Annotated in this window: 36 protein-coding genes (1 of these 36 cut by a window edge); 17 read left to right on the plus strand and 19 right to left on the minus strand. The window is 56.3% G+C overall.

The window, feature by feature from the left end; all coding sequences use genetic code 11:
* Both der and OZ410_RS06500 read left to right on the plus strand, forming a co-directional pair.
* On the plus strand, window positions 1-450 hold the 3' end of the coding sequence (gene der / locus OZ410_RS06495) for a ribosome biogenesis GTPase Der (protein ID WP_277707113.1). 852 nt of this gene lie to the left of the window's left edge; 450 of the gene's 1,302 nt are visible here — the last part of the coding sequence; its start codon lies off the left edge, out of view; the stop codon is at window positions 448-450.
* A 125-nt stretch (window positions 451-575) separates the two neighbouring features.
* Window positions 576-3,362 (plus strand): outer membrane beta-barrel protein, encoded by a 2,787-nt coding sequence (locus OZ410_RS06500; RefSeq protein ID WP_277707114.1) that lies wholly within the window; start codon window positions 576-578, stop codon window positions 3,360-3,362.
* Here the strand turns inward: OZ410_RS06500 and OZ410_RS06505 are convergent, their stop codons facing one another.
* Genes OZ410_RS06505 through OZ410_RS06525 form a run of 5 tightly spaced genes read right to left on the minus strand, consistent with a single transcriptional unit; the run spans window position 3,363 to window position 6,540 of the window.
* The gene (locus OZ410_RS06505; protein WP_277707115.1) at window positions 3,363-4,154 is read right to left on the minus strand and encodes a TPM domain-containing protein; all 792 of its coding nucleotides are present in this window, start codon (window positions 4,152-4,154) and stop codon (window positions 3,363-3,365) included.
* Window positions 4,135-4,572 (minus strand): TPM domain-containing protein, encoded by a 438-nt coding sequence (locus OZ410_RS06510; protein WP_277707116.1) that lies wholly within the window; start codon window positions 4,570-4,572, stop codon window positions 4,135-4,137. Before OZ410_RS06510 ends, OZ410_RS06505 begins: the two co-directional genes overlap by 20 nt.
* Window positions 4,573-4,576: 4 nt before the next feature.
* Window positions 4,577-5,176 carry a LemA family protein gene (locus tag OZ410_RS06515; RefSeq protein ID WP_277707117.1) on the minus strand — a complete coding sequence of 200 codons (600 nt, stop codon included), beginning with the start codon at window positions 5,174-5,176 and terminating at the stop codon, window positions 4,577-4,579.
* A 57-nt stretch (window positions 5,177-5,233) separates the two neighbouring features.
* Window positions 5,234-5,563: a MerR family transcriptional regulator gene (locus tag OZ410_RS06520; RefSeq protein WP_277707118.1), complete on the minus strand. Its 330-nt coding sequence runs from the start codon at window positions 5,561-5,563 to the stop codon at window positions 5,234-5,236.
* Window positions 5,563-6,540 carry a M23 family metallopeptidase gene (locus OZ410_RS06525; RefSeq protein WP_277707119.1) on the minus strand — a complete coding sequence of 326 codons (978 nt, stop codon included), beginning with the start codon at window positions 6,538-6,540 and terminating at the stop codon, window positions 5,563-5,565. Before OZ410_RS06525 ends, OZ410_RS06520 begins: the two co-directional genes overlap by 1 nt.
* Window positions 6,541-6,640: 100 nt before the next feature.
* Here OZ410_RS06525 and alaS point away from each other — a divergent pair, with 100 nt between their 5' ends.
* Genes alaS through OZ410_RS06540 form a run of 3 tightly spaced genes read left to right on the plus strand, consistent with a single transcriptional unit; the run spans window position 6,641 to window position 11,989 of the window.
* Entirely contained in the window at window positions 6,641-9,262 is a 2,622-nt protein-coding gene (alaS, locus tag OZ410_RS06530; protein WP_277707120.1) for an alanine--tRNA ligase, read from the plus strand.
* Window positions 9,263-9,274: 12 nt separating this feature from the next.
* A complete protein-coding gene (locus OZ410_RS06535) occupies window positions 9,275-10,234 on the plus strand; it encodes a GSCFA domain-containing protein (protein ID WP_277707121.1) in 960 nt (319 codons plus the stop codon).
* 48 nt (window positions 10,235-10,282) lie between these two features.
* On the plus strand, window positions 10,283-11,989 hold the full coding sequence (locus OZ410_RS06540) for a M61 metallopeptidase family protein (protein ID WP_277707122.1): 1,707 nt from the start codon (window positions 10,283-10,285) through the stop codon (window positions 11,987-11,989).
* Here OZ410_RS06540 and OZ410_RS06545 read toward each other — a convergent pair.
* The 3 genes from OZ410_RS06545 to OZ410_RS06555 all read right to left on the minus strand — a co-directional run bounded on the left by OZ410_RS06545 (window position 11,979) and on the right by OZ410_RS06555 (window position 14,603).
* On the minus strand, window positions 11,979-13,733 hold the full coding sequence (locus tag OZ410_RS06545; protein WP_277707123.1) for an aromatic amino acid hydroxylase: 1,755 nt from the start codon (window positions 13,731-13,733) through the stop codon (window positions 11,979-11,981). The two genes, OZ410_RS06540 and OZ410_RS06545, sit on opposite strands and share 11 nt — an antisense overlap.
* 84 nt (window positions 13,734-13,817) lie before the next feature.
* Complete coding sequence (locus OZ410_RS06550) at window positions 13,818-14,384, minus strand: DUF4136 domain-containing protein (RefSeq protein ID WP_277707124.1); 567 nt, start codon at window positions 14,382-14,384, stop codon at window positions 13,818-13,820.
* A gap of 57 nt (window positions 14,385-14,441) precedes the next feature.
* A complete protein-coding gene (locus tag OZ410_RS06555; RefSeq protein ID WP_277707125.1) occupies window positions 14,442-14,603 on the minus strand; it encodes a C1orf53 family protein in 162 nt (53 codons plus the stop codon).
* Between the two features lie 154 nt (window positions 14,604-14,757).
* Here OZ410_RS06555 and OZ410_RS06560 point away from each other — a divergent pair, with 154 nt between their 5' ends.
* The 4 genes from OZ410_RS06560 to hemL are packed head-to-tail and all read left to right on the plus strand — an operon-like array spanning window position 14,758 to window position 18,104.
* A complete protein-coding gene (locus OZ410_RS06560) occupies window positions 14,758-15,102 on the plus strand; it encodes a hypothetical protein (RefSeq protein ID WP_277707126.1) in 345 nt (114 codons plus the stop codon).
* Window positions 15,099-16,001, plus strand: coding sequence for a 1-aminocyclopropane-1-carboxylate deaminase/D-cysteine desulfhydrase (locus OZ410_RS06565; RefSeq protein WP_277707127.1), 903 nt, complete (start codon window positions 15,099-15,101; stop codon window positions 15,999-16,001). Before OZ410_RS06560 ends, OZ410_RS06565 begins: the two co-directional genes overlap by 4 nt.
* On the plus strand, window positions 15,998-16,813 hold the full coding sequence (locus OZ410_RS06570; RefSeq protein ID WP_277707128.1) for a glucosaminidase domain-containing protein: 816 nt from the start codon (window positions 15,998-16,000) through the stop codon (window positions 16,811-16,813). Before OZ410_RS06565 ends, OZ410_RS06570 begins: the two co-directional genes overlap by 4 nt.
* Before the next feature lies 1 nt (window position 16,814).
* Complete coding sequence (hemL, locus tag OZ410_RS06575; protein ID WP_277707129.1) at window positions 16,815-18,104, plus strand: glutamate-1-semialdehyde 2,1-aminomutase; 1,290 nt, start codon at window positions 16,815-16,817, stop codon at window positions 18,102-18,104.
* 4 nt (window positions 18,105-18,108) lie between these two features.
* Here hemL and OZ410_RS06580 read toward each other — a convergent pair whose 3' ends face one another.
* From OZ410_RS06580 to OZ410_RS06595, 4 genes are all read right to left on the minus strand, one after another.
* Window positions 18,109-18,549: a hypothetical protein gene (locus OZ410_RS06580; protein ID WP_277707130.1), complete on the minus strand. Its 441-nt coding sequence runs from the start codon at window positions 18,547-18,549 to the stop codon at window positions 18,109-18,111.
* A gap of 70 nt (window positions 18,550-18,619) precedes the next feature.
* A complete protein-coding gene (locus OZ410_RS06585) occupies window positions 18,620-19,045 on the minus strand; it encodes a hypothetical protein (protein ID WP_277707131.1) in 426 nt (141 codons plus the stop codon).
* Between the two features lie 99 nt (window positions 19,046-19,144).
* Window positions 19,145-19,306: a hypothetical protein gene (locus tag OZ410_RS06590; RefSeq protein WP_277707132.1), complete on the minus strand. Its 162-nt coding sequence runs from the start codon at window positions 19,304-19,306 to the stop codon at window positions 19,145-19,147.
* A gap of 384 nt (window positions 19,307-19,690) precedes the next feature.
* A complete protein-coding gene (locus OZ410_RS06595; protein ID WP_277707133.1) occupies window positions 19,691-21,121 on the minus strand; it encodes an SLC13 family permease in 1,431 nt (476 codons plus the stop codon).
* 173 nt (window positions 21,122-21,294) lie between these two features.
* Here OZ410_RS06595 and OZ410_RS06600 point away from each other — a divergent pair, with 173 nt between their 5' ends.
* Window positions 21,295-22,146, plus strand: coding sequence for a tetratricopeptide repeat protein (locus OZ410_RS06600; protein ID WP_277707134.1), 852 nt, complete (start codon window positions 21,295-21,297; stop codon window positions 22,144-22,146).
* On the opposite strand, the gene lysS is transcribed toward OZ410_RS06600, so the two are convergent.
* Window positions 22,136-23,827: a lysine--tRNA ligase gene (gene lysS, locus OZ410_RS06605; protein ID WP_277707135.1), complete on the minus strand. Its 1,692-nt coding sequence runs from the start codon at window positions 23,825-23,827 to the stop codon at window positions 22,136-22,138. The genes OZ410_RS06600 and lysS overlap by 11 nt on opposite strands.
* A 130-nt stretch (window positions 23,828-23,957) precedes the next feature.
* On the opposite strand from lysS, the gene OZ410_RS06610 reads away from it, so the two are divergent.
* From OZ410_RS06610 to lipB, 3 genes are read left to right on the plus strand one after another with little or no spacing between them, the layout of a single operon-like run.
* Window positions 23,958-24,113, plus strand: a complete 156-nt coding sequence (locus OZ410_RS06610) for a YqaE/Pmp3 family membrane protein (RefSeq protein ID WP_277707136.1) — start codon at window positions 23,958-23,960, stop codon at window positions 24,111-24,113.
* A gap of 7 nt (window positions 24,114-24,120) precedes the next feature.
* Window positions 24,121-24,855, plus strand: coding sequence for a hypothetical protein (locus OZ410_RS06615; protein WP_277707137.1), 735 nt, complete (start codon window positions 24,121-24,123; stop codon window positions 24,853-24,855).
* Window positions 24,856-24,881: 26 nt separating this feature from the next.
* The gene (lipB, locus tag OZ410_RS06620) at window positions 24,882-25,586 is read left to right on the plus strand and encodes a lipoyl(octanoyl) transferase LipB (protein ID WP_277707138.1); all 705 of its coding nucleotides are present in this window, start codon (window positions 24,882-24,884) and stop codon (window positions 25,584-25,586) included.
* Here the strand turns inward: lipB and OZ410_RS06625 are convergent.
* Both OZ410_RS06625 and OZ410_RS06630 read right to left on the minus strand, forming a co-directional pair.
* The gene (locus tag OZ410_RS06625) at window positions 25,583-28,033 is read right to left on the minus strand and encodes a hypothetical protein (protein ID WP_277707139.1); all 2,451 of its coding nucleotides are present in this window, start codon (window positions 28,031-28,033) and stop codon (window positions 25,583-25,585) included. The genes lipB and OZ410_RS06625 overlap by 4 nt on opposite strands.
* Window positions 28,034-28,065: 32 nt before the next feature.
* Complete coding sequence (locus OZ410_RS06630) at window positions 28,066-28,662, minus strand: ribonuclease HII (RefSeq protein WP_277707140.1); 597 nt, start codon at window positions 28,660-28,662, stop codon at window positions 28,066-28,068.
* A gap of 246 nt (window positions 28,663-28,908) precedes the next feature.
* On the opposite strand from OZ410_RS06630, the gene OZ410_RS06635 reads away from it, so the two are divergent.
* Genes OZ410_RS06635 through OZ410_RS06645 form a run of 3 tightly spaced genes read left to right on the plus strand, consistent with a single transcriptional unit; the run spans window position 28,909 to window position 34,268 of the window.
* Complete coding sequence (locus OZ410_RS06635) at window positions 28,909-31,905, plus strand: SusC/RagA family TonB-linked outer membrane protein (RefSeq protein WP_277707141.1); 2,997 nt, start codon at window positions 28,909-28,911, stop codon at window positions 31,903-31,905.
* A 38-nt stretch (window positions 31,906-31,943) separates the two neighbouring features.
* The gene (locus OZ410_RS06640; protein ID WP_277707142.1) at window positions 31,944-33,410 is read left to right on the plus strand and encodes a RagB/SusD family nutrient uptake outer membrane protein; all 1,467 of its coding nucleotides are present in this window, start codon (window positions 31,944-31,946) and stop codon (window positions 33,408-33,410) included.
* Window positions 33,411-33,431: 21 nt separating this feature from the next.
* Window positions 33,432-34,268: a hypothetical protein gene (locus OZ410_RS06645; protein WP_277707143.1), complete on the plus strand. Its 837-nt coding sequence runs from the start codon at window positions 33,432-33,434 to the stop codon at window positions 34,266-34,268.
* A gap of 375 nt (window positions 34,269-34,643) precedes the next feature.
* Here OZ410_RS06645 and OZ410_RS06650 read toward each other — a convergent pair whose 3' ends face one another.
* From OZ410_RS06650 to OZ410_RS06660, 3 genes are all read right to left on the minus strand, one after another.
* Entirely contained in the window at window positions 34,644-35,195 is a 552-nt protein-coding gene (locus OZ410_RS06650) for a hypothetical protein (protein WP_277707144.1), read from the minus strand.
* Between the two features lie 173 nt (window positions 35,196-35,368).
* On the minus strand, window positions 35,369-36,088 hold the full coding sequence (locus OZ410_RS06655; RefSeq protein ID WP_277707145.1) for a fibronectin type III domain-containing protein: 720 nt from the start codon (window positions 36,086-36,088) through the stop codon (window positions 35,369-35,371).
* Complete coding sequence (locus tag OZ410_RS06660; protein ID WP_277707146.1) at window positions 36,085-40,416, minus strand: thrombospondin type 3 repeat-containing protein; 4,332 nt, start codon at window positions 40,414-40,416, stop codon at window positions 36,085-36,087. The genes OZ410_RS06655 and OZ410_RS06660 overlap by 4 nt, the downstream gene beginning before the upstream one ends.
* A 139-nt stretch (window positions 40,417-40,555) precedes the next feature.
* Between OZ410_RS06660 and OZ410_RS06665 the strand changes: the two genes are divergently transcribed.
* Complete coding sequence (locus OZ410_RS06665) at window positions 40,556-42,541, plus strand: putative porin (protein WP_277707147.1); 1,986 nt, start codon at window positions 40,556-40,558, stop codon at window positions 42,539-42,541.
* A 66-nt stretch (window positions 42,542-42,607) separates the two neighbouring features.
* On the opposite strand, the gene OZ410_RS06670 is transcribed toward OZ410_RS06665, so the two are convergent.
* A partial coding sequence (locus tag OZ410_RS06670; protein ID WP_277707148.1) for a hypothetical protein occupies window positions 42,608-42,848 on the minus strand: 241 nt, incomplete at its 5' end.

Raw genomic sequence — 42,848 nt, forward strand, 5'->3', positions numbered from 1 at the left:
AAGGGGATTGTGATCCTGGTCAACAAATGGGACCTGGTGGAAAAGGACACGGCTTCGGTCAAGGCCTTTACGCGCAAGATCCACGAGGCCATCGCCCCCTTTACGGACGTGCCCATTGTCTTTATATCCGTGCTGAACAAGCAACGCATTTTTAAGGCCATAGAAACGGCGGTGGACGTTTATGAAAACCGCAAGCGGCGCATCCCTACCCGCAAGCTCAACGATGTAATGCTGCCCATTATTGAAAAGAACCCGCCGCCCGCGCTTAAGGGCAAATACGTCAAGATTAAATTCATTACCCAGCTGCCTACCCCCTTCCCGCAGTTTGCCTTTTTCTGCAACCTGCCGCAGTATGTACGGGACCCCTATAAGCGGTTTCTGGAAAACCAACTGCGCAAGCATTTCAATTTCAGCGGGGTACCCATGGATATCTTTATGCGGAAGAAATAACCGCCGGAAATTCCCACGTACTAAGCTGCTAAAATACTGTTAAGGCCTTCCGCCTTTTCGGCCGGTTTTGCCGATCTTCCCGGCAAAACGTACCCCCGCCATCGTTTTCAACCTAAATCGAACAGATGCCAAAACACTACATTGCGGGCCTATTCTTTTTTTTGTTTACCACCCTGGCCTACAGCCAGGAATTCACCATCCGGGGCAGGGTAACCGACAGCCTAACCGGGGAACCCCTGGAGGCAGCCACGGTTTTTCTGGAGCGCGCCGCGGACAGCAGCCTGATGACCTATACCATTACCGACCGGCAGGGGAGTTTTGCTTTGGAGGGCCGTCTGGCCCAGCCCCGCGCCTGGCTCAATATTTCCTTTAACGGCTATACGCGCTACCGCAAGGCGGTGCGCCTGCAACCCCAACTGGATGTGGGTGCGGTGGCCCTGGCGCCGGCCGTACAGACCCTGGACCAGGTGGAACTGGTCGGGGAGCGGGTACCCGTGGAAATCCGTAAGGACACCGTGGAGTTTAACGCCAACTCCTTCCGCACCCGGGCCGATGCCACGGTGGAGGAATTGCTGCGGAAACTCCCCGGGGTGGAAATTGCCAACGATGGCACGGTTACCGTTAATGGGAAGGAGGTAAACCAGATCCTGGTAAACGGACAGGTCTTTTTCAGTAAGGATGCCCAGGTGGTTACCAAGAGCCTGCCCAAGGCCATTATCGACAAGATCCAGGTGACCAATACCAAGACTAAGGTGGAGGAATTTACCGGGCAGGAAGGACAGGGCGATACCAAGACCATTAACCTGACCCTGAAAAAGGATAAAAACAAGGGGGTGATCGGGCGCCTGTCTGCCGGGTATGGCACAGACAGCCGGTACCAGGCCAACGGGCTGTTGAACTATTTCAAGGACCAGATGCGCACCAGTGTGATCGCTTCGGCCAACAACATCAACAACACCGGGTTTTCCTTTGACGAAATCTACGGCATGCTGGGCCGCATTCGGGGCGGGGTCTCCTTCAACTCCGGAGGCGCCTTCCGCATTGGCAACGCCTCCTTCGGCTTCGGGCAGGGGATCATTACCTCCTCCAACCTGGGCGCCAGCTATGCGGATGCCCGCAAAGGGGCCTATGAGACCAATGCCAATTACTTCTTTGCCTACAGCGATTCCTATAACGACGAGACCATCCGTCGCGAAAACTTTTTGCCGGACGGCCGCTTTATTACGGACACCGAAACGTCCTTCGACGGTACCACCCGCTCCCACCGGGGGAGCGCCAACCTGGAATTCGACTTTGGCAAGAACCTGCGCATTACCTCCGAACCTTCCATCAGCATTTCAGATACGGAGTCGCTCCAATCCCAGGGGGTGGTCTCTGCAGACGAGGCCGGCAACCGGGTAAACGCCCTGCAGAACCGCACCACGGCCAACGGGGCGTCCCAGGATTTTACCCATCGCCTGGAGGCCATCCAAAAAATCGATACCGCCGGGCGCCTGTTCCGCATTGCGGTGGAAAACCGCATTGGCCGGAACCAGGATTTGCGCCTGCTGGAATCCGAACAAACCCTTTATCCCGGGGGGGTGGCCCAAACCGAACGTTTCGACCAGCGCACCGACATATCGGCCCTGCAGGAAACCCACGAGGTACTGGGGAATTACCGGGAAACCCTGGGGCGGCAATGGTTCCTGGACCTCACCTACACCTATCGCAACGACCGCCAGGCCAATGCCCGCCTGGTCGACCTTCGGGATTCAGGCAGCGGGCAGTTTGGTCCGCCTTCGGATTCCCTGAGCACAGATCTGGATTACCGGGTGGCCCAGCAGATCCCCCGGGTGGGGATAAGCCGGAGGGCCGAAAAGTATTTCCTGGACCTGGGGGTGCAGGGGATCTTTTCGGACCTCTCCAACCAGGACCTGCTGCGCAGCACGGGTTTTTCCAAGGCCTACAGCAACCTGCAGGTCTCCTTCCGGGGCAGCTACAACTTTACGCGTACCCGCCGCCTCTGGTTGCGATTGTCTTCCGGAGATGTAAACCTGCCGGGGGTGACCCAGCTGCAGGAGGCCCCGGATTACAGCAACCCCCTGAATGTGCGCATCGGGAACCGGGAACTGGCCCCGGAAACCCGTACCCAGGCCAACTTCAGCTACAACGATTTTGACTGGAAAGAGCGCACCGGCTTTAACATCTTTATGGGGATGGACGCCATCCGCGACCGCATTGTGCCGGTTACCACCACGGACGCCAACTTAAGGCGGGTTACCACCTACACCAACGTAGACGGTTACCTGACCTTTTACGGGGGGCTGAACTGGTCCAAACCCGTGGCCCAGGACAGCCTGAATAAACTGGTAGTGCGCCTCAACCCCTTTGTTACCTATAACAAGGAACTGGGCTTCACCAATGGTACCCTGCTGGAATCCCGCCGCTGGAGCGTGGCCCCCCGGGTGGAATTAACCTATACCCGTGGGGAGTGGCTGGATGTACAGCCGGAATACCGCCTGAACCTGAACCGCACCCGCTACAATCTGGACAACATCCCCGAAGTGGACTTTCTGACGCATTTTGCCCAGCTGAAGACCACGGTGCGGTGGCCGGAGCACGTAACCTGGGGGAATGATATCGGCTACACCTTCAATGGGAATATTGACCCGGGGTTTGACCGGGATTTCCTGTTGTGGAACATCAGCCTGGGGGTGGATGTGTTCAGGGAGAAATTCAACATGAAGGTACTGGCCTATGATCTGCTGAACCAGAACAACAACGTACGCCGGACGGTGGGTGCGGATTTTGTGCAGGATTTCCGTGGGACGGTGTTACAACGCTACTTCCTGCTGAGCCTCACCTGGAAGGTAGATCAGTTTGGGGGCAAACCCCCGGGCAGGCGCTCGGGCGGGTTCCGCATGATACGCTGATTACCAGCCGCCGGAGGCGCCGCCCCCGCCGAAGCCGCCCCCGCCAAAGCCGCCTCCGAAACCGCCACTGCCAAAGCCACCCCCGCTGCCGAAACCGCCGGAGGAGCCGGAGCGCCCCATGTTGCTCAGGATGATCACATCCCAGAGGTCCAGGCCGCGCTTGCGCCCGCCTTTGCCGCCCCCCCTTTTGCTGCCGGAGGTCATCACAATGACGAGGATTACGAATATCAACAGGATAAGAAGGCCTTCGTAGGGAAAGCGGACCGGGCCGCTGCTGCCCCCGCCCTGGAACTGGCCGGTAAGGACCTGGAAAATAGCGTCTGTGCCTTGATCCAACCCGGCGTAGTAATCCCCTTCTTTGAATTCGGGGATGATCACACGTTCAATAATGCGTTTGGAAAGGGCATCCGTCAGGGTTTCCTCGATCCCATATCCGGTGTTGATGGCAATGCGCCGGTCTTCGCTGGCCAGCAGGATGAGGATGCCATTGTCTTCCCTGGCCTGCCCTATGCCCCAGGCATGCCCCCACTGGGCACCCAGGAACTGGATATTTTCCCCTTCGGTAGAGGCGATTATGGCGATTACGATTTGGGTGGAGGTGCTGTCCGAATACCGGATCAGTTTTTGTTCCAGCTGTTGCTGCTGGCCGGGGTTGAGCAGGCCTACATAGTCGTACAGGGAGGTCTGCTCTGCCCTGACGGGTTTGTCCGGGATCTGGAACTGGCCCCACAGCCCGGCCCCCCAAAGGAGGGCGGGCAGCAGGAGCAGGGTTTTAATTCTTGGAAATGGCATTGTCCAGTTCGTTTTGGTCATCCGGCGTCCAGGGGAAATGGGCCTGGAGTTCTTCCCCGGCGGAGCGGATCCCAGCCAGGATTCCTTGGCGGAAATCCCCATTTTTAAAGTGTTCCTGGATCAGGTCCCGGGTGCTGTCCCAAAAGCCTTTTGGTACGGCGCGGTCAATGCCGCGGTCGCCCAAAATCACAAAGCGGTGGTCGTGCACGGCAATGTACAGCAGCACCCCGTTGCGCTCCCGGGTATTGTCCATCTTTAACAGGCGGAACACTTCTTTGGCCCGGGCTAGGGGGTCGCCCCGATGGGTGTGCTCCAGGTGGACGCGAATCTCCCCGGAGGTCAGGCGTTCGGCCTCCTGGATGGCAGCCACCACCTCGGCTTCGGCTTCAGCGGTCAGGAAGGCTTCTACCTCGGACATGGGGCTACTGGAATTCGAAGTTTACCTCTGGGGCGTTTTCGGAGCCCGGAGCGGCTTCGTACCGCGGCATTTCCTCAAAGCCGAACCACCCGGCCAGGATGGAATTCGGGAACTTGCTAATGTGGATGTCGTAGGTATTTACTGCCTCATTGTACCGGTCACGGGCCACATTGATGCGGTTTTCGGTGCCTTCCAGCTGGCTTTGGAACTCCTGGAAATTCTGGGTGGCCTTCAGTTCCGGATAGCGTTCAATGGTAACCAGTAAGCGTGACAGGGCAGAGGTTAATCCGGTCTGGGCTTCCTGGAATTGCTGCAGGTTCTCGGCCGTCAGGTTATTGGCGTCGATGGTGGTGGAGGTAGCCTTGGAACGGGCTTCGATAACCTCCCTCAAGGTGTTGCGTTCAAAATCTGCGGCCCCCTGCACAATGCGCTGCAGGTTGGGGATCAGGTCGCTTCGGCGCTGGTAGGCGCTTTCTACGTTAGACCAGGCCGTTTTGGCGTTGGCCTCCAGTTCCACAGCAGTGTTGTTGATGCCCACAGCCCAGCGGTATACGCCAAACAGGACCACCACAATGATAATCACGGGGATAAGCCATTTTTTCATATCAGCATGTATTAACGGTTAGCACGAATAGGTCGCCCCAAAGAGGCTTCTGTTACACTAGAGCTGGTCTTTGATCTTGATCAGCTCTGCCCTGACCCGCTCCAGTTTGCGGATCAGCTCAAAATTATCCAGCGTTTTCTGCCGGTTTTCCTTCAGGTGGAGTTTGGCCCCGTCCAGGGTAAAGCCGCGTTCCTTGACCAGGTGGTAGATCAGCTCCAGGTTTTTGATGTCTGCAGGGGTAAACTTGCGGTTGCCCTTGGCATTTTTCTTGGGTTGCAGCACATCGAACTCCTTTTCCCAGAATCGGATCAGGGAGGTGTTCACATTAAACGCCCGGGCTACTTCGCCTATGCCGTAATACCGTTTTTCGGGCAGGTCTGCGATCATCAGTCAAGGGATTGGTTCTCCTGGGAGGCGATCTTCAGCATGTTGTCGAATTCCTCTGCCGTAAGGCTTCCGTAGTAGAAGTTGATGGGGTTGATCTTGTTGCCTTCTTTCCATACCTCGTAGTGGAGGTGGGGGGCTTCGGACCGCCCGGTGCTGCCCACAAACCCGATCAGGTCGCCTCGTTTTACGGTCTGTCCCCGCTTTACGTTGTACTTGCTCAGGTGGGCATAAATGGTCATATAGCCGTACCCGTGGTCAATGCGGATATGTTTCCCAAAGCCGGAGGCGTTGTTATCCGCCCGGGTAACCTTGCCGTCTCCCGAGGCGTAAATGGGGGTGCCCCTGGGCGCGGTAAAGTCCATGCCCCAGTGCATTTTCCGGGCTTTGGTAAAGGGGTCGGACCGCCACCCGTAGCCGGAGGCCATACGGGTAAGATCCTCATTGTTTATGGGCTGTATGGCCGGGATGGCTGCCAGCAGTTTCTCTTTTTCCGCAGCCAGTTTGGTGATTTCATCCAGGGATTTGGACTGGATCACCATTTCCTTCTGAATGATCTCCATGCGGCGGGTGGTGGCGATAATCATTTCGGAATTGTCGAATCCTTCCAGGTCCCGGTAGCGGTTAACTCCGCCAAAACCGGCGCGCCGCTGTTCCTCCGGGATGGGGTTGGCTTCAAAATACAGGCGGTAGATATTGTTGTCCCGTTCCTCGATATTGGCCAGCACCTGCTCCATCTGCTCCATTTTCTTGTTGAGCAGCTCGAACCGAAGCTCGTAATTGTTCACCTCCCGCTGCAGGGAAAGTTCCTTGGGGGTGTTAACCAGGCGGGTGTTCAGCAGTACCAAAAGCCCCAATAGCCCAAAAAGGGCCGAGCCTACCAGGAAGAGGAAGATATTGCGGTACTTCCGGGACTTCTTGGGTTCGATCCTCCGGTAGGAAAGCGTATCCGGGTCGTAATAGTACTTAACCTTAGTCATGACGGGATTTTGTCCTATTTTTGTGCCGTTTCGGCACAGGTTCCAACAAAGATAAAAATTGTTTGGATAATCAATCAGTAAAGTAAGCGAAGCTTTTGGTATGACTTCCAGGGAGATAAGAAATACGTTTTTGGAATTTTTCAGGGAGCGGGGGCACCGGATCGTCCCATCCGCCCCGTTGGTGATGAAGGACGACCCCACCCTGCTGTTTACCAACGCCGGGATGAACCAGTTCAAGGAGTATTTCCTGGGGGTTTCCGCCCCCAAGGACCCCCGGGTGGCGGATACCCAGAAATGCCTCCGGGTAAGCGGGAAACACAACGATCTGGAGGAGGTGGGCCGCGATACCTATCACCACACCTTCTTCGAAATGCTTGGCAACTGGAGTTTCGGGGATTATTTCAAGAAAGAGACCATTGCCTGGTCCTGGGAATTCCTGACTGGGGTATGCGGCATTGATCCGGACCGGCTTTACGTGACCATTTTTGAAGGCAGCAAGGATGCCGATGCCCTGGACCGGGACGAGGAGGCTTACCGGATGTGGAAGGAAATCCTGCCCGAGAGCCGTATCCTGCCCGGTTCCAAAAAAGACAACTTCTGGGAGATGGGAGACCAGGGTCCCTGCGGCCCCTGCTCCGAAATCCATGTAGATATCCGCTCGGATGAGGCCCGGGCGAAAACCCCCGGGGCCACCCTGGTGAATCAGGACCACCCCCAGGTAGTGGAGATCTGGAACCTGGTGTTTATACAATACAATCGCAAGGCCGACGGCCACCTGGAGCCCCTGCCGGAAAAGCATATCGACACCGGAATGGGCTTTGAGCGTCTCTGCATGGTATTGCAGGGGGTTCAATCCAACTACGACACCGACCTGTTTACCCCCCTGATCCGCAAGATTGGCGCCATTACCGGTAAGGCCTACGGGCAGTCCGAGGATACCGATATTGCCCTGCGGGTTATTGCGGACCACGTCCGGGCTGTGGCTTTTGCCATTGCGGACGGGCAACTGCCTTCCAATACGGGGGCGGGATATGTAATCCGGCGCATTCTGCGCCGGGCCATCCGGTACGGCTTTACTTTCCTGGGGGCCAGCGAGCCCTTTATGCACCAGCTGGTGGAGACGCTTTGCCAGGTGATGGGGGAGGCGTTCCCGGAACTGGAAAAGCAGCGTACCCTGATCGAAAACGTGGTGCGGGAAGAAGAGGTTTCCTTCCTGAAGACACTGGAACAGGGGCTGGTGCGCCTGGACCACATCCTGGGGGAAACCACCGGAAAAGAAGTGGACGGGGAGCGCGCTTTTGAACTTTACGACACCTTTGGTTTCCCGATTGACCTCACTTCCCTGATCCTGCGGGAGCGGGGGTATACCCTGGATGAAGCCGGCTTCGACAAGGCCATGCAGGCACAAAAAACCAGGTCCAAGGCGGCTTCCGAAGTATCTAAGGAAGACTGGGTGGAAATCCATCCGGGCGAGGCAACCACCTTTCTGGGATATGACCAACTGGAAGCCCCGGCACGTATCCTGAAATACCGGAGGGTGGAAAGCAAAAAACAGGGGGCTCGGTACCAGCTGGTGCTGGACCAGACCCCGTTCTACCCCGAAGGCGGGGGGCAGGTTGGCGACCAGGGTTTCCTGGCCATTGCCGGCGGCCCGCGCCTGGAAGTACTGGACACCCGGAAGGAAAACAATGAGATCCTGCACATCTGCAAGACCCTGCCGGAAGACCCTTCGGCTACCTTCGAGGCTGTGGTGGATGGAAGCAAACGCCGGCTGACGGCCCGAAACCACTCCGCTACCCACCTGTTGCACCAGGCGCTGCGGGAAGTGCTGGGCACCCATGTGGAGCAAAAAGGTTCTGCGGTACACCCCCGGGGGCTGCGCTTTGACTTTTCCCATTTCGCCAAAATGACCCCGGAGGAACTGCAGGAGGTGGAGACGCGGGTCAATACCCGCATTGCCGAAGACCTGCCCTTAATGGAGCAGCGCGCCATCCCCATGGCCGAGGCCAAAGCCCAGGGTGCCATGGCCCTGTTTGGCGAAAAATACGGGGACCAGGTACGCACCATCCGCTTCGGGGATTCCATAGAACTTTGCGGGGGCACCCATGTGGCCCATACGGGTGCTATCTGGCATTTCAAGATTGTTTCCGAAAGCGCCATTGCCGCCGGGATTCGCCGGGTAGAAGCCATTACCTCAGATGCGGTAAGGGACTATTATGCCGCCCAGGAACAGACCCTGGAAGCGGTTCGGGAGCTGCTGAAGCACCCTGCAGACCCCATAGAAGCCGTAGGCGGGTTGCAGGCGGAAAATGCCCGGCTCAAAAAAGAGATTGAAGCCCTGAAAAAGGAAAAGGCCGGACAGGTGAAAGACGAATTGCTGCGGGAAATCCGCGAAACCAACGGGGTACACTTCCTGGCCCGGGAGGTAGATCTGGATGCCGCCGGTATGAAGGACCTGGCCTTTGAGCTGGGGCAGGGCTATAAGGACCTGTTCCTGCTGCTGGGGGCCCGGCAGGGGGAGAAGGCCCTGCTTACCTGCTACATTTCCAAGGAACTGGCCGGGGCTTCCGGCCTGAATGCCGGGGCAATAGTCCGCGAGCTCGGGAAACACATACAAGGCGGCGGTGGCGGCCAGCCCTTCTTTGCCACGGCCGGGGGTAAAAACCCCGGGGGCATCCCCCAGGCCCTGGAGGCGGCTGAAGGCTATCTGCCCAAGGCATAACCTGTTGCGGCGGTGAAATGGGCAACTGAAATATCCATCCCTCAGGGGGCTGCCCCCCTGGATTACCAGAGCCGCATAGTCCTGATGGGTTCCTGTTTCGCCACCCATATGGGCGAACGGCTGCACTATTACCAGTTCCAACAAACCACCAATCCCTTTGGCGTGATATTCCACCCGGCGCCTATGGCAGACCTGGTGCACCGCGCCCTGGGTGGGAAGTCCTTCGAGTCTTCCGAACTTTTCGAAAACCAGGGATTGTGGCGGTGTTCGGCTGTCCATTCCACCCTGGCTCACCCCAACCCGGAGCGGGCCCTGGAACAGCTGAATACGGCCCTGGAACACCTGGGTGCCACCCTTCGTGAAGCCTCCCATCTGATCCTGACTCTGGGCACGGCCTGGGGCTACCGGGACCGGGAAACCGGGCAGCTAGTGGCCAATTGCCACAAGCGGCCTGCTGCGGCCTTTGAAAAGGAATTGATGGCCCCCGATGCCCTTGCCGGGGTGCTCATGGGGATGGGCATCGCCTTGCGGCAGGCTAACCCGGGTATCCGCATCATACTTAGTGTTTCCCCCGTGCGGCACATCCGGGACGGGATGGTGGCCAGCCAGCGGTCCAAGGCGCACCTGGTCACCGCAGCCCATCAGATGGCGGACGCCGGGATGGGGCACTATTTCCCCGCTTATGAACTCCTGGTGGACGAATTGCGGGACTATCGGTTTTATGGGGCAGACCTGGTGCATCCCAACGAAGTGGCGGTAGGTCATATCTGGGAACGTTTTTCCGGGGCCTGGGTTGCTCCCGGCGCCCGCCCGGTTATGGAAGAAGTGGCCGAAGTCCGTCGCGGGCTGGCCCACAGGCCCCTGAACCCGGAATCCGAAGCCCACCTGGCATTTCTGCAATCCCTGAGCCGGAAAATGGAAGGGCTGCTGGCGCGATACCCCCATATGGCGTTCGAAAACCCGACCTCCTGAAACATTTGAGGGATTTCCTCGTCTACTTGAAGTACAAAACACTTATCTATGTTGCGCAACCTTACCGGGGGATGGGCGATCCTCTTTGTATTGCTGGGTCTTTCGGCCTGCCGCCAGCCCGAACCGCCCGTGTTGGATTACGAAATCCACAAAGCCGAATACCAGGGGATGCCTGCCCTGGAGGTACACATGACTTTCCAGGCACCCGATAGCGCCGTGGCCCATGTGCAGTATCAGGACGAGGCCTGGGGGGAGCAGGGCCTCTTTGGGGCCATCCGCGATGTGAAGTTGCTGGAGGGCGAAGGCCGGGTAGCGGTGCTGCCGGACAGCAACCGGGTGGAGCTCCATGGGGTGGCACCGGGTTCCCTGCTGCAACTGGCCTATACCGTGGTGCAGGACCAGCCCGAGGCCGAAGGTGGCCCGGACCGCAGCTACCGGCCTATTGTGACCCCGGAGTATTTCCACGTGTTTTCCCATAACCTGTTTATGATACCCGCTTACCTGGATACCGAGCAGGAGACCCCTGTACATTTTCGGCTGCACTGGAGCGGCTGGGATCAGCCTGAAGTCGTGCACAATAGCTTTGGCAGCAACCAGCGGGAACAGGATCTGGGTGTCCTGACGGTTGCGCGCTTTCACAGCGCTATCTTCACCGGTGGGGATTTTCGCATTTATACCGATACCATCGACGGGAATGCGCTCCATCTGGCCACGCGGGGCCAGTGGGTGCCCTTTACGGACCGGGATGTTATGGAGGTACTCAGCCAGACCGTGCGCGCACAGCGCAGGTTCTGGGGCGACCACAGCCAGAGGTATTTCACCGTTACCATGCGGCCCTACCCCCTGGATCGCGGTTCCAGTTTCCAGGGGACCGGGCTTACAAACTCTTTTGCCACTTCGGTTTCCAACAATGTGGAGACCGAACTGGACCAGCTGCTTTACCTGTTTAACCACGAACTGATGCACAACTGGATTGGGCATACCATCGAGAACGAAGCGGAAGAGGCCCAGTACTGGTTCAGCGAGGGGTTCACCGAATACTACACGATGAAGAACATCGCCAGTTATGGGATTGGCGGGAAGGACTGGGGGTGTTTTATCGCGTACCTAAACGAAACCATCCGCCTGCTGGAGACCTCCCCGGTGCGGGAGGAGCCCAATAGTGCCATTACCTACGAAAACTTCTGGGGTAACCGGGACTACGAGAAACTGCCATACCGAAGGGGCATGCTCTTCGCCTTTTACCTGGACCAGCAGATCCGGGCGGTTAGCGACAAAACCAAAAGCCTGGATAACCTGATGCGGGACATTCTGCAGGAGGTGCGACAAACCGGGGTCCGCCTCAATGCCAACTTGTTCGTGGAAAAGGCCCGTCCGTATCTGGTAGAGGACCTGGCCCCGTTTTTTGAGGCGCATATAGAACAGGGCGTGCCCCTGCCCCTGGAGGGCCTGTTAACCTCCCTTGGCCTGGAGTTTACCATCGGGGCGGATGTCTTCGACCTGGGGTTTGCATTTGACCCGGACCGGTCCTTTGTACAATCCGTGGATTCCGCTTCGGCGGCCTATGCCACCGGACTGCGCGAGGGCGACCGCGTCGTTTCCAGAAGCATTTATATGGGCAGTACCCACAAGGAAGTGGAATTAGTGGTACTGCGGGATGGTAAACGGATTCCCATCCAGTATTTTCCTATTCGCCGGGCACCCGTGCTGCAACTTCTGGACAGCCCCGAGAACCAGGCGTGGTTTAGTAAGTGACCCGCTGGCCGCGCGCCAGGGAAATGCCGTCGTCGATCAGGTGGCCCACTTCCGGGCGTTGTTGTTTAACGGCTTCCAGGTGTTCCAGGATTTCCAGCGCAAAAGCCTGGTCCCGGGCTCCGTTAGCCAGCTCGAAAAGTTCTACGGATAACAACCAGTCTTCCGGGAAGCGGGTAGCGGCCTCCTTCAGTACCTTGTTGCGGGAGATAGTGGTATTGGTGCCTTCCCGGTATTGCCGCACCTGCCCGTAAAGGCGTTCCAGGTCCTGGCGTTCCGGGTCCTTCTCCACTTTGATGGTCTGGGTTTGGGGCACGTGGCTGATCAGGTTAAAGCTGTTCAGGTCTGCAGGGCCGTTGAAGGCCGAACGGATTTCCTGGCCTACAGCCATGTGATACAGTCCCCACTCCGGGAGGAACAGGGCTTCGTCCCCGTAAAGCACCTTGCAATCTTCAAAGGTGATCAGGATGATCTCGCCCCTCAGGTTGCGGGTGCCGGTAATAATGCGGCCTTCTACGGTAATGCCCCCTTCAAATTCCAGGCGCACCCGTTCCCCTTCGTAAATATTGTAGGCTTTCAGGTCCCTGGGACTCATGTCCTCAATGGCCAGGTTTATGCCCTTTAGTTTGCCCACCGGGGAGCCAAAGCCTTCGGGGTGGTGGGCCGTACTGTGGCCGATCAGTTCCTTTTCCCGGTAGGAGAGGGCCGTCGGGCCTTCGGTTTGGAGGTAGACCGGTTTGCCTTCGTGGGCAATGGCGCGTTTAAAGGTGCCGGAGATCTGCAGGCCCGTACTTAGTTCTACCGTGCCCAGGGCTGCGGAGGCAATCAGTTTTTCCAGGCCGCTTAAGCCCCCTCGCCGCAATGCCATGGTGCCCGCAAACTCTTCGAGCACCTGGCTCAGGTAGGCAAAATCCGGGGTAACGAACAGCTGGGGCTGGGGTTTGGTAATGTCGAAAGCGGTGTGTGCCGCTTCAATAGAGTAAGGAATTTTTTTCACCTGTTCCGTCATGCACCAGCTGCTTTCCCCGATAGAAGACAAGAGGCCGGCCCCATAGATTTTGGGGTCTTCCACTGTCCCGATCAGGCCGTATTCCACGGTCCACCAGTGTAGGTTCCGGATCAGGGCCATCTCGCTGGGCGGCCCCATATTCTCCTGCAGGGATTCAATTTTTTCCTCGGCGGCCGTAATAGCCTCAGGTGGGGTACCCGGGGCTTCCTTGATGATGGACAGGTGGCGCACGGCCTCGTATAATTCGTAATCTTTGGCACTGGAAATGGCCTTACACCCGATTTCCCCGAAGCGCCTCAGGTATTCCGCGTATTCCGGGTTGGCAATGATAGGGGCATGGCCGGCACCCTCGTGGATAATATCCGGGGCCGGGGTGTATTCAATATGGTCCAGCTGCCGGATGTCCGAAGCGATCACCAGCACATTGTAGGCCTGGAATTCCATAAATGCGGCCGGGGGGATAAACCCATCCACCGCCACGGCTGCCCACCCGATTTCCTTGAGGATGCGGTTCATCCCGTACATATTGGGGATGTGGTCTACGGTAATCCCGGTTTTGGAGAGGCCGGGCAGGTAGGAGGTGTGGGCCACGCGACTCAGGTAATCCACGTTTTTGCGCATCACGTACCGCCAAACCGCCTGATCTATGGGGGAGTAATCCTCGTAGTTCTGGGGTTTGATAAACTGCCGCAGGTGTTTGGGCAGCCGGTCCAGGATCGGGTTGCTTTCGTAGCTCATGCCGCTTTGATTTTTACCACTCTAAAGATACGAAAACCCGGGGGGATCCATAAAAAACCCCGCCGGGGGGCGGGGCATATAAGATCAATTGGCCACCAGGGCATCCGGCGGATACTGGGAAAGGATGCGGGATACAAATTCCCGGATCCGGGCCTCTTTCTTTTCGATGTTCTGGCCGCTGCCCAGGGTTCCTGTCCCCCGGCCCTGCCAGACGAGTTCTTTTTTGCGGGCGTCAATCAGGTCAATATAGAGGGCGCCCTCGGTACGGGTGCTCACATTAGGGCCCCACATGCCCGGGCCCCACCATCCGGCACCACCCCAGTACGGGCCCCAGCCCCAGCCCCAACCAAAGTTGTTGTTGTAGACATTTACGCGTTCCTTCTCGGTGGTAAAGATGCTGACCAGCAGGTCCGGGTTCTCGGATTTAACCATTCCGCGGGCATTCATTTCCGCCTCAATGGCCCGAAGGATCCGCTTTTTGTCCAGATCCGAAATCTGGGCCTTGTCAATTCCGGTCTTGTAAAAGGCATAGGTTTGGTATTCCCCGAAGTTGGCGCTTCGCTCGTAATCGGAGAGGACGCGTACGGAGGTACAGCTGCCCAACAACCCGATCCCGGCCACGATCAGGGTAAGTTTTAAAAGGGTTCTCATAACGTTATGGGTTTTAGCAATCTTTCTATTAAAGTAACAAAAATCATGCCGGATACCCTACGTTTTTAGCCCGGTTTTAACATCAAAACCATAGGGGCAATGGCGGCAACCGCTCTGACAGCAGTATCCCCGTTTTAACAGGTATTGTTCCGTAAAGACCCGGTAGCCCTCCGGGGTCCAGTAGTAATCCCCATCTTCCAGGGGTGGGTTGCGGTTCATCGGAAATGCGTGGTTCTGGACGCAAAAATACGCATCCCCATACAATGGGGCGGCATGGCGCGGCGTTCTGGATACAACCCGTCCCCTGTAATTCCATATGCAGGCGCCCGACAAAAATTTTATCTTTGGGTTAAGGCGAACCCGGCCCAGTGCTATGATTGTCGTTTTCAAACACTTGTTCTACCGTTCCTATGTGGGGCTTTCCCTCTGGCCTTTTATTTTTCTAAAAGCACCTGAGCTCAGGGCAGATGCCACCCTGATTAACCACGAACGGATCCACCTGAGGCAACAGGCAGAGCTGTTGCTATTCTTTTTTTATGCCTGGTACCTCTGTGAATGGCTGCTCCGTGCCCTTTACTACCGGGATGCGTACAAGGCCTACCGGAACATCTCTTTTGAGCGGGAGGCTTATGCCTGCGAAAAAGACCCGGGCTACCTGGTCAAAAGACGGCCCTATCAATTCCTTTCCTATATAACCCAGGCAGCCCTGCCGGTGTGAAAGCGCTAACGGAAATCCTGGAGCTCCCCGAGGCGCAGCAGGCAGGCGTAACCCTCCATATACGCAGGGAAGATCTGTTGTTTCCGGACCTTTCCGGGAACAAATACCGCAAGCTCAAATACAACCTTGAGGCGGCCCGGGAAGCAGGGGCAAACCGGCTGCTTACCTTTGGCGGGGCTTATTCCAACCACATCCACGCCGTTGCCGCCGCCGGAAAGGCTTTCGGGTGGGAAACAGTAGGCCTGATCCGGGGGGAGGAACTGTCAGGTGCCCCGCGCAACCCGACCTTGCAGGATGCCGAAGACAACGGCATGCACCTGGTGTTTTTGACCCGGTCCGATTACCGCAGGCGAAACGACCCGGATTTTGTGAAGACGTATCTGGAGCGTTACGGCCCGGCTTATGTACTGCCGGAAGGGGGGAGCAATGCACTGGCCCTGCGCGGCTGTTCCGAAATTCTGCAGCCCGGAGATGAACATTACAACACCATCTGTTGCGCTACAGGTACAGGGGGTACCCTGGCCGGTCTGGCCCTTGGGGCAAATACAGGGCAACGGGTGCGCGGGTATGCCGTGGTACGGGATCCGGGGCTGGAATCGCAGCTTTCCGCATGGGCGCCGGGTGCGCCCTGGACACTGGTCCGCGATTACGACTTCGGGGGCTATGCCAAGGTGCCGCCTGCCCTGGTGGCCTTTGTCAATGCCTTCCGCGAACGTACCGGCATCCCGCTGGACCCCGTCTATACCGGAAAAATGCTCTTTGGCGTTCTGGAGGACCTCCGCAGCGGACGCCTGGCACCCGGTAGCCGGGTGTTGCTGATCCACACCGGGGGGCTGCAGGGGATACGGGGGGTCAATCGGGAATTGCAGAAAAAGAACTTACCTTTGTTGCAGGTATGAAAAAGATTTGGATTTGCGGGATTTTGCTGGGCGCCATCCTGACCGGATGCGGCACCAAACGCCGCAGTATGGCCCGGGGCGCCGAAGACAACCGGAACACCTCGGGGACGAATACGGACCGGCGGGCTTCAGGGACATCGGAGGCATTTGTCTTTATCGAGGCCGCTTCCCCCGAGGATTACATCCGCATCTTTTCGGATATTGCCATGGATGAGATGCGGGAATACAGCATCCCGGCCAGTATTACCCTGGCGCAGGGCCTGTTGGAAAGCGGCTTTGGAAAAGGCGAGCTTACCCGGAAAACCAACAACCATTTCGGCATCAAATGCCATACCGGTTGGGACGGGGAATTTGAGCGTCACGACGACGACGAACGGGACGAATGTTTCCGCAAATACAACCACCCCAGGCACTCCTACCGGGACCACAGCCTGTTTTTGAGTACCCGGTCCCGATATGCTGCCCTCTTTGAGCTGGAGCCGGACGATTACCGGGGGTGGGCCAGGGGGCTGAAGGCGGCCGGTTATGCCACTGACCGCAAGTACCCCCAGAAATTGATCCATCTTATTGAGCGCTACGGCCTCTACCACTATGACGAATGGGTACTGGGCCGCCCCAGCCGCAGGGAGGGCGTGGCCGCATCCGAAGCCGGGGGACATACCTACCAGGTCCGGGCCGGGGATACCCTCTACGGGATTTCCCGGAAGTACCAGATGACCGTAGACGAACTCAAAGCCCTGAACGCCCTTGAGGGAGATTCCCTGTCTATAGGCCAGGTACTGAAGGTCAAACCTGATAATTCAAGAAAATAACATGCGCTACCAGCGAAGCAGTGCCCTGTTCCAGCAGGCCAGCCAGGTGTTGCCCGGAGGGGTGAATTCCCCCGTGCGCGCCTTCAAAGCCGTGGGGGGTACCCCCGTATTTGTAAAACACGCCCAGGGCGCTTATTTCTGGGACGAGGACAACAACCAGTATATCGATTACATCGCCTCCTGGGGCCCGCTCCTGTTCGGGCATGCCCACCAGGCCGTTTTGGACGCCGTGATCGGCAGGGCCAAAAAGGGGACCTCCTTCGGGATGCCCACTGCCCTGGAAACCGAACTGGCGGAGCTGGCCGTTTCCCTGGTGCCCAACATTGACAAGATCCGTTTTGTAAACAGCGGCACGGAGGCCTGTATGAGCGCCATCCGCCTGGCCCGGGGGTATACCGGGAAAGATAAAATCATCAAATTTGCGGGATGCTACCACGGCCATGCCGATGCCTTCCTGATACAGGCAGGCAGCGGGGCGGTGACTTTTGGCAGCCCCAACAGCCCAGGGGTAACGGCCGGTACGGCCCAGGATACGCTGTTGGCCCGGTATAACGACCTGGAAAGTGTGGATGCCCTGCTGCAAGCCAACAAGGACTCCATCGCAGCCGTAATCCTGGAACCGGTGGCCGGGAACATGGGGTGCATCCCCCCGGACCCGGGATTCCTGCAAGGGTTGCGCGAGCGGTGTACACAAGAAGGCATCCTGCTTATTTTTGACGAGGTAATGACCGGTTTCCGCCTGGCTGCAGGCGGTGCCCAGGAAGCCCTTGGTATCCCGGCGGATATGGTGGCCTTTGGAAAGGTCATCGGGGGCGGACTTCCGGTAGGAGCCTTTGCCGCCTCGGCCGAGATTATGTCACACCTGGCACCGGAAGGCCCGGTGTACCAGGCGGGGACCCTGAGTGGCAACCCCCTGGCCATGAGCGCGGGCCTGGCCATGTTGCAGACCCTGGCTGCGGACCGGCAGGTGTTTACCCGCCTGGCGGAAAAGACCGCCTACCTGCATCAGGGGCTGGAAGCCGCTCTTAAGGATAGTGGTATATCCTACCGGATCAACCGGATGGGCTCCATGATTTCCGTCCATTTTACAGACGAAGATGTACGGGATTTTGAGTCTGCTGCCAAGGGGAACAATGAGAAGTTCAAAGCGTATTTCCACGGCATGCTGGACAGGGGCATTTACCTGCCCCCCAGCGCTTTCGAAAGTTATTTCCTGAACGATGCCCTGTCTTACGAAGACCTGGACCGGACCATAGCGGCCGCCGGGGAAGTATTCAGGAGTATGGGTTAATATGTCAGTACTGCGGCAGGATACCCTGTAGCTCTTTGCTGTATTCCTTTTGAAGTTGTTTTTCGCGGTCGGTATAGGCTTTGCCCTGCCGCTGCGGGAATTGCCGGTGCAGTAAAGCGCGGGCTTCGAAGTATTTTTCACAGGCATCGAACAATTTCCTTTGTTTGGAAGGATTGTCTATCCCAAAGGTCTCGGCCAGGTGCTGGCTTTCGCGCATGGCTTCCCAGCTGGCCTCGGATTTTTCCTCCCTGTCTGGGGCGTCTTGATTCCATGCGGCACGGTCGTCTGCCTTGCCGCGCTGCAGGTTGGCTTCTCCCCTATGGGCATCTTTATCCTTTTTTTCCTGGCTATGGTGTGGGTTGCCCTGCCTGTTTTGCTGGGCATTCAGGGAAGCAGAGCCCAGGATCAGGGCCATCAAGAGCGGGATGTGAAATTTCGGTTTCATCACTTCGGTTTTTTATACAACGTTACCGTTGTCCGAATCGTATAAAAAAACAGGGCATAGCCCTGTCTTTTCAATGTCTGCGTCCTTCTTTGCGGTGTGGGCCGCGGGGGCGCTTACCCCGGTGCTCTTTGCGGAGGGCCTGCCATTTTTCGAACTGGGCCGCGGTGAGAATTTCCTTCAGGTTGCGTTGCATGGCAATCTGCCGGTCCATCCGGGCATTCATGTGCTCAAAGCGTTTCCCCGGGTCGGGCGCTGCGGTACTATCCCGTCGGGCCGGCCGGTTTTCCTGCCGCCATTGCATTTCCTGCTCCAGCAGGGATTGTACCTGAGACTGTTGCCTGGCGTCCAGGTTCAGGGCCAGGGTCATGCGTTTGCTTTGCAGTTCCGCCGCCTGGGCCGGGCTAAGCCGCTCCTGTTGTTGGCGGTGCCCCGGGCCCTGTTGGGCCGAAAGGCTGAGCCCGCCTAAGAGGAGGGCTGTAAGGATCCAGTGTTTCATGGGTTTGGGATTTAAAGGTTTATACCTCTAAGAATCCCAAAGCGGGAAAGCGTTTAATGCCAGGTAGAAATTTACCAAAGCCTTAACACCTCAGGTCCCTTAGAAGTGGGCAGAGGGGATAGGGGAAGTTTCTACAGCTTCGGCCAGTGGCTGCCGATCCAGGGTATCGCTGTCGGAATCGGGGGTCATTTGGTTGTAAACCAGGGCGCTGATGGCGAAGGCCAGGAGGTAGATCAGACTCTTGATTTTGTAGGCATTCATCTGTTCGGGGCTTTTGGGTAACTCAAAGATAGGGTACCCCCCCGGGGGTATTGTCCTTAATGTTGCCAAACGGGGGCTTCCTGTGGTTAAGCGGCGGGAAGGTGTAGTCAGGCGGGCAGCGTTTTTGCCCATTGTGCCTTGACCAAGCATTTTATCGATAAAAACTACCCGTTAATCGATTGTAAAGCGTAACAGGGCCTTTGTGCGTTTTTAAAATAAAGTTAATTCGGCACCTTGCTTGTAACAACGGGGTCTAATCCCCGTCTATATAAGCAGATAGGTCTCCTGAATGGCAGGCCTTTTCGCCAAGACAGCATTTTCTCATTTCTGTCAGGTATTTTGAATTAGTCAGCCGCAAAACCCCTGTTCACAGGGGTTTTGTGTTTAGAATAGCCAGGGGATCACAAACTGAAAGACCAGGACCAGCAGCAGAATGGAAATACAATTCAGGATAAAGCCCACCCGCGCCATCTGGTGAACCCGGATATAACCGCTGGCAAAGACGATGGCATTGGGTGGCGTGGCCATGGGCAGCATAAAGGCACAGCTGCTGGCAATGGTTACGGGGATGAGCAGGTGGAGCAGGGGAACGTCCAGCCCGATAGCAATCCCGGCAACTACGGGGGCCAGAACGGCAACCAGGGCCACGTTGCTCATCAGCTCTGTCATAAAGAGCATCAGGGCAATAAGCAGCACTGCGGTGAGCAGGATGCTGATTTCACTGCTGGCAATGGCACCGGAGACCAGATCTACCAGCCCGCTGGAAGACATGCCGCGCGCCAGGGCGAGCCCGCCCCCGAACAGGATCAGGATACCCCAGGCCAGGCGGGAGGTGTCCTCCCATTGCAGGATGAACTCCCCCTTGCGCAGCTTGTAGGGAAAGGCAAACAGCAGGATGGCCCCAAACATACTGATGGCCGTATCGGTGAGGCCCAGCCCGGGAATGAGGTTATTGATCAGGGTGCGGAAAATCCAGAGGAACACGGTGATGCCGAAGATGGTCAGCACGCGTTTTTCCCGCCCGCTGGGCGGGCCGAGCTTTTGGAGCTCCGTGCGGATTACGTCCCGGGAGGCCCCGAATTGCAAGCCTTTGCAGGGAAACATCCACTTGACCAGCACCAAATAGGAAATCCCGATTAAGAGTATCGAGATGGGCAGGCCCAGGGTCATCCACCGCAGGAAGGAGATCTCGATCTGATATTCGTTTTCCAGCAGCCCGATCAACACCGAGTTGGGGGGTGTGCCAATGACCGTAGCAATGCCGCCGGCGTTGGCAGAAAAGGCGATGCCCAGCATCACGCTCAGGGCAAAATTCCGGTCTTTTTGGGTAAAGCCGTCCGCATCGTCAATAAGCAGGTGGATCACCGACAGGGCAATAGGCAGCATCACCACGGTACTCGCAGTATTGCTGATCCACATGGACAGGGATGCGGTGGCGATCATAAACCCGAGGATCACCCGCTCCGGGCCGGTCCCGGTCCGGTTGATAATGGTCAGGGCAATGCGCTTGTGGAGGTTTACTTTTTCCAGGGCCAGGGCCAGGACAAAGCCCCCGAAGAACAGGAAAATGATAGGGCTGCCGTAGTTGGCGCCCACATCGGCCAGTTCCATGACTCCCAACAGCGGAAAGAGCAGCAGGGGCAAAAGGGCAGTTACCGAAATGGACACCGCCTCGGTGATCCACCAGACCACCATCCAGGCCGCTACGGCCATCACGGGATCGCCTTCCGGGGAGATCAGGTTGCCGGGGATATTCAGCAAGAGGAGGAATAGCAGCGGGCCGGCCAGCAGCCCGATTAGTTTGGAGCGCTCCATGGGGTTTGGGTTTGGCCCCCTAAACTAGGATTTTTTTGGCAAGGGTGAAATGCGCAAGGGTTCAATTTAACTATGGGCAGCGGTTCACGAAACCAAAAGGCGTATTCCCTCAATGCCCCTTGGAAAGGAGAGAAGATGGAGGCAATTTAAAGGGACCATCAAAAGATTATCCTATGAGAACGATCCGAATGATCCCGGTGCTGCTGATCGGAGCCTGGGGACTGGCCCAGCATCCGGCCGGCCTGAACGAAGAAGCATGGTTCGATACCCTGGTGGAGGCATACCAGGCAGGAGATTACTGGACTGCCCTGCTGGGGTTTGAGCGGTTTGCAGACACCTACCCTGGGTCAGACCTGGCGGCCAGGGCCTGGTATAACCGGGCCTGCCTGCTCAGGGAGGTGGGTAAACCCGATCAGGCCATTGCAGCCTTTACCCGTATCATGAACTCGGATTTTGACGAGTTGGAAGCCTATGGGGGTATTATGGAGCAATATGCCCTTTACAAGAATCGCAGCGCCAAAAACCTGGCCGAACTTTACCTCGAAGCGGGCGATTACCAGCAGGCCGGAAAGTACATCTACCAATTTGACAGGGAATACCCCTACCAGCATTTTTGCGGTAATGAGCTCACGGCAGACGCCATTTATACGGCCACTATGTATGCCCGTTATTACCATGGGACCGGCAAACATGAAAAGGCCATTCGCAAATTGCTCCCCTATGCCTTTGGCAATGGGCTGGCGGGAAACCATACTGTGCAGGAATTATTGATAGAATACCTGCCTGAAACCTTCGACCGGAAAACGGTACAACAGGAACTCCAGGCCGCTTTGGAAAGCTTTACCGCCCAAAGTAAATCCAACGGCACCCTAAAGATGTTCGGGGTCAAAATCCCGGTGAGCGAATATGCCTTTTATGATACGCCAGCCACTATTTCTGCTGGTACAGCCGAACTGAGCTGGACAGCTAAACTGGAGGTCTTACTTCGGGAACACCCCGTGTTTGGCCGCTACCTTACCCCTTAACGCGGGCCAGGAGGCCGGCATCGGTTTTGATCACCTCAAAGAGTCCTTTTTTGCTAAGGGCTTTGGTGGCCTTGTCCCATTTTTTGTTGCTCAGGCCCACCTCTTCCTTCAGGGCAGCCAGGTCCATTTCGCCGGCGGGTTTCAGGGCTTCCAGGATGGCTTTTTCTTCCTCGCTGAGTTCCACGGGCTTGGCCTCGGGTTTCATTTGCGGAAAGAAAAGTACCTCCTGGATGGAGGCATTGTCGGTCAGGAGCATCACCAGCCGGTCAATCCCGATTCCGATCCCAGAGGTGGGGGGCATACCAAATTCCAGGGCGCGCAAAAAGTCCTGGTCAATAAACATGGCCTCGTCATCCCCTTTCTCGGAAAGCCGAAGCTGGTCTTCAAAGCGCTCTCGCTGGTCAATCGGGTCGTTCAGCTCGGAATAGGCATTGGCGATTTCCTTGCCGTTCACCAAGAGTTCGAAGCGCTCCGTAAGCCCGGGCTTGGACCGGTGGGCCTTGGTGAGCGGGCTCATCTCCACGGGGTAGTCTGTAATGAAGGTAGGCTGCACATAATGGTGCTCACAGCACTCCCCGAAAATGGTATCGATGAGCTTGCCCACGCCCATGCTGTCATCTATCTCCAGCTCCAGTTTCCGGACTACGTCCCGCAACTGTGCCTCGTCCATCCCCGCCACATCGAAACCGGTATGCTCCTTAATGGCGTCCAGGATGGGTACACGGGGGTAGGGCGCCTTAAAGTCGATGGTCTGCCCCCAGGCTGTTATCCGGGTGGCGCCATTGGCTTCCAGGGCCACCTGCTCCAGCAGGCGCTCGGTGGTATCCATCATCCAGTGGTAGTCCTTGTAGGCCACATAGAGTTCCATAACCGTAAACTCCGGATTGTGGGTACGGTCCATCCCTTCATTCCGGAAATCCTTGGCGAACTCGTACACCCCTTCAAAACCACCCACAATCAGGCGTTTCAGGTATAATTCGTTGGCAATCCTCAGGTAGAGGGGAATGTTCAGGGCATTGTGGTGGGTCACAAAAGGCCTGGCCGTAGCTCCTCCCGGGATGGGTTGCAGGATGGGGGTTTCCACCTCCAGGTATCCCTTGTCGTTAAAGAATTTGCGGATAGTGTTGGTGACCCGCGTGCGTTTCTCGAAGGTTTCCTTAACCTGGGGGTTAACCACCAGATCTACGTACCGCATGCGGTAGCGCTGCTCCGGGTCATTAAACTGGTCATAGACCTTGCCTTCCCCGTCGGTTTTGGGCAGGGGCAGGGGACGAAGGGATTTGCTTAACAGGGTGAGCTGGCGTACCAGCACCGTTATTTCGCCCACCTGGGTGGTGAACAACTCCCCTTCAATCCCGATAATATCGCCAATATCGAGCAGTTTCTTGTAGACCTCGTTGTAGAGGGTCTTATCTTCCCCCGGGCAGATTTCGTCCCGGTTGAAATACAACTGGATCCGGCCGGTGCTGTCCTGCAGTTCGGCAAAGGAGGCCTTTCCCTGGATACGGCGGGACATGAGCCGCCCGGCCATCACCACCTTCCGGCCTTCCTGGTAATTCCCGTGGACCTCCGAGGCGTAAGTGTCTACGTGGTATTGGGCAGCCGGGTAGGGGTCTATGCCCATTTCCCGGAGTTTTGCCAGTTTTTCCCGCCGAATGGCTTCCTGCTCAGACAATTGCATGCATCTATGGATTTAGCGCTGCAAATATAGGGCCTCTGGCCGAACTCTCCATACAATCGGCAGGCCCGGCTGTAACAATTTGGGACGGTGTCCGACATATAGGTGAAATTCATCAAAAAACGTCCCCATCATGAGCTTCCTTCGGGTGTTGCTGGCCATCCTGTTTCCGCCCCTCTCCGTACTGGACCGGGGTTGCGGTTCCGTTTTGATTGTCTTACTTTTAACCTTATGCGGATGGGTCCCGGGCGTTATTGCGGCCCTGGTGATCCTGAACAATCCTAAATAGCACGCCTTTGAAACCATTTTTTTCCCTCCTGGGGTTGCTTTGCCTGGGGCTTACTGCCTGTAATTTTACCGAGGAAGTCTACCTGCAACCCGACGGGTCCGGTTCCGTGGCCTTCAGTATGGACGCCTCTGCCCTGATGGCCCTTGCCGCCGATGCGGATTCTCCTCCCGAGGAGCCCGTGGATACCGTCATGTATTTTTCGGACATGTTGCGCGAGAAACAGGACAGCATATCGGCCCTCCCCCTGGCCGAGCAGCAACGCCTGGCCCGGCTGGAACCCTACCGCCTGCATATGACCATGGAGCCCGAAGCGGAGCGTTTTACCTTCTCCCTGGAGCGGGATTTCACCGATATTTCCGAAGTGGGCGACTCCTTCAATGCCTTCCAGGAAGCCGGCGCCCTGAACCCGGACAACGGCGATTCCCCCATGGGAGCAGCCACTGAACTGCAGCAGAGTACCGCTGTGGACTTTTCCTTTGCCTCCGGGCGTTTTAAGCGCAGCGGCCGTATTGTGGATGCGGACTTGCACCAGCAGCGGCTCGACAGCCTGGAAGGCGCCGCGGCCTTCCTTGGGGGCGCTACCTATACCCTTAAAATTCACTTCCCCAGCAAGGTTCGATCCAGCACAGCCTCGGATGCGACCTTGAGCCTGGAGGGCAAGACCCTGGTTCGGGAAGTAGACCTGCTGGAATACCTGCGCGACCCCACCCTGCTGGACATGGAGGTGGAGTTGGAAAAATAGCCGCCCGCATTGCGTACCTTTGCCCCATGAACAAGCAGATTGTGTTTCGCGATCTGGGTTTTCGGGATTACAAGCAGGCCTGGGACGACCAGGAAGCCCTTTTCCAGGAAATCCTGCAGTTAAAATCGGCCAATCGCAAGGCAGCGGTACCGGTCCCAACCCCCAATTATTTCCTTTTTGTGGAGCATCCGCACGTCTATACCCTGGGTAAAAGCGGGGACAAAAACAACCTGCTGGTACCCGAAGCCGTTTTGAAGTCCAGGGGCGCGAGCTTTTATCACATAAACCGAGGCGGGGATATTACTTACCACGGCCCGGGGCAGGTGGTGGGCTATCCCATCCTGGACCTGGAAAACTTTTTTACGGACATCCACAAATACCTGCGGTTACTGGAGGAAATGGTAATCCTGACCCTGGCCGACTACGGCCTGAAAGGGGAACGCTCCCAGGGGGAGACGGGGGTATGGCTGGACGTTGGGACCCCTCGTGCGCGTAAGATCTGCGCCATGGGCGTACGCGCCAGCCGCTGGGTAACCATGCACGGGTTTGCCCTGAACGTGAATACGGACCTTTCCTATTTTGACCTGATGGTGCCCTGCGGGATTCGCGATAAAGGGGTGACTTCCCTGAGTGCCGAACTCGGTCGGCACCTGCCCATGGAAGAGGTGAAAACCCGGCTGCAGCAGCACTTCCTTGAACTTTTTGGGGGCCGAAACAGCCTAGACTCTTAGCGTTGTAAGCGGTACACGGCCACGGAACTGTCCCGGAACTTCACCACCAGTTCGGGGTTGCGGTCCCCGTCGATGTCTGCCATATCCGGAAGGCCATTGGACTCTACCGGGAAGCCCGGGAGGGACACGGCATTGGAGCGGAACAGGAACAGCTGTTGGGTTTGGATGTCGGTAACCGCCACGTATATAATGTCGTTCAGGTAAAACATACGCGGAGGGGTGTATACGCCCAACTCCAGTTCGGCCCGGTTTCCCCTAACCCGTAAAATATTGTCGTCCATCAAAGACAACGTCTTGGCGGTGGCGAACATCCCGTGGTCCGCATTCAGGTTCATGGGCGTGCGGCTGATCTTCCCCTGGGGGTCTATAGCAATCAGGTTCCCGCCCCGGTCGGTAAAGGCAAAGGTGTTGCGGTAGAGGAATACCCCATTATCGGAGTAGTCGAAGGTTTCCCGTACCCGCACCCGGGTATCGCCTACCCGGTTCCGGATCTCCAGGCGCCCGTTTTCCAGCCGGAACACCAGGTAGTCCCTGCTGCCGACGCGGAAATGCTGGGCCGGGCCTAGCACGGCGCTGCCGGCATCTCTATATTTGAAGCCAGTAACGTTCCTTCCCTGTCCGTCCAGCATATGGATGGTTGAACCCTGGGCCACCACCAGACGGTAGTTCCGGTTGTTCTCGTAATCAAAGACCGCCAGAGCGCCCAGGTTACCCCCTTCATAAACCCTGGGGAATGGGGCTACCGGGTTGCCATTGCGATCCAGCACTACAACCCGGTCCGGCAGGGAAAATGCCATTTGCAAACGCTCATTTCGAAACAGGTCTACCTGATGGATAGTTCCTAAAATGGGTCCTTTCAGCGTTTTTTTCCAGAAGAGCTTCCCCGTATTCGAAAACAGGTATAGCTGGTTCTGGTCGTCCTGCACGGCAATATCCATTTGGCCGTTCAGGTGGTTTTTCAGCAAGTAGGGGCCCGCGGCAACCTTACCGTCCAGCCTGAGCTGGAGGAGCTGGCTAACGCCCTTGCCGCTGCCTGAAGGATCGTCCTTTTTCCGGAACTGGTATTCCAGCAGGTCATAGGAGGCATTGCTGTTGATCTGGGCGGCATAGAGGTAGTCTTCTGGCAGATGGGACGCAGCTTTTTGGGGGAGCCCCAAAAGGACCCCGGGGTCACTAAAATATCCCGAGGCGGAAGGGTTTTCAACAAGGGCCATGGCTGTGGATGCGTTGGTCAGGTAGGTGTCCATGGCCTGGAAGGCAGGGTCCTGCCCGTAGGTGTCTTTCCGGGTAATGGCGCTTATGGTGTTGCGCAGGGTTTCCGGGGAACGCCCAAATAGGAAGGTGGTGCCCGTACGGGCGTAGTGGGTCCAGTCCGGCGCTGTATTCAGCAAGGGTTCAAAAGCTTGTTTGATCGGGGCTTCCGGGCTCAGGTCATAGAGGGTGGCTCCCTGAAATTCCACAGCGCCGGAGCGGTGGGGTTGTAAAAACTCCGTAAGGCTTTCCGCATTCAGGGCTTGGAGCACCAATAGGGGCTGCCCATCCCATTCTGCCAGGGCCAGTTGTTCGGTGCTTTCCACTAGAGCCCGGTAGGTGTTTTCATTGGCCCGAACTTCCTTTTGGTTATCCAGAAAGCGCCCGGGATCTTGCAGGGAAAAACCAGCCAGGGAAGAGGCCCCGGCAGGGACGCGATCCAACAGCTCCCCCAGGGGCAGCGGGGGAATACCCCGCAGCAGTTTTCGGTTGTCCCAAAGGCTGTCCGGCCTGTTTTCCAGGCCCTGGGCAAAGAGTGCGTCCGCCGGCATGCGCAGATCGTAGGCCGTCCAGGCGGCTTGCGGGCCCGGGGCCGGCTCAGGCAGTTCGCCAAGCAGGAAGATTTCCAGGGGGTGCAGTCCGGTTTCCGGATAGCAGAGTGTAACGGCCGCTTCGCTATTTGCAGTTTTCAGGGCGCGCGCCAGTTCCGGGAACCGGTTTTCGGCGGCCTGTGAGTTTAGGAATTCAGGTGTGCTGGCTACCAGACGCAAGGAACCTTTTCGGGCCGTGAAAAGCCCGGAGTCTTCGGGGAGGGCCCATTCCGGGGGGAGGGACTCCCCGGCCTGCAGGTCCAGGCTGTCCTCCAGAGCGGTCATGGGTTGGTCAAAGAGCAGCAGCCAATGGGAAAGGGTGTCTTCCCGGGCGGTAAAGGCAAGCAGGGCACCCTGCCCGGGGTCCAGGGCCAGGATCTCCTCCAGCCGGCTTTCCAGGGGGGTAGGCCCCAGGGATTTCCGGTAATGGGCCAGTAGGGCGTTGTTCCGGAGTTCTGCACGTAGTTGTTCCGGGTAGGGGATGGAAAGCACCAGGGCGGTGGAATCCGGCAGGAGGTCCAGGGGGCGGGCTTCGCGGTCTGCCCGCGGATGGCATCCCAGGGTAAGAAGGACTATCAGTAAGGGCAGCAGGATATAGGGCCGCATGGAATCAACAGGCTTTGGCACAAAAGTAGGACCTAGAATTGAAATTTCAACTGCTCGGGCAGCAGGCGGAAACTTTTCCGGTGGTAGGGGGTGGGGCCCAGGCGGGCCAGGGCTTCCCGGTGTTCTGTGGTCGGGTAGCCCTTGTTTTTGGCCCATTGGTATTCGGGGTGGGTGGCATGTATACGTTCCATGTAACGGTCCCGTTCGGTCTTGGCCAGCACCGAGGCTGCCGCGATATTCAGGAAGCGTCCGTCGCCTTTGATCAGGCATTCATGCGGCACGTCGCCAAAGGGGATAAACCGATTGCCGTCCACAGCGATGGCCTCGGGTGCAGGGTCCAGTTGGCTCAGGGCCCGGTGCATGGCTTCAATAGAGGCTTTAAGGATATTTATGCGGTCGATCTCCTGTGGTCCTACATGTGCTATCGCATAGGTCAGGGCTTCTTTCCGGATCATCGGTGCCAGGATTTCCCGCTGGGCCGCGGAGAGTTTTTTGGAGTCGTTTAGCATCGGGTGGCGAAACCCTTCAGGCAGAATGACGGCCGCAGCCGTGACGGGCCCGGCCAGGCATCCGCGGCCTGCTTCGTCCGTTCCGGCCTCCATAAAGCATCTGAAATAGGGTTTAAGCATGGTTTTGGGGTTGCTACAGGTGTTTTACGGTTTAAAAAGCCTCCTAAAAATTAGAAAATATGTTAAATCTTTAAGGATGTATCATATAATCCGAAAAAACGCTGATGTTTAGGAAAATCTAAAGGGTTCTTTAACACCTTGGGGGGCAACCGTTAAAAGATTCTTGTAAAATTAGCTTATTATTTAGATTTTTGCGATTGGCTAATTCAAAATACTAATTAAATGACATCAAGATTAACGAAGATCTTGACACTATTCTTAATGGTGTTGAGCGTAACGTTCTCCTTTGCACAGGAGAAGACCGTTACAGGTAATGTGGTGGATCAGAATAATCTCCCATTGCCTGGAGTTTCTGTGATTGTGGTTGGAACCACTCGCGGAACCCAAACCGATTTTGACGGAAATTATGCGATCCAGGTAAGCCAGGGGCAGGTGCTCCGGTTCTCCTACCTGGGGCAGAAGACCGTAGACCTCACCGTTGGCGCGACCAATGTGATGAACGTGCAAATGGAGGAAGATGCTGCTGTACTCGAGGAAGTAGTGGTTCAGGGTTACCGGACTGCTACCCGTGAGAAATCCAGTATTGCCGCTCAGACCATTAGTGCGACCACCATCCAGAACCGTCCGAACGCCAACGTGGTGCAAACCCTTTCCGGCCAGGTAGCCGGTCTGGACATCAGCGTGGCCAGCGGGCAGCCGGGTGCGGCGCCTACCGTGCGTTTGCGCGGGGTGAACTCCATCAATGGTAACACCGCTCCGCTTTTTATCGTAGACGGTACGCCGGTGGACGAAACCAACTTCCGGAGCATCAACCCCCAGGACATTGAGTCCATCTCCGTTCTTAAGGATGCCGGGGCAACCGCCATCTACGGAAACCGGGGAGCAAACGGGGTGGTAGTGATCAAAACCAAGACCGGGTCTTACGGGCAGGAATTGCAGATCGACTACACCGGAATCCTGAGCTTCAGTACGCTGCAGGACAACGATTACAACCTGATGGATTCCCAGGAGCAACTGACCCTGGAGAACCAGCGTGGGGCAGGACGGGGTAACACCCTGACCCCTCAGGAAATTGCTGCGGCGCCCACCTTTAACTGGGTAGATTTCTTTTTCCGGACTGCCCTGACGCAGAACCACAACCTGCGCCTGTCCGGAGGATCTGAGAATTTCTCTCAGGCGACAACCCTGGGTTATTTTGATGCCGAAGGGATCCTGGAGGATTCCGACCTGCAACGTTTTAACCTGCGGAACAACCTGACCGGGAAGTCCAAGAACGACAAGTTCAACTACGGAACCAACGTTTCCATCAACTACAGTAAGTCCGACGAGCCGAACAGCATCGGGTCCGGGGCCATCAACCGGAACTACATCCTGGGAGCTTACCAGTCTGTACCGTACATTACGCCGGATGATTATGTAGACGGAGCTGCCCTGCTGTCTCCGCTGCTTTTCAGCAACACCCCCCTGTTCCTGCTGGACCGTCTGCGCACCTACACCCGTTTTGAGGAAGAGATTAAGCTAATCGGAAGCCTGAACGCATCCTACAAGCTTACTCCGGAGCTGACTGCAGCCATTACGATGGGTGCGGATTACCAGAGTGCTTTCCTGACTCGTGCGGAAGGACCGACGTCTTTTAACGCCCTGCTTTTCGGGGGTGCTGAAAACCCGACTTCAGGTTTCCAGCAGCAGAATAGCAACCGCGTCTTCAGCTACAACCAGGTAACCTCCCTGAACTACGCCAACCAATGGGGCAAGCACGCCATTAACGTGGGTGCCTATATGGAGTACTTCAAGGCCCACCTGAGAACCTTTGGGTACTTTGCCAATGGTTTGAACCCGAAAACCTTTTACCCGGGTGACGGCGATGGCCTGATCAACGTGGTTTACGACCAGGATGCAGGAGCCCTGCTCTTCCCTGATAACCCCACTGCGAATATTCTGAATGCGGGTCTTTTCTCCTATTTCGGACAGGCCGATTACGACTACGATACCCGTTACGGGATTACCGGGACTATCCGCCGGGATGCTTCCTACCGTTTTGCGGGCAGTAACAAGTGGGCTACCTTCTACTCCGTTGCGGGTCGCTGGAACATCCACAACGAAGAGTTTATGGCCAATTCCGTTTTCGATCAGCTGAAGCTGCGCGCCTCTTACGGTACCGCAGGGAACCAGCGGATTGCCGGGGGTAGCTACTTTACAGCACCCGACCTGACCAAGAACTTCTTCGCCACCGGGCAGGGATATGGACTGAATAACTCCATCTTCCTTTCCCAGATTGCGAATACCACGCTGCGTTGGGAGACGGTAACCTCTGCGAACATCGGTCTGGACTTCGAAGTCTTTGACCGTCGCCTCCGCGGAACCCTGGATGTCTACGACAAGAAGACCTCCGACCTGTTCCAGAGCACGCCTGTATCCGCCATCAACGCGGTAACGTCCCTGAACGCCAACACCGGCGACCTGACCAACCGCGGGGTGGATTTCACCCTGAACTGGGACCTGATCCGCAGTGATGAGGCCGATGGGTTTAACCTTACGCTGAGTGCCGTAGGAAACTACAACGAGACCGAGCTGGCAAACCTGCCCAGCGAGGAAGGTGAGATCATTGGTACCGGCCGCGATGGAGGGAAACTCTTTGAGTATTACACCATCCGCTATGCCGGGGTGAACCCTTCCAACGGTAACCTGCTGTTCTATACGGCCGATGGAGATGTTACGGAGAATCCGGATGCGGATACCGACCGGGTTTGGCTCAACAAAAACATCTTCCCGGACTGGCAGGGTAGCTTTGGGTTCAATATGGACTACAAAGGTTTCTTCCTGTCCACGCAGTTTAACTATGTGACCGGGGTGGATCGTTACGACTTTGACCTGTCTTCCTTCCAGAATCCGGACAACGTAGGACAGTTCCGCTCCTCTCGCGACCTGCTTCGCGCCTGGACGCCGGATAACCGGATTACAGACATTCCTGCCTATGACGCGACCAACAGGGCTTCTTTTGCCTCCGACCGTTATCTGAAGGAAGCGGATTACATCCGCCTGCGTTTTGCACAAATCGGATACAACTTCCCGAAACGTTACCTGGATGGAACCGGCCTGCAGCGGCTGCGCATCTTCGGAAACGCGGAGAACCTGTTCACCTGGACCAAGTGGCGCGGTTTTGACGCGGAGGCCCAGAGCAACACCTCCCGTCTGTATCCGACCCCCAGAACCCTTTCCGTTGGATTTGAATTCGGATTTTAAAAGAAAAAAGAGCAATGAAAAATATCAGAAACTTTTTAATGATAATTGGCGTGTTCACGGGTCTTGTGGCCTGTAACGACGCCATTGAGATCGACCAACCCGGAAGGTTGGATGCAGATGCCGCCTTCCAGTCTCTGGATGACCTGGAAGCAGGTTTGTTCGGCGCCTATGACCAATTTGACATTTCACCCGATATCGCCTTCCAGTCCATCTTTACCGATGAGCTGTCCATCGGTTTCGACAACGGTGGGCAGGGCCTGGCGGATTACGGGTTTGTATTGAATGCGGGAAGTACCGCTCCCCAGGTTTTTTGGGTGAATGGATACCAGCAACTCAATGCTGCGAACCGGCTGATCGAGGCTTCAGACATCATTGAACCTCAGGATGCTGCTGAGCAGGCCCGCTTCAATCAGATTCTGGGTGAAGCTTATGCCTTGCGTGCCTGGGCCCATTTTATCCTGCTGTCTTACTTCAGCACGGATTACACCAATGACGGGGCTCTGAGTGTAATCAATATGGATTTTGTGCCGACGATCGACCAGCAGCTCCTCCGGAATACCAATGGGGAGACTTTTGCACTGATCGAATCCGACCTGACTCAGGCAGCCAGCCTGATCAGTGAGGACAACGGGGTTACCCGGATCAATGACGATTTCGTGACTGCCCTGCGGGCACGCATCGCGGCTTACCGTCAGGATTACGCTACTGCAGGTACCCTGAGCCAGCAGCTGATCAATAAATACCCGCTGGCCAACCGGGCCGATTACCAGGCCATGTTCCTGGACGAATCCGACGGGGAAGTGATCTTCAAGCTGGAGCGTACCAACAATGACACCTACGACGGACAAGGGGCTACCGGTAGTGCAGCTGCCGGAGGCTGGGCAGGAGCGCGTTTTGCCTTTGTGAACGCAACCCTGGCAGGATCTCCCTATTTTGAAATGGGGCGTTCCCTGTTCAACTTGCTGGACCCTACAGACATCCGTTACGATGTGATGGTAGCACCCACCAGCCTGATTGATCCGGATTATGCCACCAACCAGGACCCGGCCGAGGACATCCTCGTGATCCAGAAATACCCGGGCTCTGAAGGGCAGCCGCTCATGAACGACCTGAAGATTTTCCGGGCGTCTGAGATGTACCTGATTCGTGCAGAGGCTTATGTAGCCCAGAACAACCTGACCGAGGCGGCCAATTTGATCAAGGCCATCCGGGATGCGCGTTTTGGAACGGATACCGCTGCGCCTGTTTTTGCCAACCAAACGGATGCCTATGCTGCGCTCCTGAATGAGCGTCGCGTAGAGCTGGCATATGAAGGCCACCGCTATTTTGACCTGAAGCGCCTGGGCTCCCGTGCCAACCAGGGAGTTACAAAAGATCCGATCGATTGTGCCTTTAACGGGGCCTGTACCCTTTCTGCAGACGACTACCGCTTTACGCTGCCGCTGCCGATCGTGGAATTCAATGCCAACCCCGGGCTGCGTGAGCAGCAAAACCCCGGTTACTAACCCTCTTAATGCATGACTAAGATGAAAAAGTTTATATATCTCTTAATCGCAAGCGCCCTGTTTGTTTCCTCCTGTGAGGAAGACGTGGTAATCTACGATACGGCAAATGGCCAGGCCATTGCCCAGATTATCAATGGTGCAGAGCAGACCTTGCCGGTTCCCGATACCGGGGATACCGCCATCATTGAGGTGGGGGTAACTACCGTTAGCGATGTGGACCGGACCATTTCCGTAAGCGTAGATCCTTCTTCCACTGCGGACCCGTCAGAGTACGATATCGACCAGGCGTCCCTGGTGATTCCTGCCGGATCCTTTGTCGGGGAGATTCGCGTAAATGCCAATTTTAATGCCATCCCGGAAACCGGGCTTACTTCCCTGGTGCTGAACCTGGACAATGTTCAGGGGGCAGACAACCTGGAAGGCGTTTTGTCTCACAAGATTAATTTCTTCCGTTTCTGTCCGTTCACCAACGGGGCAAATTTCCTTGGGGAATACCAACTGGAGACCCAGGTACTGGGAATCTTCAATACGCCTACCCTGACCGATGGCGTGGTAAACATCACCCAGGGGGCCACCGTAGCCGACCGTCAGTTTACTGTGGCGGCCTATCCGGCCTTCGGGGCCTTTACCCCCTTCACTTTCTCCTTTAGCCTGATCTGCGGGGAGGTTGTGGTTTCTGCGGTGGATAACATCAACGTGGGCTGCGGCGGTGCAAATGCCGTTGGGCCGTCTTCTGTAAACGTATCTACGTATAATTCCGGAGACGACTCTGAGCTGATCATTAATTTTGTGGACGATACCCGCGACCAGTGCGGTTGGGGTGCGCCTGAAGTTCAGATCAAGCTTACCAAACTGTAATTGATACCTTAGCGCGGTTTGCGCTAGTTTGGGAAAAGGCCTCCATTCGGAGGCCTTTTTTTATGCCTTGGTAAAGTGTCGTATTTAATATTGAAGCCCCTCTGGGAGGCTAATGCTACCCGGGTCATAGGCCCTTGTGTGTGAGATAGGTAAAACGGGCCTGTCTGGCGCTTCGGGCATGGGAATAAACCATCCCTGCTCTTGGGAATTGAATGCGTGGCCTGCCTGCTTTTAAGATTCCGTTCTTCGGAAAGGTCATTGCTTTTTATCCTATTAAAGCTGTCAAGTATATGAGGCAGGTAAATGATTTAGACTTCCAGTAATTGGTAATAAAAAAACCCGCACAGGGCGGGTTTTAATGGGCAGGAGGATGGCTTACTGGGCATTGTAATGCTGCAATAGCATTAGTACTTCGGCCTCATCCTTGAGCTTAAGCTTGTTTTCCTTTACAAAGCCTTCGGAAGCGTCATTATCCAGCATTTCCAGGATATCTTTTTTGCGAAGCTTTACCTCCTGTGCTGGTTTGCCCTCCATGGCGAGGTAATAGGAGGTTTCTGCTTCAAACCGCGGTGGCTTGTCCTGGCTGTATGAAGAAACCGCCTTCTCGCCTTCGCGGAATAAGCTTTGGTAGCGCTTCAGTAACCGGGTTTTACCTGCGTTGAGTTCCACAAAATACCCCTGGCGGGTACCATTGCCGGTATCATAGGTTTCAATTTTGAATTTCTCGCCTTCCAGCATGGCCCAGACATATTCCCGTTTAAAGAGGGTAGAGATGCCGTCGGGCCCCTGTACCTGCATTTCGTCCTGATAGGCATTATAGCGCATATAGGCCGCATAGGGTTTTTCTTCGTTCATATATACGGCACCCCGTTTGAATTCATCGTTCAGGTATGGGCTTCCTTCCACGTTAGGGGGCAGGGTATTCATGCCTCCGGTTGTGCTGTTGTTGATATAATTGGAAGGAAGTTCAAAAGAGGTTTGGGCGGTAGCCAAAGTTGCAAAGCCAAGGCCAAGCGCTAGTAACAGAGGTTTTCTGATCATCATAGTGTTTATGGTGTTAATCGTATTTATACTACAAAAATAATACCGGAATACCATTCCTATTCTATCTGGAAGGCAAAAAGCTCGGAAAGGGTCCGGTTCCCGGCCCCGTCAATCGCCTCGATCTGCCAATAATACGTTTCACCAGAGAGAATCTGTACGCTCTGGAAGGCATCCGGGATGTTTTCGGCGAATAGGGGAGGGGATTGCGTAGTCCCGTAATAGACGTTATAGCCGGTAATGTCATTATCGATGTCGCTGGCGCTCCATTGGAGTTCCAGGGTGCCTGTGGCCTGCACGGTTGACCCGCGAGCCGGAGCGACCGCCTGAGGCGGGAAAGGGGCGTAATTGGTAACCCCCGGCCCCGCATTGTAAAAACGCCAGCTGGCACTGGTGGCCGTTTCATTGGTGCCGTTCGCCCTGGAGGTCACAAACCACTCATAGGGCACCCCGCGCAACAGGGTAATCTCTACTTCGTTGGTATTGCTGTTGGTCAGGGCCGTGGTGTTGGTATTCAGGTTTCGCAGGTTCACCTGGTAGCTGTCCGTATTCTGGGAGGCATTCCACTGGAACAGCACCCGGCTTTGGTTGTCATTAATTACCGTGCCTTCCGTGCACTCGGAATTGTTGGCCGGGAATACCAGGGTGGCAGCCGAGGGCGCAGGTACTGGTGTAGGCTGCGGTTCCGGATCACCTCCATTGCCGCCGCCTCCACCACAGGAAGCCAGGGTAAAGAGGGCAAGGGCTAAAAGGGGTGCTATACGTTGGGATGCCATCATCGCTTCAGGATTTTATAGGTGTACAGGGTGCCTTCCCAGGACACATTGAGCAGGTATACGCCCGGGCTGTAGGCGTCCATATTAATGCGCAGCATGCCATCGGAGACGGGGGTGCGTTTGTGGAGCAATTGGGAGCCATCCATGGCAAACATCCGGATTTCGGTTTCCCCGTCCAGAGCCGGGAGGTACACTTCCAGGTCTCCGCTGTCTATGGGGTTGGGCAGGGCCAGGGGTTGGTCTGCCAGGGTGATGACCTGGGTGTAGACGCCCTGGCAATCGCGGTCTGTGCGCACTTCCAGCTGGCTCACCGGCGCCTCCAGCGGCAGGGTGATTTCCGAGGCTGTGGTGCGGTAGCTCTTTCCATTTAAAACAATGTGATACTGGGTGCCCCCGCTTAGCTCCAGGGTAATCGCTTTACCCAGGGTGTTTACTTTTCCGCTCACGGAAAGGTCCTCCGGTTCGGGCACCGCCAGGGTGTAGCAAATTTCAAAATCGGCTTCCCCTTCCACAGTCACGCATACCTGGTAGCTGCCAGAAGCAAGGTTGTTGAATTCCGTCGTATCGGTAAAGGGTACGGTCTGGTCCAGCCCGTTGCCGGTCAGGCGGGCTACGTAATTCAGGGACTGATCCGCTGTAATGGAGATGCTGCCGTCATTGGCGCTGCGGCAGCGTTCTCCCGTGGTTTGTACCAGGAAGTTGTTTGCGGGCAGGGTAAAGGCCGGGCAGCCGTCCAGGCCTACCGTGGTCCCTGCCGGGGTATCCGGGCAGAGGTCCGAACTGTTGGGTACCCCGTCGTTGTCGTCGTCCGTATCGCAAACATCCCCAATGCCATCCCCGTCGGCATCGGCCTGGTCTGCATTGGCTACCAGGGGGCAATTGTCTTCGGAGTCGGGGATGCCGTCGTTGTCGTCGTCCGGGTCGCAGGCATCACCCAGCCCGTCCCCGTCGGCATCGGCCTGGTCCGCATTGGGTACCAGCGGGCAGTTGTCCGTCAGGTCCGGGATGCCGTCGTTGTCGTCATCCTCATCGTCCTGGAAGCCCTGTACGCCCAGGTCGTCCAGCACTACGCCTTCCTGGTTGACCAGGGGGTCTGCGTGGAATACAAACCGGAAGACCACATGGGTTTCCCCGGTCAGGTCCGGTTCACCCAGCAGGGCATTGGCCGTAAAATCGTAGGCGTATTCCGTAAGGGTGGTGTTGGTGCCGGTCCACTGGGATCCCGGGCAATTCTGGCAATCGTCCGAAGCGCCGGAGCTTTCGTTGGTGCGGTTGCTGTTGTACCAGTTGGGCTGGCTGCCCAAATTCCCGAGGATATTCCAGGTAGCACCTTCATCCGTGGAGTATTGCATATAGAGGATGTCAAAATCCTGTTCCAGGTCGTAGGCCATCTGGAAGCTCAGCACTGGCGCCAGCATAGCCGAGAGGTCGTAGCATTCCGTTACCAGGTAGGCACGCACGGCATCCGGGTGGTTACCGCCCAGGTTGGTGGCGTACACTTCGGTGCCCGAAGCCGCCTGGTTCAGGTTGGTTCCGGTGGGGATGCCTTTCTCCCAGACCGCGGCTGCCCCACCATCGGAATAAGAGATCAGCTCGGTGCCTGCACCCTCAAAATCGTTAACCTGGTTGGGGATGGCTGCCTCATTCACATAGAAGATGTGTTCCAAGCGGTTGTTGTCCGCAAAGGCATCTCCCGGAATGGTTACCGTCACCTCAATATGGGTTTCTCCCAGCGGCAGGCCGCTCAGAACCGGAAGGTTGATCTGGGCCTGTTCCCCGCTATTCAGGGCAACACCCTGGTTGAATTGTTGGGGTGCCCCTCCATTTACGGTGTAACTTACGTCTACGGAAGTGATGGGATTAAGGCCGTTGTTTTCGATTTCAAAGGCGGGGATCACATCCCCGCAAATAACCGCCCCGTTAATGGGGGTGAGGCTAACCAGTCGTACGTCATTGTCCGGTACCACCACCGGGATGGGGGATTGCCATACCCCGCGCCCATAGGTGCTGGCGGTAAGTACTTCATCGTCCAGGTTGATCTCCAGGTCGGAAACGGCGGTGTTGGGTAGCCCCGCATCGTATTCTTCCCAGCTGCTCAGGGTGTCGTCCAGGCGGTAAACCCCCAGGTGGGTACCCACGTAAATGGGGTTATCCGGGTGGCGGCCCTGATGCACGATGGCAAAAAGGGCCTGGTCCGCAGGAAGGTCCAGGGTGAGGTCGGTCTCCAGGCCGGGGTCGCCGTTGGCATTAACGGGCACTTTCCAGACTTTCCGGGTGGTCTGGTCCAGCTGGTTGTTCTGGCTGATGCCTACCCGCAGCGAAGTTACCACGTAAAGGGCAGATCCGTCATCCGAATCCAGGGCCATATCCGAGATCTCAAAATCCGCATTAAAAAAGGTGCCAAAGGTTTGTCCGCCGTCCGAGCTCCGGTATACAAAGGTGCCCTCTGCGGCATAGATGACATCCGGGTTTGAGGGATCTACCAACAGGTCCTCCAGTTTTACATAGGTGTCCCCGGCATCTACTCCGCCAAAGTCGTTGGCAGAAACTTTAACCCAGGTATTGCCCTGCAGGGTGTATACCCCGTCATAGCCGGCATAGACCTTGCCATCCGGGCCAATGGCCAGGGGGGTGATCCAGTTGCCCTGAAGGGGGTCTCCATCCCCGTCCCGGGGAGGCCCCAGGCTGCCGATGGACTGGCCGGAGTCCGAGGAAATATTCAGGGAACCGCCAAATTGGGTAAAACCATAAACGATGTTGTCGTTTGTAGGGTCGATGGCGTTGTCCATCCCATCGCCCCCGTGGTAGTTGTTCCAGTTGCCTGCATTCAGGACCTGCCCCCCATTGTCCTGCAGCCCCCCGATCATCTTCCCGGCATCCTTGGGGGAAACGGACAATTTGTAGAACTGCCCGATGGACATATTGTTGGTCACATCCGTAAACGTGCTGCCTGCATTTTCGGAAACGTAAAGCCCCCCATCCGTAGCCGCGTAGAGCTTGCTGTTGAAAAACTTCAGGCTGTGGATATCTGCGTGGGTGTAGGAGTCATCATTCGTAAACCATTGGTTCAGCCGGAACCAGGAGTTCCCACCGTTGGTGCTCTTCCAGATGTTCAGGCACCCCATATACACCTCGTTGGCGTTGGTAGGGGATACTTCCAGGGCAAGGTCAAACCAGGCCTGGCTGGATTCCATGATGTTGGCGGTATTCGGGCTCTTGGTAAAGGTGTCTCCCCCATCCGTAGAGCGGTACAGCCCCTGGTAGGTGAAATTCTGGGCACTGGTATTGGCTGCCAGTACATACAGCATTTCGGGGTCGGCCGGGGTAACCCCCAAAACCACGCGCCCGGCAGAAGTGGGCAGGTCGGTGCTTGCCAATGCAGTGAAATCCACGCCATTGGTGGTGCGGTAGAAGGTAGTGGCATTCCCGCCCCCGCCAATATGGGCATTGGCTACGGCATATACCGTATTGGGGCTGCCGGGTTTGAGTTTGAAATCCGAGATATACCCGGTTTGCACGCGCGTCCAGCTGTTGCCCCCATCCGTGGATTTATAGAGGCCTGAACTGGTGCCCACCCAAACGATACTGGAATTGGTGGGGTCTATGGCGATTTCATTCATTAGGGTGTTCACGTTGGTGTTGGTAGGGTTCAGCCCGGTCTGGTTCCAGGAGGTGCCCCCATCCGTAGATTTGAATACCCCAACGCTATAGGAATCCGCCGCGTCGTCATCTCCGGTGGCAACGTAAATAATATTGGAATTTGAAGGGTCTATGGCAATGCCGGACACCCCGATTTGCAGAAAGTCTTCAAAGAGGTTGGTCCAGGTCTGGCCGGCATTTGTGGATTTCCAGAGGCCGCCTGCAGGGGCCCCGGCATACCAGATATCCGGGTTATTGGGGTCTATGGCCACGGCGTTGAGGCGGCCGGTACCCGGCAGCCGCCCGGAGTATTCGCTCACATTCCCGGGGCCGGCTGAGTTCCAGCTGGCCGTTGGGTTGGGGGTTTTGGCAGCTAAACCGCTTTTGGCGGTATAGCTCTGCCACAACTGAGCAGCTGTAGGCAGGTTCCCCTTGGTGTCGGCCAGGTGACTCCAGTAATATTCCCACCTTTTAACGGGTTTATATCCGCTGCCTTTCTGTGTTTTATCGCGAGTTGCCCAAAAGGCCTCAAAGGCTTCCCGAACCTGGTCCACATTCAGGGGATGGGAGAGGTCCTGAGAGACCAGCCGCACCGAAGCCTGGGCATCCTGCAGGGATGCTTCGGCCGGATCGGTTTGGGCGTAGGAAAAACATGCGGCCATCAGGCTGCAGGCCAGGAAGAACCGATTCATACCAATTTTTTTCTAAAGATCAGCAATTTTCTAAAAACCGGCAATTTAAACCGGCGAACGGCAGGGGAAGCCTTCCAAGCTAAAACTTTCACTTTTACTTCACAACAAAAACGATAACTTTGTCCGGAACCGATCTTCCATGCGCGTACTCTTGCTGCTTCTTATGGGCTTTGCCTTGTGCCCGGCATGGGGCCAGGATTCCCTTCCGCCTCCTAAGGAAAGGGTCTTGCCACCGGCCGATAAATCCGGGGCCCTCCCGGCCCGGAAAGGGGAAAAGGCAAGTGAGAATGCCATTACCATTGCCGATTACAAGATTATTTCCCATACACGCGATACCACCGTGCTGGATACTTCCCTGACCATTGCCAAGGAATATAAATACAATTACCTGAGGCGGGATTTATTCGAACTTATGCCTTTTTCCAATGTGGGGCAGCCCTATAACCACCTGGGCAGGCAGCCCAATAAGGTGCGCCCTTACCCGGGTATGGGTGCGCGGGCCCGGCATTTCAATTACCTGGAGCGGGAGGATATGCGCTACTACAATGTCGCTACGCCCCTCTCTGACCTGATGTTCAAGACTACCTTCGAACAGGGGCAGTTGCTGGATGCATTGCTCACCAGTAACTTCAACCGCCGGACCAATGTCTCCATAGCCTTTAAGGGATTCCGTTCCCGGGGGAAGTACCGGGAAGACGAGGTTACCTCCGGGAATTTCAGGGCCACTGCCAATTATGTGACAGCCAACGGGGCTTATCGGTTCCGGGCGCATATTGCGGCCCAGGACATTAAGGGGCAGGAGAACGGCGGGCTGCTGGACCGGGAAGGACAGTTCGAGTCCGGGGATACGGATTTTTCGGACCGCTCCCGGATTGACGTCCTGTACAGCAACGTGCAAAATGAGCTCAATGGCAAACGGTATTACCTGGACCAGCAGTTGCGCTTGCTGGGCAATGGCACGGACAGCACTGAAGCGACCAGCGGGATGTTTCTCACCCACCAGGTGGAATACGAAACCAAGTGGTTCCAGTTTTCTCAGAACAGCAATTCCAATGCGTATTTCGGGGAGCAGCTCTATACCCCTGTCCGCGACCAGGCCTATGCCAAGACCTTGTTTAACCGGGCAGGCCTCCTGTGGGATAACCGGGTCCTGGGCCGGCTTGAAGCCGGGGTGGGCGTTTTGGATTACCGCTATTTCTTTACCAGTATCCTGGTAACCGACTCCGGGCTCGTGCCTGACGAGTTCCAGGGGCAGCAGTGGCTGGGGATGGCTTCCTGGAAGCGGGATTTCGGGGCATTTAGTCTGGATGCGAAGGGTGCCCTGGGGTTAAGCGGAGACCTTACCGGGTCGTACCTGGACGCTTCCCTGACCGTACCCTGGGGGGAAGGCAACCACTTCCGCGCCGGATTGCACCACAGCGCGGCCCTGCCGGAGTTCAACACGCTGCTGTACCAGTCCGATTACATCGGCTATAACTGGAACAATATTGGGGTTTTTGAAAACGAGCAGGTGCAGAGCCTCTCGGCCCAGGTAAAGACAGGCCTGTTGGGGAGCCTGAAGGCCCAGCTCAGTTCTATGGACAGCTATACCTATTTTGCCTCGGAGGCCACAGCGGAACAAATCGATGCGGGAGAGGAGCGGTATTACGTAAAGCCGTTCCAACTCTCGGACCGTATTACGTACCTAAGGGTGAAGTATGAGAAAGAATTGCACTGGCGAAAATGGGCGCTCAACAATACGGTGCTCTACCAGGAGGTGGACCAGCCGCAAAAGGTTTTTAACCTGCCCACGCTGGTTACCCGCAATACCTTGTATTACTCCAGCCATGTCTTTAAAAAGGCGATGTACCTGCAGACCGGGGTAACCTTCAAGTATTTTACGGAGTATAATATGGATGCCTACCACCCGCTGCTGGGCGAGTTCTATGTGCAGGAACGGGAATCCCTGGGCAGCTTCCCCATGCTGGATTTTTTTATCAATGCGCGCATACGTCAAACCCGGATATTCCTGAAGGCGGAACACTTTAATTCTTCTTTTTCAGGAAATAACTTCTATTCGGCCCCGGGCTATCCCTATCGCGATTTTGTGATCCGTTTTGGGCTGGTCTGGAATTTCTTCTCCTGAAATGCCCTCCAGGCAATCCAATACTTCCGCTTTTCCAGCTTATTGATTCCTAGGATGTTGGACGGCTTAAACAGCAAGGACATCAATATATCGCTGAAAATCAGCTGATTGCAATTTTAAGACGACTTTAAGAAATTTTTTTTCGAAGTCTTTTTGTGGAACCAAAAAAACCATCCTATATTTGCACCCGCTTTTCGAGGGAAACGCAGGTTTGTTTCGGGGAGTGTAAAGGGGAGCGAAAGGCGCCCCAAGGTCATTGACATATTGACAGACAGCAACTCTTCTGCCTTTAGCGGGGCGGAAGACT

This window comes from Robiginitalea aestuariiviva (assembly GCF_029537735.1).
GTDB lineage: Bacteria > Bacteroidota > Bacteroidia > Flavobacteriales > Flavobacteriaceae > Robiginitalea > Robiginitalea aestuariiviva.

What these genes read in the sequence shown, in the direction of transcription:
- hemL (WP_277707129.1), top strand. Translation starts at nt 16,815, where the DNA reads ATGCGCTACCAGCGAAGCAGTGCCCTGTTCCAGCAGGCCAGCCAGGTG.
- OZ410_RS06630 (WP_277707140.1), bottom strand. Translation starts at nt 28,662, where the DNA reads ATGCTTAAACCCTATTTCAGATGCTTTATGGAGGCCGGAACGGACGAA.
- OZ410_RS06650 (WP_277707144.1), bottom strand. Translation starts at nt 35,195, where the DNA reads ATGAATACCCTGCCCCCTAACGTGGAAGGAAGCCCATACCTGAACGAT.
- OZ410_RS06595 (WP_277707133.1), bottom strand. Translation starts at nt 21,121, where the DNA reads ATGGAGCGCTCCAAACTAATCGGGCTGCTGGCCGGCCCGCTGCTATTC.
- OZ410_RS06660 (WP_277707146.1), bottom strand. Translation starts at nt 40,416, where the DNA reads ATGAATCGGTTCTTCCTGGCCTGCAGCCTGATGGCCGCATGTTTTTCC.
- OZ410_RS06500 (WP_277707114.1), top strand. Translation starts at nt 576, where the DNA reads ATGCCAAAACACTACATTGCGGGCCTATTCTTTTTTTTGTTTACCACC.
- OZ410_RS06600 (WP_277707134.1), top strand. Translation starts at nt 21,295, where the DNA reads ATGAGAACGATCCGAATGATCCCGGTGCTGCTGATCGGAGCCTGGGGA.
- OZ410_RS06585 (WP_277707131.1), bottom strand. Translation starts at nt 19,045, where the DNA reads ATGAAACACTGGATCCTTACAGCCCTCCTCTTAGGCGGGCTCAGCCTT.
- OZ410_RS06555 (WP_277707125.1), bottom strand. Translation starts at nt 14,603, where the DNA reads ATGAACCGCAACCCACCCCTGGAAGATGGGGATTACTACTGGACCCCG.
- OZ410_RS06665 (WP_277707147.1), top strand. Translation starts at nt 40,556, where the DNA reads ATGCGCGTACTCTTGCTGCTTCTTATGGGCTTTGCCTTGTGCCCGGCA.
- OZ410_RS06560 (WP_277707126.1), top strand. Translation starts at nt 14,758, where the DNA reads ATGATTGTCGTTTTCAAACACTTGTTCTACCGTTCCTATGTGGGGCTT.
- lysS (WP_277707135.1), bottom strand. Translation starts at nt 23,827, where the DNA reads ATGCAATTGTCTGAGCAGGAAGCCATTCGGCGGGAAAAACTGGCAAAA.
- alaS (WP_277707120.1), top strand. Translation starts at nt 6,641, where the DNA reads ATGACTTCCAGGGAGATAAGAAATACGTTTTTGGAATTTTTCAGGGAG.
- OZ410_RS06610 (WP_277707136.1), top strand. Translation starts at nt 23,958, where the DNA reads ATGAGCTTCCTTCGGGTGTTGCTGGCCATCCTGTTTCCGCCCCTCTCC.
- OZ410_RS06590 (WP_277707132.1), bottom strand. Translation starts at nt 19,306, where the DNA reads ATGAATGCCTACAAAATCAAGAGTCTGATCTACCTCCTGGCCTTCGCC.
- OZ410_RS06570 (WP_277707128.1), top strand. Translation starts at nt 15,998, where the DNA reads ATGAAAAAGATTTGGATTTGCGGGATTTTGCTGGGCGCCATCCTGACC.
- OZ410_RS06645 (WP_277707143.1), top strand. Translation starts at nt 33,432, where the DNA reads ATGAAAAAGTTTATATATCTCTTAATCGCAAGCGCCCTGTTTGTTTCC.
- OZ410_RS06505 (WP_277707115.1), bottom strand. Translation starts at nt 4,154, where the DNA reads ATGCCATTTCCAAGAATTAAAACCCTGCTCCTGCTGCCCGCCCTCCTT.
- OZ410_RS06545 (WP_277707123.1), bottom strand. Translation starts at nt 13,733, where the DNA reads ATGAGCTACGAAAGCAACCCGATCCTGGACCGGCTGCCCAAACACCTG.
- OZ410_RS06625 (WP_277707139.1), bottom strand. Translation starts at nt 28,033, where the DNA reads ATGCGGCCCTATATCCTGCTGCCCTTACTGATAGTCCTTCTTACCCTG.
- OZ410_RS06640 (WP_277707142.1), top strand. Translation starts at nt 31,944, where the DNA reads ATGATAATTGGCGTGTTCACGGGTCTTGTGGCCTGTAACGACGCCATT.
- OZ410_RS06515 (WP_277707117.1), bottom strand. Translation starts at nt 5,176, where the DNA reads ATGAAAAAATGGCTTATCCCCGTGATTATCATTGTGGTGGTCCTGTTT.
- OZ410_RS06580 (WP_277707130.1), bottom strand. Translation starts at nt 18,549, where the DNA reads ATGAAACCGAAATTTCACATCCCGCTCTTGATGGCCCTGATCCTGGGC.
- OZ410_RS06540 (WP_277707122.1), top strand. Translation starts at nt 10,283, where the DNA reads ATGTTGCGCAACCTTACCGGGGGATGGGCGATCCTCTTTGTATTGCTG.
- OZ410_RS06655 (WP_277707145.1), bottom strand. Translation starts at nt 36,088, where the DNA reads ATGATGGCATCCCAACGTATAGCACCCCTTTTAGCCCTTGCCCTCTTT.
- OZ410_RS06550 (WP_277707124.1), bottom strand. Translation starts at nt 14,384, where the DNA reads ATGAGAACCCTTTTAAAACTTACCCTGATCGTGGCCGGGATCGGGTTG.
- lipB (WP_277707138.1), top strand. Translation starts at nt 24,882, where the DNA reads ATGAACAAGCAGATTGTGTTTCGCGATCTGGGTTTTCGGGATTACAAG.
- OZ410_RS06520 (WP_277707118.1), bottom strand. Translation starts at nt 5,563, where the DNA reads ATGATCGCAGACCTGCCCGAAAAACGGTATTACGGCATAGGCGAAGTA.
- OZ410_RS06510 (WP_277707116.1), bottom strand. Translation starts at nt 4,572, where the DNA reads ATGTCCGAGGTAGAAGCCTTCCTGACCGCTGAAGCCGAAGCCGAGGTG.
- OZ410_RS06525 (WP_277707119.1), bottom strand. Translation starts at nt 6,540, where the DNA reads ATGACTAAGGTTAAGTACTATTACGACCCGGATACGCTTTCCTACCGG.